Consider the following 57671-nt stretch of genomic DNA (forward strand, 5'->3'; position numbering starts at 1 on the left):
TTTCATTCTGTTAATGATGTAAATAAAGAAGATTTTCAGGCATCTATAGGTTGGATAAAAGAAGTCCTCTCTCGTATTAATAGAATATTTGTTCACAGTATTAATGACCTTAATGTTTTAAAAAAATTTGGGTTAGTAAATAACGTAACGTTATTACCTCATGGCGTTGTGAAAAATATTTCGCTTAATGAGAATATGTTAGAAATAAATTATGGAATTAAAAATAAAAAAGTAATTGCATCATATGGTTTCATGCTACCACACAAAGGGATTAAAGAGTTGATTGAAGCTTTTTATATAATAAAAAAACAAATGCCGGATGTACATTTGCTTTTGCTAAATGCTAGATACCCAGAACCTTTATCTGATGAATATATTGAAGAGTGTAAGTTAAAAATACATGAATTAAATCTTTCAGATAGTGTTACGATGATAAATGAATTTTTAACAGATAAAGAGTCACTTTCATATTTGGAATCTTCTGAATTAATTATATTGCCATATAGACAAACACAAGAATCATCAAGTGCATCTGTAAGATGGGCTATTTCTATAAATAAGCCAGTTTTATGTACTCCTATAAATATATTCAAAGATGTCGAAGATATTGTTTATTTTAGTCAAGATAGTTCAAGCAAAGCTATCGCTGATAAGGCAATAGCATTATTGAATGATGATGATCTCAGATGTAGTAAAAATAGTATACGACTAGAATGGATAGATGAACATGATTGGGCAAAAGTTTCAGCTCGATTAAGTAGTATTATAAGAAATTAAGTATTATTTTTTAAGTAAAATTATATTTAATTTTGAGGAAATTAGATGAGCAAGATTTCTAAGGGATTTATTTTTACCATAGGGCTTCTATTTGTAGCATATATTAATGGCTGCATACCTTTTTATTCTGTACCTACTCTACAGCAAATGTTGTGGATAACAGGATATGCTCAGTCTTATATTAATAACGGTTTTTCAATTTATGCTAATAATTTTGGTTATCCTCATGATGCTGCAATAGCATTTGGATTGGCACTATCATATCCTTGCTCAATGTTAATGTATTTAGGTTTTAAAGCCCCTGATGCATATTCAATTTGCATTTTTATTTATGTGTTAATAGGATATCTATCATGCTATCAATTATCTAAATTATTTGGCAACAGATATTTTGAGTCAATTCTTTTATCAGTTGCTTGGTTATCCCAACCAGTGATATATATGCATGCAGGATATTCTGGGCTAGCTGTTGGTATTTTATTATTGCCAATGTATATGCTATGTTCACTAATTTATTTTAGAATTTTTATTTATAGAAGCTATATATATAAATATATTCCTGTTGTATATTTTTTAGTATGTATTTTGGCTGTTTTTATGGATGGTTATACATTCGTAATGTTTGCATGTGCTTCTACATTTATAGCTATTTATAGTTATTTATACGGGGCTTTTAAAAAGCCGTGGTTAATAATTCTCTATCATGTTTTATGTTTCTTTTGTGCATATCTTTTATATACATCATTTGTTAAACTGTCTTACTATTCCCCATCTTCAAATAGTTTTTTCAGAGCATGGGGGATAGATTTATCATTTTATATAATACCAACCCAAGGGGTTTTGTGGCTTCCAGATTTGTTAAATGTCTCTGTTGCTAGATCAGAGAATCTTTTTTTTGGAGATTCATCAGTATGGACGACAGCATTTTCACTTCCTTTAATAATTTTTTCATTATTGAGTGCCTGGATAGTTTTAGTTGAGAATAAGCTAAAAAAGTATTTTGTTATATGCTTTATGTTAATTGCATTATTTAGCTTTTATATGTCATTAGGTCCATCCTTGAAGTTATTTTCATTCAAACCTGAAGGTGTAACTACAAGTCTTATGGATAGTCATTATGCTATTATGCCTACTGGTTCTATAATTCTAGATCAATTACCTGGGTTTAATAATATGAGAACACCATATCGCTGGGAAGCACTATTATTTGCTAGTTTTTGGATGATTTTCGTAATGGGCCTTTCTTGTGCCACAAAACGTAAAAAGAGTTTATTATTATTCGGGATCGTTATTGTTATAGGGTTTAATATACCTAGTATCAAAGTCATTAAATCATATTATAATAATGAAAAAGAGTTTGTTAAAATCCAAAAACCTATTAAAGAATTAAAAAAAATAGTTTCTATTAATCAAAAAGTTGTTTTTTTACCAATAGGTAATGATTTTATGGTTAACTATTTAGCATCGTCATTAGATATTAAAGCGTATAATATTGGAGGAGATAAAAATTTAGCTATTGCTCAAAATAATTGGCCTATATTAGTGAAAGACTTAACAAATGATTTATCGTATAATAAAATTATAGCGGCACTCTTATATGGAGGCGTTGATAATATTATTCTGTCTTGGTACGACTTAAAATGGCCGTTATGGGATCATTTAGAATTTAGAAGTAACTTTGATGATATTTTACAAGAGTTAAGTCAAAAAAAATATGTAACGATTCACAAGTCCGGTGGTTTTATAAGCATACAGGTTAATAAAGAGGCGGCTATGAAAGATAGGAAGTTATGTTTTTCACCTTACTGTATCGAAAAACAAAACTTTAGTAATTACAAAAATACTCTGGTAGGACATCATGAAGCTGGTGATCTGGTGAGTAAATATGAAACTGGCTTTCTCTTATTTGGACCTTATTCTATAGTTAACAAAGGAACATATAAGTTTACAATATATGGAAGTTCAAATAGTAAACATAAAGATGATAATTGTGGCTGGATTGATATTTACAGTGGTGAGAAACAAAAAGAGTATGCTCGGCAAAATATAGAAAAAGAAAATGATAAAGTAATTGATTCTGGTATAGTAAATATTACAGAAGATGTTACAGATTTAGAGCTTAGAGTTTTTTCTAATGGAAATTGTGCAATTACTATCAGAGGCTATAAATTAAAAAATATAGGAAAGTAATATGAAACTAATAATACAAGTACCATGTTATAACGAAGCTGAAACATTAGGTATTGCTTTAAATGCATTACCAAGGCAGGTAGAGGGTTTTGATAAGGTAGAATGGTTAATAATAAATGATGGTAGTACTGATGATACTGTAAAGGTCGCTCAAGAGTGTGGAGTTGATCATATTGTTAACCTTAAAACAAACCAAGGATTGGCAAAAGGTTTTATGGCTGGTCTTGAAAAGTGTTTGGAATTAGGGGCAGATGTTATAGTAAATACAGATGCAGATAACCAATATGAAGCTCAAGATATTCCTAAGTTAGTAAAGCCAATACTTGAACATAAAGCAGAGTATGTTATCGGGGAAAGACCTATAAGTAAAACAGCTCATTTTTCTCCTATAAAGAAAGTTTTACAAAAATTAGGTAGTTGGGTGGTTAGAAAAGCAAGTGGTACTAATATACCAGATGCACCTAGTGGATTTAGGGCTATGAGTAGAGAGTGCGCTAAACAGTTAAATGTTTATAATGTATACACATATACTTTAGAAACTATTATTCAAGCTGGAAGGAAAAATATATCCATAACATCTATCCCAGTTCGGACAAATGAAGATTTACGACCGTCTAGATTATTCTCTAGTATGGGAATGTATATTAAAAAATCTATAATTACAATCATTAGAATATTTGTTGTCTATAACCCTTTTAAGTTTTTTATGAGTATTGCTTTGGTATTATTTAGTATTGGTGTATTGTTGGGATTTAGGTATTTATATTACATATTAATAGGTCATGGTGATGGACATGTTCAGTCTGTAATACTTTCAGGAGTGTTTATGATGATTGGTTTTCAAACGGGATTGATAGCGTTTGTTGCAGATTTGTTAGCAGTTAATAGAAGGTTGCTTGAAGATATAAGGAATAAGAATGGGTAAAAAAATATTAGAAGATGGAATCCCTGCTGGGAATTGGGAAAACAAATATAATTCTAAAAATCCCATTGTAAATTATTTAATGAATAATTTTAAGAAATCTATTTTGAAACTTTTAGAAGATAAATTAGGTGAAATTAATTCATTTTCGGAGTGTGGTTGTGGAGAAGGTGAGATTACAAGATATATATATGAAATGTTTGGTGGAAATATTAAAACTAAGGCATTTGATTTTTCTGAGAAGGTGGTTGAAATAGCAAAGAAAAATAATTCTGAGACAGCTATAAAATTTGAACAAATTAGCATCTATGACATGGATGATAGTTATAGTTCGGACTTAATAGTTTGTTGTGAAGTATTGGAGCATTTAGAGCATCCTGAAAGAGCACTTCAAAAAATGAGAAGTCTTCAAGGTAAATATTATCTTTTTAGCGTACCAAATGAGCCAATATGGAGAGTCTTAAATTTTTGTCGAGGAAAATATATTAAAAACTTTGGAAATACTCCTGGTCATATTAACCACTGGTCAACAAAGAGCTTCCAGAAACTAATAAAAGATAATGGCTTTAAAATTATAGAAATTAATAATCCATTTCCATGGAACATGTTATTGGCAGAAGTAGTTTAAATTAATGAAATTTTTGAAAATTATAATATTTATTGCATCAATTATATTTTTGTTATACATCATAAGTTTAAGTTACTATGATATAGAATCAAGTTCTATTTTCCATAGAAGATATTTCTTTGCAGAATTGTTTTTACTAAGTTTTATTTATTTTTTCTCTCTTTATTGGGTTGCCTTTTGTTGGAAAAAAATACTTGAAATATTGATGAATAAAAGTTTACCTTTTTACCTTGTATGGGTCTGGGCAAAATCCAATATATATAAATATCTTCCTGGAAATGTTTTTAACTATGTAATAAGACAAGTAGTTGCAAATAAGCTTGGGATTGGGCATAAAACTTTAATTCAAAGTAATATTATTGAAGCTATCCTCATTATAATTACGACTTTTTTAGCTAGTAGCATTATATTAACTTTTATATATAGACTGCCTATTGATAACTATTTAAAATTTTTTAATTTCTATGTTTTAGTTGCAGTTCTAGTAGTGGTATTTATCGTATTAATTTATCTATACAAATATAAAAAAATTAATATATTTATGTATAGTAGTATTTTGATGTATTATTTGACTTTTTTTATTGGTGTTGGATTAATAGCTTGGTATATTTTAAACTTTCAGATGGATATAAAAATTTCTTATTTGCTTATAACAGCTATATATTCTTTATCATGGCTAGTGGGCTTTGTAACTCCTGGAGCACCTGGTGGAATTGGAGTAAGAGAGGGAGTGTTTATTGTGCTTTCGAATGGAGTATTAAGTGAAGCAGATGCCATTGTATTATCTGTGATGCTGAGGTTTGTAAGCATTATTGGTGAGTTTTTATTATTTCTTGTTTCATGTTATATGCTGAGAAATATTGAGAGAGGTAAAGAATGAAAATAGCGGTAGTAGGACTTGGTTATGTGGGTTTATCAAATGCTCTTTTGTTAGCACAGCATAATGAGGTTGTGGGATTAGATGTAGATTTGCAAAAAGTTAATCTATTGAATAATAAGATATCGCCAATTGAAGATAATGAAGTGAAAGATTATCTTTTAAAGAATGATTTGAATTTTATTGTAACTCTAGATAAAAAAGAAGCGTATGATAAAGCTGATTATATAATTATAGCAACCCCTACTGATTATGACATTGATACAAGCTGTTTTAATACCATATCAATAGAGTCTACTATATATGATATACTTAGTATTAATACAAATGCGACGATAGTAATAAAATCAACAGTACCAGTTGGTTATACAAAGAGAATAAATGAGAAATTCAATACTAATAATATTATTTTTTCTCCAGAGTTTTTGAGAGAAGGTTATGCGATGTATGATAATCTATATCCATCTAGAATAATTGTTGGCGAACATTCTGAGCGAGCTAGAATTTTTGCGAATCTTTTAATTAAAGGAGCCCTTAAGAAAAATATTGATATACTCTTTGTAGGCTCAACTGAAGCAGAAGCTATTAAGTTATTTGCGAATACTTATTTAGCAATGAGAGTAGCTTATTTTAATGAGCTTGATTCTTATGCTGAATCTCATGGGTTGGATACTAGGGAAATTATAAATGGTATAGGATTAGATTCAAGAATTGGAAAACATTATAATAATCCATCATTCGGCTATGGTGGATATTGTTTACCGAAAGACACAAAACAACTTCTAGCTAACTATAAAGATGTCCCTTCAAATATGATTGAAGCTATCGTAAAAGCGAACAGCACTAGAAAGGACTATATTGCAGAAGCAGTTATAAAAAAAGCAAATAAAAATTTGATGAATCCAATAATTGGAATCTATAGACTTGTAATGAAGTCTGGAAGTGATAATTTTAGGAGTTCAGCAATCCAAGGCATTATGAAGCGAATTAAGGCTAAGGGTATTGAAGTTGTTATATATGAACCAACGTTAAAAGAGAATTATTTTTTTAATTCAAAGGTTATTAGAGATATTAATGAGTTTAAGTCTATGTGTGATGTAATTGTTGCTAATAGAATGGAAAATGTCATATGTGATGTACGAAATAAGATATATACAAGAGATATTTTTAATAGTGATAGCTAATTTGAACTGAATTAATTCTAAAAAACATAAAAAAGGAAATATATATGAAAAAAGCAATTGTAACGGGTATAACAGGCCAGGATGGAGCATACTTAGCAGAGTTATTGTTAAATAAAGGCTATAAAGTATATGGAACTTATCGTAGAACGGCCTCTGTAAACTTTTGGCGTATAGAGGAATTGGGAATCGAAAATCACCCTAACTTAGAGTTGGTGGAATATGATTTAACAGATGCGGCGAATAGCATTAAGATGGTTTTAGATATTCAGCCAGATGAAATCTATAATCTAGCGGCACAAAGTTTCGTGGGAGTTTCTTTTAATCAACCACTAGCTACAGCACATATTACTGGGTTAGGATGTGCTCATTTATTAGAAGCTATTAGAATCGTAAATCCAAAGATTAGATTCTATCAAGCATCTACTTCAGAAATGTTCGGTTTAGTTCAAGAAATTCCACAAACTGAGAAAACACCATTTTATCCTCGTAGTCCTTATGGTGTAGCTAAGTTGTATGCACATTGGATGGTAGTTAATTATCGTGAAAGCTATGATATTTTTGCTACAAGTGGTATTTTATTTAATCATGAATCACCATTAAGAGGTCGAGAGTTTGTGACACGTAAGATTACAGACTCTGTAGCTAAAATTAAACTTGGTAAGTTAGATTGTCTAGAACTGGGTAACTTAGATGCTAAACGTGATTGGGGCTATGCCAAAGATTATGTAGAAGGTATGTATCTAATGTTACAAGCTGATAAACCGGATACATTTGTTTTAGGAACAAATCGTACAGAAACTGTTCGTGATTTTGTAAAAATGGCATTTAAAGCAGCAGAGATAGATCTTGTCTTTGAAGGTTCTGAAGAGAATGAAATTGCTAAATGTGCGAAAACAGGTAAAACTGTAGTTAGGATAAATCCTAAATTCTATAGGCCTGCTGAAGTAGATCTTTTAATAGGTAACCCTCGAAAAGCAAAAGATATATTAGGATGGGAGCCTAAAACTTCATTAGAAGAGCTTTGTGATATGATGGTGACGGCTGATATTCGTAGAAATGAGCAAGGGTTTTCATTTTAATGGGAAATAAGGTTCTTATTACTGGCTATAATGGATTTACTGGACAGTATGTTGCTAGAACTCTGGAGAAATTTGGCTATACGGTTTTTGGCTTAGTAGCTTCAAACCATAATAATTCTAAATGCTTCAAGGCTAATTTAAATGATAAGCAAAGCTTACAAAAAGCAATAGTTACTGTTGAACCTGATTATATTATACATTTAGCGGCTAAGGCTTTTGTTGGGCATGGAGATATCTCTGATTTTTATACTACTAATTTGATTGGAACTAGAAATTTATTAGAAGTAATTGCTGAAAATTTATCTAGCATTAAACATGTGATTATAGCCAGTAGTGCAAATATTTATGGAAATACCAAAGAAGGTTCTTTGAGTGAAGAAATGTTACCAAATCCAGCTAATGATTATGCAGTTAGTAAAATATCTATGGAGTATATTGCTCAGTTGTTTGCGAATAAGATTCCAATTACCATAACAAGGCCATTTAATTATACTGGTGTTGGTCAAAGTGATAAATTTTTAATTCCAAAGATAATTAAACATTTCAAAGCCAGAGAAGAGATAATTGAGCTTGGAAATATTGAAGTATGGCGTGAATTTAATGATGTTAGATATATTGCTAATATATATGTGAGTCTCCTTAATGCTAAACCTGGTGAAACTATAAATTTATGTACTGGAAAATACTATTCTCTTAAAGAAGTTATAAATATATGTAGTAATATTACTGGTCATAAGATACAAATTAAAATTAATTCTAATTTTGTACGTGAAAATGAAGTCAAAATTTTGGCCGGAAACCCTGATAAACTTAATAAGCTAGTGAATATAGATAATAAACATAGTCTTGAAGATACTTTAAAATGGATGCTAGAAAGTGGGGATAACAAATAGATTAAAATTGGGAATTGATGTAAGGATTCTTACTAAGCCAGAAATTGGAATAAGTGTATATACCATAGAGCTAGTTTCAAGAATTTCTAGATTTCAAAATTTTGAAATCTATTTATATAGTCCTTCCCAAGTATTATCAAGATATAAAGAGATGCTTGATAAATCAGTTATTTTTCGTGAGTCTAGAATTACAAATGTTTTTCTTAAGCAATTTTGGGGAGCTTTTAAGTTAGCAAAATTGTTAAAAAAAGATAAAATTGATGTTTTCTGGGGACCAGCTCACAGGCTACCATTTATTAAGACTAAGGGGGTTAAATATGTTTTAACAGTGCATGACCTTGTTTATAAGTATGCTCCAAAAACTATGAATAAATTAGCATATCCAATAGAAAGGCTCATGTTACCTAGAGCGATAGCTAAGGCTGATTATATTGTCGTTGATTCTTTTGCCACTATGTCAGCTATAAAAATTAACTTTTCAATTTCAGATAATATAATTGATGTTTTATACCTTGGATCTAAATACAAAAATCGTATTGAATTAGAAAAAATAATAGATAATCCAACTAAGAAATATTTTTTGTTTGTGGGAACATTAGAGCCTAGAAAAAACTTATCTATGTTGCTTAAAGCATATTCTATGTTATCAAAAGCTCAAAAAGAAAATTTTAATTTACATCTTGTAGGAGCTAAAGGCTGGGGCGATGAAAGTTTAGAAGAAATAATAGAACAGCTTAATATATCTGAATATGTTAAAATATATGGGTATATTGATGATGATAAATTAGCTATTATATATGCTAATTGTTACGCTGTGCTTATGCCATCAATTTATGAAGGATTTGGTTTACCTCTATTAGAAGGGATGACCTTTGGAAAACCAGGTTTATGTGGAAATAACTCGTCTATGCCTGAGATCGTTGGCAATGCAGGGGTATGTGTTGATTCACATAATGTAAACTCTATTAGACAGGGATTAGAAAGAATTTCAAATAAACAGATATATGAATATTTACAAAAAAATATTGATACTCAAATAGAGAAATTTGATTGGGACATTTCTGCAAAGAAATTAGAAAGAATATTTTTAGAATTAAAGGGTTAAAGTAATGAAAACTACTATAACAAAAGATGTGATAAAAGATAGTGGCGTTAAATTTGGTACTAGTGGTGTGAGAGGTCTAGTTGTAGAGATGACAGACAGAATTTGTTGGCTATACACTAAAGCATTTATCCAGTTTTTAGAAGAAAAATATAACATACAAAAAGGTACAGAGATAGCTATAGCTCATGATTTGCGTGATAGTAGCCCGAGAATAACTAAAGCTGTTGTACAAGCTATATCTGATAATGGTTATAAACCAGTATATTGTGGAGAGATACCATCACCAGCTGTTATGTTGTATGGAGTTTCTAATCAAATTCCTTCAGTTATGATTACAGGTAGCCACATCCCAGAAGATAGAAATGGTATTAAATTTAATACTCCTTACGGTGAAGTTCTCAAAGAAGATGAAGAGATAATAGTTAATCAAGCTGTAAAAGTTAGTGATGCTGCTTTTGATGATAATGGAATGTTTTTAAAAAAAGTAGAACTTCCTAAGGTATGTAATCAAGCTCATTCACAGTATGTTCACAGATATATAAATTTCTTCCCTAATAATTGTTTAGCAGGTAAGACTATTGGATTATATGAGCATTCTTCTGTTGGTCGAGAGATATTAAAAGAGATTTTAGAAAGACTTGGTGCTAAGGTTATTCTACTAGGATTCTCTGAAAGATTTGTGTCTGTAGATACTGAAGCAATTCGTCAAGAAGATGTAAAGCTTGCAAAGCAGTGGGCTAGTGAATATAAAATTGATAGCATAGTTTCAACAGATGGTGATGCAGATAGACCTTTAGTAAGTGATGAGTATGGTAATTGGTTTAAAGGTGATGTATTAGGTGTTTTAACTGCTAGATATCTTCAGACACAATCTGTAGCGACGCCAGTTAGCAGTAATACTATAGTTGAGAAGATGGGTTATTTTAAGAATATTATTAGAACTAAAATCGGTTCGCCATATGTAATTGCTGCAATGAATCAGTTACTTTCAGAAGGGTATAATGGTGTGGTTGGCTATGAGGCAAATGGTGGTTTTCTACAAGCTGGAGATATTTATCTAAAAAATGCTACCTTAAAAGCATTACCTACTAGGGATGCTGTGATACCAATGTTAGCTGTACTTATGTTATCGGTAGACTCTAATAAAACTATATCAGAATTATTATTTGATCTACCTGCGCGCTATACAGCTAGTAGTAAGATTGATGATTTCGCAACTGAAAAAAGCCAAGAAATTTTAAAATCAATATTAGCTGGTAAATCAGATCTTCTAGATAAGGTAATATCTGAGTATTTTAATGGCAATAATAGTATTGAAAACATAAATATTACAGATGGTGTTAGGATAACTTTGGCAAATCAAGATATTTTACATCTAAGACCTTCTGGTAATGCTCCAGAGTTGAGATGTTATATAGAATCTAACTCATTAGATAAAGCGATATCTTTAAATAAATATTGTATTGATAAAATAAAAAAGCCTTAATAATGAAAAAAATAAAAATTTTACATGTATATAAAACAGATATTACTCAGACTAAAGGTGGTATAGAAGCATTCATAGATAATTTATGTAATGCCACTGAAGATCTTGGAGTTGAGAATATAGTTTTTTCATTAGCAAATAAAACTAGTTATCCTAATTTCATTACTTATGGGAAATATAAGATATATCATGCAAAAAAAAATTTAGAAATATCTTCTGCGGCTTTTTCACTATCAGCCTTTTATATCTTTAGAAAGTTAATTAAAGAAGTTGATATAGTTCATTATATATTTCCAAATCCTTTTGGTGATGTTTTACATACACTGTGTAATATTAAAAAGCCAACGATAATCACTTATCAGTCAGATATTGTTAAACAAAAAAGATTACTAAAATTTTATCAACCTTTAATGTATAGATTCTTAAAATCAGCTAATAAGATAGTCTGCACTTCTCCTAATTATCTTAAAACAAGTGATACATTACTTAAATTCAAAGAAAAAGTAGAGATTATTCCAATTGGTATAGATATAAAAACATATCCGAGTATTAGTTCTGAAAGAATTCGTTATTGGAAATCTAAGCTTCCAGAGAAATATTTCTTATTTATAGGTAAATTACGATATTATAAAGGGTTATATACAGCAATAGATGCTGTATATAACACTAGTATACAGTTAGTAATCTGTGGAAACGGATTTTTAGAAAAAGAGCTTAAAGAATATGCATTTCAGAAAAGTATAAAAAATGTTCATTTTATTAATTCTTTTACAGAGGAAGATAAAGTTGCGATATTAACACTCTGTTATGGTTTTGTTTTTCCTTCCCAATTAAGATCAGAAGCTTTTGGAATATCTTTGTTAGAGGGGGCAGCATTTGGTAAACCGCTCATATCATGTGAAATAGGAACAGGAACCACATATATAAACCTTAATGATATAACAGGATTAGTGATTAATCCTAATTCACCAGAATTATTAAAAGAAGCTATGTTATATCTTCTAAATAATCCTAAAAAAGCAGAAAAATTTGGAGAAAACTCAAAAAATAGAGCAAAAAATCTTTTTAGTTTAGAATTGCAGGCAAAAAGCTATATTAATTTATATAAAGAACTAATAAGGCTTTAATTTTTTGGAAAATTAATTAATTTATGGTTTACAGTAACTGGATTAATCGCAAATTCAATATCGTGCCCATTTAATATCTGAGCTGTTTTTATAAGAATGCTATCTTGTACTTCAAGAAAATCAACATAAAAAACTTTCTTTACCATAGCATATATTTGAAGATTTATACCATTTGCACCAAAAGATCCTTCAGTTCTATTACCTATGATTGTACCACCAGTTAATAAAGATACAGCTATTGTTTTATTAGAGTCTATATCAGGATGGTTTTTTACCATTTCTTTAATGTCTTGTTTAATTATTTCAACTTTATCTAGATTCTCATAAGGTATAGTTATATTCTGTACAATCCGTCTATGAGTTCTTCTTGATGTGGTTGTGATACATGTTGTAAGAAATACAGAATTTGGTATATGCATTGGAGCTGTTTCATAATTGTCTACTTGTGTTGTTAATATTCCAATTTTCTTAATAGATCCAGCAAACTTTATAGTAGAGTTTATATCAGAAGCAATAACATCTCCTTCAGAATACTTTCTGTTAAAAACTACAAATAACCCACCAAAGAAATTTGTAAGTAAAGTACTTTGAGATAAGGTTAACCCTGCAAATGCTACTCCACTAAAAGCACCTAGAGCAGTTAATGGAACATCAAGAGCAGCTAAAATAAGTATAATTGATATTATTGCTGCTAAAAGTTCTAAAGCTTTAAATATTGCATTGATATCTCTAAAATCATCATATCCACCACTATTTTTTTTGCTTTTATCAATAACTATTTGTTTAACCTTTCCTAAGAACTTAAATATATTTATTATTATTGCAATATATACTAAAAATTTAAGAGTATTTGCAGTATAAATAGAAATTTGATCTTTATGATCAGTGAGATATACAGCTGAAATTAAGTCAATAGAGGCTTTAATAAAATAAATCCATATTAAAATATAGAGCACCCATCTTATTGATCTAAAAAAAGATAGTTTAATTGAATTATTAACTTTAAATGAAAGTATATAGCCTAATATAATTAAACTAATAGTGATCAAGAGACAAATGATAAAGTCTATACTTAAAACAAATAGGATACTGCGTATAGATATACTACTTTCCATATTAAGGAGTATATTATTTAGGATATTCATTATTAGGGAAACTTATTTTTTATTACTAGAAATATTACTACAAATCTAATTTTATTAAAGCTTTTTGTATTAATCTTCTTGAGGTACAGAAGTATTTGATGAGCTATTATCATCAATAACTATAGAATCCATATTTGCTTGAGCAGGAGGATGCGCTTCTACTTTTTTAGAAGAAGTTTTGCTTTCAGTAATATTTGAGTTATTATCACTAATATTGTCATCAATAACAATTGAATTCATATTCGCTTGAGGGGGAGGGTGAGCTTCTACTTTTTTTGATTCATCTGAAGAAGCTCCATTTTGAAATTCATCACTATAATTTATAGGGGTATAAATTATAGGAGCGTTTTCTGTATTTTGAGCAGTTTCATTTGTATCTATAGAGGCATGTTTTTTGACAAAAGCAAAAACTAAGACTATTAAGGTTATAGATATAGCTACTATTATCAATCTATTTATATAATCAAAAGCTTTCATTTTTCCATATTTGGCTTTTTTATAATATAAGATATCTATTTTATTTAGAATAGATACGATTTTCTTTTCAGAAACTTCTAAATATTCACAATATCTTCGGATTTGATTTTTTAAAACAGTACTTGACTCTTGTAATAGCAAGTTGCCATGAGCCTCTTCAATAGTTTTTATTGTATCAAGAGATAGGTTTGTAGCATCAGCAACAGTTTGCTGTTCTAGTCCTTTACTATCTCTAGTCATTTTAATAAATGATTGAAAGCTATAAATCATAATAGTTAAATGATTCTAAATTATTGTATGTTGGAGAATATTATATAAGAAAAAAATGAAAAATTGAATTAAGGTTTTGCGTGATTATTTATTCTTTTTCTTTTCTTCTAGCATTTTTTCCAGGAAATGGATGTTTGTGCCGCCTTTAATAAACTTTTCATTATTTAATATCTCTTGGTGTAGAGAGATATTTGTTTTAATGCCGGTAATAACCATTTCTTCAAGAGCTGCACGCATTTTTTGCATCGCAGAATCTCTATTTTTACCTCTAACAATTATTTTTGCGATCATAGAATCATAATTAGGAGGTACTCTATAGCCCGAATATATATGAGAGTCTACACGAACTCTTGGACCACCTGGAGCATGATACATTTCAATAAGACCAGGAGAAGGAATAAATCTCTCAGGATCTTCAGCATTTATACGACATTCGATAGAGTGGCCATCAATAGCAAGATCAGACTGTTTCCAAGTTAGACCCATTCCAGAAGCTACTCTAATTTGCTCTTTAATAAGATCTGTACCTGTAATAGATTCTGTAACCGGATGCTCAACTTGGATTCTTGTATTCATCTCGATAAAATAGAATTCTCCATTTTCATATAAGAATTCAAATGTACCAGCACCGCGGTACTTAAGAATCTTACAAGCATTAACACATCTTGCACCAATATCTTCTCTTTGCTTCTCAGTTAAACCAATAGCAGGAGCTTCTTCAATAACTTTTTGATGTCTTCTTTGAGTAGAGCAGTCTCTTTCAAATAGATGAATAGCATTACCTTCACCATCACCAAATACTTGAATCTCAATGTGGCGAGGATTTTCTAGGAATTTTTCCATATAAACCATATCATTATTAAAAGCAATTCTAGCCTCACTCTTTGTAAGAGCTATAGAGTCTACTAAATCTTCTTTTTTTCTGACGATACTCATACCACGACCGCCACCACCACCAGCAGCTTTGACAATAACTGGATAACCAATTTTCTCAGCGATTTCTAAGTTAGTTTTAGGATCATTGCCTAAAGCACCACCAGAGCCAGGTACACATGGTACGCCAGCTTTTTTCATATATTTAATAGCTTCAACTTTATCACCCATAATCTCGATGCTTTCAGCTTTAGGTCCAATAAAGATAAAACCACTTTCTTCAACAGCCTTAGCAAATTTAGCATTTTCTGATAAGAAACCATAGCCAGGGTGAATAGCGTCCGCATTAGTTATTTCCGCAGCTGTGATTATGCTTTGTATATTTAAGTAGCTTAAATTTGGAGCAGCTGGGCCTATACACACAGATTCATCTGCTAATTTAACATGCATTAAATCTGCATCAGCAGTTGAATATACAGCAACTGTTTTAATACTTAGTTCTCTACATGCTCTTAAAATTCTAAGAGCAATTTCACCTCTGTTAGCGATTAATACTTTTTTAATCATATTTCTATTACCTTAATTCTATTTGTGGTTCAAATACGAGTTACTATTAGGTAATAACTTGTTTATTCTATGATAAATAATGGTTGATCAAATTGTACTGGCTCACCATCTTTAACTAAAATTTTAGTAACTTTCCCAGACTTTTCAGCTTCAATTTTGTTCATGATTTTCATTGCTTCAATGATACATAAAACATCACCTTTTTTAACTTCTTTTCCTTCTGTTACATAAGCAGCAGCATCTGGAGATGGTGATTTATAGAAAGTACCAACCATAGGAGATTTAAATTCTTCTCCTGCATGAGTCTCTTGAGGTTTAGCAGCAGGAGCGCTAGGAGTAGAAGCAGCTGTGCTAACACTAGTAGGAGCTGCTGGAGCAATAGTTGTGGAAACTGGTGCAGCTGTTGTAACTACACTTGTGCCATTTTGATTTTTAGTCATAAAGATAGAAGAACCACCAGCTTTAACTTTCACTTCTTTAATATCACTTGTATTAAGAATTTCTGCTAGTCTATCAATTGCATTTAATAAATCCATTTTTGTTATACTCCTTTATTTTTAACGAAATCTATGGCTTCAATCATAGCTAATTTATATCCATTAGAACCAAGACCAAATATGCATCCATAAGCAATATCTGATAAAAAAGACTTGGATCTAAAGCTTTCCCTATTATATATGTTTGATAGATGTATTTCAATAAAAGGCTTTTGAGTTGCTAAAAAAGCATCTCTTATTGCAATACTTGTATGAGTGTAGGCAGCAGGGTTTATGATGATGAATTTAGCATTGGATTGTTGTATTTTATCAACAATTTCACCTTCTTGATTACTTTGGAAGAAATCTAAGGAAACCTCATTTTTACTGCCTATATTGCTTAATTCTTTTATTATATCTTTAAGAGATCTGTGCCCATACTTATCAGGCTCGCGAGAACCTAGTAGATTTAGGTTGGGACCATTAATTATTAGAATATCAGTCATGATATATTCCTATATTTTTTAGAAGCAACTGAAAATATTTTACCAGTTTCTATACAAAAACAACTTAATTTTCCTCCCCAAATACATCCTGTGTCTATGGCTATAAATTTATTGTCACCAGTATTTCCTTGTAAAGCTGCCCAATGTCCAAATATTATTTTTTCATTAGCTTTTAGTTTTTTGTTTTCAAGTTTAAACCAAGCAGACCAACCAGTAGGGATATTTGAGAGATTAGAACTATATTTAAGGTTTAGTCCTCCATCTTCAGCAGTTAATCTCATTCGTGTTAAATAATTTGCGATACAGAGCCATCTTTGAACTCCCTCTAGTTCTTTTTGCCATTTATCTGCTTCTAAGGAAAATAAATTAGATAGAAATAGTCGTTTTGTAGATTCGTTTTGTAAAACAAACTCTAACTCCAAAGCTCTTTTTTTTGCTTTCTTAGTAGACCATATATGCGGAACTCCAGCATGAGTTATAGTAAAGTCATTGATTTTTATTAGAAACTTTTGCTTCCATATCCATTGACGTATTTCTTCCAACTTAGGTGAGTCGAGTATTTCATTTAGAGAGCTCTTAGATGATCTTGGTAAATAATTATAACTTGTAGCAAGAAATATAAGCTCATGGTTTCCAATTAAGAGCTCAGCGCTTTCTTCTAGATCCATAATATATGTAATTGTTTCTAAAGATTTTGGTCCTTTATTTATTATGTCTCCGATAAATATAAGTTTATCTTGCTTTTTATCGAATTTGATTTTATTGAGTAGTTTTTTTAGTTCATCTAAACAGCCATGTACATCACCAATAATATAGGTTGCCATTTGAACTCCTATTGTGATAAAAAATTTGAAAGTTTCACAAAATCTTCTACACTAAGATTCTCTGCTCTTAATTTAGTATCTACAGGTACTTTAGATAAGTCTATATTTTTTTCTTTAAAAATTGGTTTTAAATTATTTAATAGAGTTTTTCTTCTTTGAGAAAAGCTTTGTTTAACTATAAATGAGAAAAGTTCATAATTACTAAGCTCTAAAGGAGTACTTATAGGGGTGAGTTTAAGTATGCTAGAGTCAACTTTAGGTTTTGGATAAAAAACCTCAGGTGGAATATGCATTACAGAGCTACATCTGAAGTGATATTGTAATATAACAGATAGCCTTCCATAACTTTTATTATTTGGTTGAGCAGTAATCCTATCAACTACTTCTTTTTGTAGCATGAAATGAGCATCTATAATCTTGTTTGTGAAGCTTATTATTTTAAATAGAATCGGTGTTGAGATATTGTAAGGAAGGTTACCTATTAGTTTTATTTTATGATCTGGAAATTTTAGAATATCAAAGTTTAATATATCCTCATTGAAAATGTTTATATTCCCATAAGGTAGGCAGTTTTCAATCAGAGTAGGTATTATTTCAGAGTCAAACTCAATAACATTTATATTTTTTGTTTTAGTAAGTAGATGTCTTGTTAGAGCGCCTAATCCAGGGCCTATTTCAAAAACTATATCATCTTTTGATATGTTAGTTATTTTAATGATTTTGGTAATAATATTCTCATCTTGAAGGAAATTTTGCCCTAAAGATTTTTTCGCTTTTGTTTTGTATTGCATTAATAAAGCTCTTGAGTTTTTAAATCTTTGTCCAATATTTTGATATAAGCACTATCTTTCATTGATGTTATCCATGTCTTATAAATCTGTTCAGCTTTTTCTGCATAAATAGCTTCTAGTGCTTTTTGTTCCTCAATTTCTTTTTGAGCATTATATTCTCTAGTATCTGTATATTTGATTATCATCCAACTTTTATTTCCTGTATCAAATGGCTCAGAAAGTTCATCTTTCTTGAGATCCTTTAATTGATTAAAGGCTGCGGGTGTTAATATTGGAGGATTATCTAAAACTGAAGCCCAGCCAAATTCACCATCTGAGTGATCATAGTCAGTGGTATATTTCTCAGCAATCTTTTTGAAATCATCACCACTTTCTATAGCAAGTTTTGCTCTTTTAAGATCGTTTTCAGCACTTGAAGCAGTCAAAGTTGCTGTAAGGTTAATAACAATGCCTTCTACATTATATTGTGTTATCTCATTGTTGACTAAAGGTTTTTCTTCTTTTATTGCTTCAACATAAATCATTTGAATAGCATTGTCTGCAATAAATGGTTTTGAAACTTGTCCTTTTTTTAAATATTTTACTCTTGATCTGTATATTGGAGGTATCTCTGAATAAGTCATCCATTGGGTTATTGAGCCACCCTCATCAGCATTTGCAGCTTCAGAAAATTGTTTTGCCATATCTGAGAAACTAATATTTTTATTATTTATTGCAATAGCTAGTTTTTGCAATAAAATAAATTTTTTATTTTTCTCATCTTTAGATTTTGGTATATCTATAATTAAGTTTCTTAATAGGTACAGCCTCTTAGGAGTCATCTGTTTTTGAAAAAGCTCTTTATGTTTTTGAATATATTTCTCTACTTCTTTAGGAGATACTGAAATTTGTTGAGCAATAGCTTGTTGTTGAAGTCTATTGATCATTAATTGATCTCTAAGTTTGTCTTTGTATTCAGAGAATGTTATACCTGATGATTCAATACTAGTTTTCAAATAATCGAGAGATATTCTATTTCGTACTAATATATCATTTATTGCCGCATCAATTTCTTTATCAGATATCCTAATATTATTTCTCTGAGCTATCTGTAATAATATGCTTTGAGCTATAAGATTTTGGAGAGCTTCTTTCTTAATCTGAAGTTGATTTTGTGGGTCATATGTTTGAGATGGAGGAAGAGTCGCGAGAACTTTTTGTACTTCTTGATCAAGCTCTAAAGAGGTTATTACTTTGTCATTAACTATAGCAACCGTTTTATTAATAGCTAGTTCTTGATTGCTAGGAACTTGAGGAGCTGCCTTTGCTGGCATAGTTGGCATTTGAGGCATATTTGAATTAAAAGAGTTTTGGAATAGGTTGCTAGATATATCTGCAAAAGAATAAATAGGTATCAAAAATAAAAGTAGTAAAGCTAATCTTTTTTTTAAAAGCATAACTAAACTCCCCACTGTCCAGCGGTATAGCCATTGATCTGATTTAATCTTTGTGCAAGTCCATTAGCTCCATAAACACCACCAAGTCCTTTTAATTCAAGTTCTAAAACATATGTGTTAGTTAATTTTCCTACAGCATTAGGGTCATTTGGATTATTACTTGTATAAGCAGATCTTTGTATTAGTCCTCGTAGCGCCCATGAGTTGGCATCATATTGTAAACCAACAAAGGTATTTGTTATCGATTTTTGTATAAAGTTATAGTTTATAAGAGCAGCTATGGCCCAACTATCAGATAGTTTTAATATGGTTGAGGCAGTTATTGTCTGTTGAGCCTTAGGGGCGTTGCCATTTATTATTTCTTGCTGAGTCATTCCTGCCCAGTTATAAGCTATATTGTTGTATGAAATGTTAAAAATATTATTATTTTCACTTTTGTATTGTAATTGATAGACTTGATATTCCACATTTCCTGTTTCAACTCTATAATTTATGTCAGCTGAGGCATATATATTTTGTAGCACCTGATATGAAAAACTTCCCATTATAGGAGAAAATCTTGAATTATAGAAAGGGAGTAATCTATTTGGTGAAGGGGTTTCATTACCTTGATCTAGACCTACCATTCTATCATCAAAAAATATTTGTTGTCCTATTTTTGCAGATAATAGCATCGATCCATCTTCTTGGTTAACTATATAATGTTCTAAGGCATATGTTAATTGGTTTGCATTGTTGATTCTATCACCACCAACAAATCTATTTACTTGGAACATCTGCATGTATTGTTCATTTGTAAAGTTTGTATCAAATAAAGGAAGATCTGTTTGATCTTGGTAAGGTATGTAGGTATAAAACAGTCTAGGAAGTAAGGTTGCAGTATAAGCACCTTTGCTCGAGGTGAATTCTTTGTCAAAATATGCTCCAGCATCAATGTTAAATATTGGAATAACACTCGTTACATTATTCTGATTGAAATTGACTATATCATTAGCATGTTGTTGAAGCTGGTAATACCTTATAGGCACCTCTAGAGAAGGCTTAAAATAGCCCCAAGTTTCTGATAAATCTAGAGCTACCTTAGGAGAATCATAACTTCTAAATGCGTTTACCATAGATGCTTCAGGTGTTCCAGAACCGTAAATGCCACCAGATCTTTTATAAAAGTATGTATTTTGAGTTTGAATAGATAATTGTAAATAATCTGGTAAATACTTGGAAATATCAGCATCAAAATGAATATCAGGAAGTTTCCCATAAGGGACGTTAGCTAGAAACATGCTTTGATCAACAACACCATAATCTAGGAACTGTCCACTAACATTGAAAATCTCATCTGTATATGAAAGATTAATCTCTCTATCTAAAAGTGTTTTTGTAACTAAGTTAATGTTTCCAGCAGAAAAGTCATTATAAAATTGGCTATCACTTACATAGTCATAGTTATAGCTCATTTTTATTTTTTGATAATTACCACTTCCATTAAAAGTAAATGCTCCTCGAGTTTTTTGATCTTCAAAATCATAAGGAACAAGAGAGCCTTCAAACTGAGTTTTAAAGTATTCATTCATGTATCTAAAAGTAGCATTTTCCATTGGTCCTCTTTGCGACCAGTATATTTGTTCGAAGAGTAGATCATAGTTTGGAGCTAAATTGAAATAATAAGGTACGGAAACACCCCATCCAGAGTTTTCATTATTTACAAATCCAGGAGTTAAAAATCCACTTCTTCTTTTATCATCAGTAGGGTAGGCAAAGTAGGGCACATACATAACAGGTATATCTTTTATTTTAAACCATCCATCTTTTATGTAAGCCATATTTTCTTGAGTATCAAGATCAATAGATTTTCCACTTAATTTCCATGCATCATCATATGGGCTGCCAGAGGTTATATATCCATCAGTCATATTGATAGTGTTTTCATCTAATCTTCTAAAGGTCTCTGCATATCCTCTCATATGTCCAGTAAAATTATTTTTACTATAGATATCGGTTTTTGGTTCTTTTTTGAAGAATCTAAAATAAGTTTGACCAGCAATAGCTGTTTTATCTTCAAGATTGGCAGACATATCTTCTGTTCGAATAACGACACCCGATGATGGTTGTTTTGCAATAACATCACCAGCAATAACTAAGGATTCTATACCGGATTTATCTTTGTTAAAGTTTATAATAGCATTTTGTCCGTAGATCTCCTGATCGCATTGAAAGACTTCTACATTACCTGAAGCGATAAGCGTACCATCGGTGTCAAATTCTGCTTTATTATAACTTAGGCTTGTTTTCCCACTTTTACATAGAGGTGCTGTAAATGTGGTATCGTTATAATATTGCCCCCCAGTTCTTAAGGCTGTATTTTGCATCCAAGTCAAGTCTTGTGCTAATGTTTTTTCTCTTTGTTCATCTGTAATATCTTTTGAAAACACATTAACTCGTTCTTCTTCTCTTTCACAACTCCACTCGCCATCAACAATTTTACATTGCCAATCTTCTTTTGCTGGATTTTCATCCATAATACGAGTTGCTTGACCAGATTCACTGAATAATATAGTGCCTAAAAAAGCAAATAGTATTCTTTTAAAATTCCCCTTCATGAACCTCGGCATTTCCCTTTTTACTGATTCTATTTAAAATAAAGCCATGATATTATATCTTCATTTATTGTAGAATTCCACAGCTACATTACGTTGATCTTATAAAGAGGATGGTTAATTAATATTACTATGAATATAGAGACATATTTATCTGAAGTTTTAAAGGAATCTTTTGAAAAGCTTGGTTATAATTCAGCATTAGCAAAAGTTGTTGTATCAACAAGAGACGGTGTTGGGCATTTTCAATGTAATGCTGCTATGCCTTTAGCTAAGTTTGCAAAAAAAGCACCGAATATTATAGCTCAAGAAATAATTGATAATGTTGAAGATAAAAATATTTTTTTAGAAATAGTTGTAGCTAATCCAGGATTTATAAATATGACTTTAGCTCCAGAGTTTTTAGCTAAATTATCTACCAGTTTTAATAAGTCTAATAAGTTTGGTTATTCTAAAGAGGAGCAGCCTAAAAAAATAATATTAGATTTTGGGGGGCCTAACGTAGCTAAGCCAATGCATGTTGGGCATATTAGATCTACTTTAATAGGAGACTGCCTACAGAGATTATATAAATTTTGTGGAGATGAGGTTGTTTCTGATGTTCACCTTGGAGATTGGGGTACCCAAATGGGTATGCTTATCGAGGAGATAAAATTGAAGTCACCAGATTTAATATATTTCAATGAAAGTTATGATGGTGAATATCCTAAAGACTCTCCAGTTATTGTTTCTGAATTAGCAGAAATTTATCCTAAAGCTTCAAAAAGATGTAAGTCTGATAAAGATGAAATGGAAAAAGCTCGACAAGCTACATATGAGTTGCAACAAGGCAGAAAAGGTTATAGAGCTTTATGGCAACATTTTGTTGATGTATCAGTTGAAGCTGTAAAAAATGATTTCGCTGGGCTAGGAGTGACTTTTGATTTGTGGTTAGGAGAGAGTGATTCTAATAAATATGTTTCAGAAGTGGTATCTTTCTTAAAAAACAAAGGCCTTATATATGAAGATGACGGGGCATGGATAGTTGATACTGGGCAAGAAGATATTCCTCCTTTGATAGTAATTAAAAGTGATGGCGCAATAATGTATGGAACCACTGATTTGGCAACATTATGGCAAAGACAGAAAGATTTTAATCCAGATAAAATAGTGTATGTTGTTGATAAAAGACAATCGTTACATTTTAAACAAGTTTTCGCTGTTGCAAAAAGAGCAGGGATTGTTAGCGAAGATTGTGAATTAAAGCATGTGGCTTTTGGCACAGTTAATGGAAAGGATGGTAAGCCCTTCAAAACAAGAGAGGGTGGAGTAATGCACCTTAAGGATCTTATTGAGCAGGCAAAATCTAGAGCTAGAGAAAGAATGCAGGATGAAAATTATGATGAAGCTTTAGTTAATCAAATAGCTATGGCAACAATAAAATTTGGAGATCTTGTAAATACATATACATCTGATTATGTTTTTGATTTAGATAAATTTTCTAAATATGAGGGGAAAACAGGCCCTTACTTACTATATACCGCAGTAAGGGTTAAATCTATCATTAGAAAGTTGTTTGGAGATAGTTTTGACGTGAATGCATTGGTTAATAATTTTGATATTTTATCAGCAACTAATGAGCATGAAGAGAAACTGCAGTTACAACTTATCCAGTTTCCTTTAGCTGTAGCTAGAACATATGAGAAGTCAGAGCCACATCATTTATGTGAATATGCATACAGTTTGGCAAATACTTTTAGTAAATTTTATGTAAATTGCCCAATTCTAGCTGAAGAAGATGAGGAAATTAAGAGCTCAAGAATAGCTATGTCAGTAGCAACGTTGAAGGCGATGACATTAACATTGAATATGCTTGGTATATCAATACCAGAGAAGATGTGATTAATTAATTTCTTTTAAAATTCGATGGTAATTTCTATACCTTAATGGGGAAATATCTCCCTCTTTGACTCTTTTTACTATTTCACAGCCAAGAGAGTTCTCCTCATGGGGACAGTTTCTAAATTTACACATACCTTTAAGTTTTTTGAATTCTAAGAAACCATCAAAAAGATCATCTTTAGTAATGTTCCATAATCCAAACTCTCTAATTCCTGGAGAGTCTATAATATTTGTATTCTCATTAATTTCATAAAGCGTAGAGCAAGTAGTTGTATGCTTTCCTTTTTTATTTGAGTTTGAAACTTCATTAGTTTCAGCTATATTTTTTCCAATTACTGCATTTAGAGTTTCAGATTTGCCAACACCTGACTGACCTAAGAAAATAGAAGTTTTATTTTCTAAAGCATCTTTTACAAAAGTAGATATGTTTGTTTTAAGTAGGGCAGAAATATAGTAAATAGGATATCCAATATTTTTATATACATCTGTAAGGTTATCCATTTTTAATTTATCTTCAGGTCCCTGTTCATCTATTTTGTTAACAACTATGATTGGATCGATATCTGCTTTGTGTAGGGCTGCGAGATATCTATCAATATAGTGTTCTATAGGAGCAGGATTGTGAGTTATTAAAATAATAGCTTGATCTACATTTGCTGCGATATTTTTATTTTTTCTTTGGTACTGATTTGGTCGAGAGATAAGGTTTTTCCTTGGCAGTAATTTACTTATTACTGGAGTGGTATTTTCTATAAAGTCTATTTCTACATTATCGCCAACAGTTAAGTCTCCTTTAAATTGACTCCTCATTGAGCAGTCAACCATCTCATTATTGTTGAGCTTTACAGAGATTCTTCCACCAAAATTGGTGATTATTTTGCCTTGTTTTTTAAGCATTTATTATTTGCTAAAAGATGTTTACAAAAAAGTATATCACTTTGAATGATATATTATATAAATAAAACTTATAGTTAAAAGTATGGTTGAAGTTTGAATTGATTAAAAAGCTTTGTTACTATGAATTTTGATTACAGTTACTTTAATAATAAACTAAAGGGGTATTTATTAATGAAAAAAATAAAATTACTATCATTGTTAGCAATATTTGGCATTTCTTCAACAGCTGTTTATGCGGCGGATATTCAATCTGGTGATCCGTTATCTCCAGTTGGATACTGGGTTCAGTATGATGAAGATAATGATGCTGGAAAAGGTATGCCAGAGGGAATTATTCAAGCATATTTCGCTAAGAATGGTACTTTAGAAATGAAAATTGTTGTTCCATTAATGCAAGTTAATAATAAAACTGGTCAGCCAGGAGCGCCGATGATTCATTGTGATGTTTGTGGTAAAGGTTCTATTAATGGCTTTAGCTATGACTATACAAGTCCAAGTGATAATTTAGTTCAAGGTCTTGCTTTTGCTGGTAATATGCAGAAACAGCCTGGTACAGATGGCGCTGGCAAAGGGTTTGAGTATGATAAAGGTGGGGTTTTAAATCCGAATGATGGTAAAACATATAACTCAAAAGCTCAACCTGTAGATGGTGGAGAAACTTTATTTGCTAGAGCGTATAAAGGAAGTGGTTGGTACTCTGTCGGTAAAGATGCTCACTGGAAGAGAATTGATGAAGCTACATATGAAAAAGTTAAAAAAGAGTGTGGCTTGACAGATGATGGTGTATATCCATACCAAGCAAAAGATGGAAGCATCAAAAATAACGACTTATATAAAAAGTGTACGAACTATCCTTTTGATGTTAAAAAGCCTGTATAGTTTCATTTTTTATTTTCTCTCTATTATTTTTATATATACTAATTTTAAAGCTGGTTAAAAATTAAAATGATGTTCAAAACAATAATTTGTTCAGTTTTACTATTATCTTTTTCTTTCTCCTTTGGGTTAGATAATGTAGATGATAAGTTTTTAGCTGATGGCTACTGGATGCAAAAAGACAAAAAAACTGGTAAAAATCTTTCTATTATTCATATATATAAAAATGCTGATGGAAAAGAAAATGCTCAAATGTTTGTTCCTTTATCTGTTATAGAAAAGGGCAAAGTAATGCCTCCTATGATTTACTGTGAAAATTGTGGTAAAGGTAGTGCTTATGGTAATGAGTATGATTACTCAAGCGGTACGGAAATGTATCAAGGTCTAGAATTTGCTTGGAATGCTAAAGAAGCTGAAGAGTGCGCACCAGGCCCTCAAGGACCCGTGTATGATCAGGGAGCTGTATTAAATCCTTATGATGGTCAATACTATCACTTAAAAGCACAAACAATAGAGAATGGTAATAAGCTTTATGTTAGAGCATATCTGGGTTGGCTTGGTAGAACTGAATATTGGGAAAGATTATCTGAAGAAGAAGCAGTTAAAATCAAGAAAATGTGTGGTCTAACTAAGAAAAATGTTTATCCATATCAAAATAAAAATAAAGAAATAGTTGATCAAAAATTGTTTGACGAATGCTCAGGTAGAGATTTTGTTAAGAATCCTTGCTAAAATCCTTCTATAAATCTATAAAAATAAATAACTCATTGATGAATAATTATCGTCAAATTAAAGTACTTTCTGAAACTTTAGCAAATCAAATAGCTGCTGGTGAAGTAATCGAAAGACCATCTTCTGTGGTAAAAGAGCTTGTTGAAAATGCTATAGACTCGGGAGCTACAGAAATTCTTATAGAGATAGAGGATGGTGGCAAATCTTTTATTAAAATTAGAGATAATGGCTCTGGTATAGCTAAAGAAGATCTTCCATTGACTCTTATGGCTCATGCGACTAGTAAGATATATGATCTAGATGAGCTTGAGTCTGTAGCCAGTATGGGTTTCAGGGGTGAGGCACTAGCAAGTATCTCATCTGTTGCTAAGGTTAAAATAATCTCAAAGTTTATAGATGGTGAACATGCTTGGCAGATAGATAATGAAAACCTAGAGGTATTTCCAGCTGCTCATGTAAATGGTACTACAATAGAAGTTGCAGAGCTTTTCTATAATACTCCGGCACGTAGAAAGTTTCTAAAAAAAGATAATACTGAATATCTGCATACTCTTGAGCTAATAAAGAAATATATCTTATGCTATTTCAATATTGGATTTAAACTAATTCATAATAAGAAAGAGATTAATAACTTTGCTATTGCGGATCAGATGCAGACAAAGTATGACAGAGTTCTAGAGTTATATAATAAAGACTTTATTGAAAATGCTATTTTTATAAATGAAACTGTAGCTGGCGTGACTTTATGGGGGTGGATAGCATCTCCAAGGTACAATAGAGCAAGACCTGATATGCAAAGCTTCTATATAAATGGACGCATTATAAAAGATAAGCTGGTTTCTCATGCAGTAAAAAGTGCTTATAAAGACGTGATGTACGGTAATAGGTATCCAGCTTTTCTATTATATTTTAATATCGATTATTCAGATGTTGATGTGAATGTGCATCCAGCGAAAAGTGAAGTTAGATTCAGAAATCAAAAATTTGTTTATGATTTTCTATTTGGAAAGATTAATAAAATACTTTCTCAAAATACTTTCTCAGAAGAAGGGCAGGAAGATATTGTTATTGAGAAAAAAGTTTCAAATGATAATAATCCTCTAAATATTGGAAATCTAACTTTAGATATTCCAGAACATTCTAAGGTAAAAGAACAGTCGTTTTCTAATCTTCTCGAAAGACGAGATTATCAAGAAACTTCAACAAAAGTTGATTTTCAAAAAAGTAAAACTCCTTTAGGTCGTGCAATTTGTCAGATACATGGTATTTATATACTTTCTCAAGTTGAAGATGGTGTGGTTTTAGTTGATATGCACGCTGCACATGAGAGAGTGCTGTATGAAGAGATGAAAAAGTCATGGCATGAAAAAGATGATAAGTTTAAGCAAAACCTATTAGTGCCAATGGCATTAGTTTTATCAAGCTACCAAGTTGCTGCAATAGATGAAAATATCAATGTATTTGAAGATCTTGGTTTTGATATTTCAATTGTGTCAGATGATGCGATTTTAATTAGATCTGTGCCAATGTTTGTTAAAAATAAAGATATTCAGGATCTTATATCTAATACAGCAACGGAGCTGATGACATCTGGAAAAACTAAAAGCACAGAATTTTATCTAAACCATATACTAGCAACAGTATCTTGTCATGCAGCTGTTAGGGCAAATGATAAGCTTAATATAGAAGAAATGAATCATCTACTTAGACAAATGGAAACTGTAGAGAACTCTGGTCAGTGTAATCATGGCAGACCAACTTGGGTGAAGCTTAACTTCGCTCAATTGGATAGTTTCTTTTTGAGGGGTAGGTAAATGATAGGCTTTTATCTTATTAATTTAATATAGAGTGGGTTTATGGATAGTGTAAGTGTAATACAGAAGAGATTGTTGTTAGCAAAGGAGTTTTATTTGAATGGAGTTGAGAGCGCTCATAAAAAAGATCCTCTTAATAGAATGATTGCAGTTCATAATTTTCATATTTCAATTGAAATAGCAGTTAAATCAATACTTCTAAGATATGGGATACGAGGAGATAAAACTTTAAATATTGATTTTGAATCCATGCTTAATGCAGTTGATGGATTTGATGATTTTAAAAAGCGTAATTTAAAGCTACCTTATCGCCAAGAAATACGAAATCTTAATAGTATGAGAAATTTGGTTCAGCACCATGTTAAAGAGCCAAGTGAAAATGATATGTATGATTGGCGTTTGTCTTCATATTCTTTTTTAAAAAAGGTATTTGAAAGTTATTTTGAGATAGATTTTGATGAAATTAGTCGTATATCATTTATTAATAATGAAGGACTTAAACAATATCTTATGCAGTCAAAAAAGAAAATAGATAATGAAGATTATTACTCAGCATCTTGTTTGGCTGCAGGAGCCTTTGAATATGCTTATTCATCTATCTTAAGTTTTGTGCCAAAATCAAGTTCTGCATTTTTATTACAGCGCAGTTAAGCACTAAAGACATTAAAGATGCTTTTAAAAAAACTCTTGAAAGAGTAGATCAGTCGGAGCACTTTTCTGCTTTATTAGCCTCAGGTGTTAGTTTAATTGATTATAAAAAATATAAAGATTCAGCGCCATTTGTTAATTTTCTAGAAGATGGTAGTCAGCATTATGATACATACAGTGGAAAAGATTTTGACAAAGAATCAGTTAGTTGGCTGCAAAACTTTGTTATAAATACTTTTATAAAGTGGCAACAATTAGGTTTAGATCCTAAAATTCCAGATGATATGGTTGTGTCAGCGATTGAGTCTCTAGAACAAAAATTCAAAGATTAATTATTTAATCCATCCAAATACTTCTCAGCATCAAGAGCAGCCATACAGCCAGTACCAGCAGAAGTTACAGCTTGTTTGTAAACATGGTCAGCGACATCACCAGCTGCAAATACGCCTTTGATATTAGTTTGAGTAGCATCACCTTCAAGACCCGATTTTACTTTTAGGTAACCATTTTTCATTTCTAGCTGGTCATTAAAGATAGCTGTATTTGGAGTGTGTCCAATAGCTATAAATACACCATCTACATTAATAGTCTGTTCGCTATTTGTTTTAACGTTTTTCACTCTTATTGAGTTAACGCCCATATCTGTACCAAGTATTTCTTCTAAAGTAGTATCCCATATTATGTTTATATTTCCTGTTTCAGCTTTAGATAGAAGTTTATCAATAAGGATTTTTTCAGATCTTAAAGAATCTCTACGGTGTATTAGAGTAACTGTTTTTGCAATATTTGATAAGAATAAAGCTTCTTCAACAGCTGTGTTTCCGCCACCAATTACAGCTACATCTTTTCCTTTGTAGAAAAAACCATCACAAGTAGCACAAGCTGATACACCTTTACCCATGAATTTTTCTTCAGATGGTAAACCTAGATATTTTGCAGAAGCTCCTGTAGAGATAATAAGGGCATCACAAGTGTATTCTTCTACTTCACCAACTAGTTTAAATGGTCTTTCTTGTAGGTTAACAGAGTTTATAGAGTCATAAACTATTTGAGTATTAAATCTTTCAGCTTGTTTTTGAAGTTTTTCCATAAGCTCTGGCCCCATGATTCCATCAGCTTCACCAGGCCAGTTATCAACATCTGTCGTAGTAGTCAGCTGACCACCAGGTTGCATACCAGTTATGATTACTGGATTAAGATTTGCACGAGCTGCATAGATCGCAGCAGTATAGCCAGCAGGGCCTGATCCTAGAATTATTAATTTATGATGATTTGCCATTTTATTAGCCTCTTGTTAATAGAATATTTATAAAAGTCATATAAAGTTGATTATAGCATAAAGCTATTAGTGTTTTACATAATCAAGGCTATAGAATATAATTAGTCAAAGCATAATAAATTGAATAAATTAGACGAAAAAAATGATCACTATTACATTCCCCGATGGTGCTAAAAAAGAGTTTGAGGAGGGAGTTAATTCCCTACAAGTGGCTAAATCAATATCTCCAGGATTAGCAAAAGTTACAGTTGGTGCTTATATAAATGATAAGCTTGTAGATGCTAAAGATACGATAAATTCAGATGCATCATTGAGATTAGTGACTTTGAAAGATCCTGAAGGTCTAGAAATTCTAAGACACTCTTGTGCACACTTATTAGCGCATGCTGTTAAAGATTTACATCCAAATGCTAAAGTAGCAATTGGACCAGTTATTGAAAATGGCTTCTACTATGATTTTTCTTTAGAGAATCCTTTAAGTGAATCTGACCTAGCTACTATAGAAAATAAAATGAAAGCTATAGCAAAGGCTAATCATTCAGTAAGCTATAAAGTTGTTTCAAAAGAAGAAGCTATAGAATTTTTTAAAGCTAGAAATGAAGCTTACAAAGTTGAGCTTGTTAACAGTATTCCAGATAATGAAACTGTAAAAATATATGAACAGGATACTTTTGCGGATTTATGTAGAGGTCCTCATATTCCAAATACCTCTGTGCTTAAAGCTTTCAAATTAATGAGAGTAGCAGGAGCGTATTGGAGAGGTAACTCTGATAATGAGATGCTAACTAGAGTATATGGTACTTGCTGGGCGAGTAAAGAAGATCTTGATGATTATCTAAAATTATTAGAAGAAGCTGAAAAAAGAGATCATAGAAAAATTGGTAAAGTATTAGATTTATTCCACTTCCAAGAAGAGTCTCCAGGAATTCCATTCTGGCATAACAATGGTGTCACAATTTGGCGTGAAGTAGAAGACTATATGAGAAGCTCAAACCGTAAGTTTGGTTGCGAGGAAATTCGTACGCCACTTATCGCAGATTTTACTTTATGGGAAAAATCAGGACATGCTTCTAAGTATGCTGAGAACATGTTTGCAACACATTCAGAAAATAAAGACTTTGCAATAAGACCAATGAATTGCCCAACTTGTGTGCAGGTTTATAATACAAAGTTACACAGTTATAGAGATTTACCAATCAGAATGGCTGAATTTGGGATAGTTCATAGAAATGAACCTTCAGGATCTTTACATGGATTACTAAGAGTTAGAAGCTTTACTCAAGATGATGGTCATATTTTTTGTACTGAAGATCAAGTTGAGTCAGAAGTTGGCCTAATGGTAGAGCAGTGCTTTGAAGTGTATAAAGATTTTGGTTTTAATAACTTTGAAGTGAAGATAGCTTTAAGACCAGATCAGAGAATTGGTTCTGATGATGTATGGGACAAGGCTGAAAATACCTTACAAAATGCTCTAAAAAATAAAGGAATAGAGTTTAGCTTACTTCCTGGAGAGGGTGCGTTCTATGGCCCTAAAATAGAGTTTCATTTGAAAGATGCGATTGGTAGAAGTTGGCAGTGTGGTACTATTCAGGTTGACTTCTCTATGCCGCAAAGGCTTGGTGCAACTTATATAGATGAAAATAGTAATAAGAAAGTTCCTGTAATGTTGCATAGAGCTATCGTTGGATCTTTAGAAAGGTTTATAGGTATGCTTATTGAACACTATGCTGGAAATTTACCTTTATGGTTGTGTCCTACGCAGGTGGTTGTTATGGGAATTAGCAATCAGCAAGATGAATATTGTCAAGAGATTCAAGACGCTATTAAGAAAAGTGGTGTAAGAGCTAAATTGGACTTGAGAAATGAGAAGATAGGGTTTAAAATACGTGAGCATACTCTTGCGCGTGTGCCTTACTTTATTATCGTTGGTAAAAATGAGCAAGAGCAAAGGGTTATAACTGCTAGGAAACATGACGGGTCCGACCTAGGTCAATTTAGACTTGAGGATTTTTGTAACATTATGAAAAAGCAGATAAGCGATAAGATTTAATTATTTCGGAGGAAATAGGTTATTAAAACAGCAGATAAGAAAGCACCGATAAATGATCAGATAAAAGCAAAAGAGGTGCGCTTAGTAGGTGTTGATGGACAACAAATAGGTATTGTTTCCATTAATGAAGCATTAGCTTTAGCTGAACAGGCTGAAGTTGATTTGGTTGAAATGGTAGCTGGATCAAATCCACCAGTTTGCCGTTTGATGGACTATGGTAAATTCTTATTTGAACAAGGTAAGAAAAAAAACCATGCTAAGAAAAACCAAAAGCAGACACAAGTTAAAGAAATAAAACTAAGACCTGTGACTGATGTCGGGGATTACCAGGTAAAACTACGCAACCTGCTAAAATTCCTAGAAAAAGGCGATAAAGTAAAAGTTACGCTAAGATTCAGAGGTAGAGAAATGTCACATAAAGAGCTGGGTATGGAAATGCTTCAGCGTATGGCAGGCGATGCAGCTGAGTTAGGCGTAGTGGAACACCAACCGAAAATGGAAGGTCGCCAAATGATGATGGTTCTTGGACCAAAGAAAAAATAAGTAGTAAAAATGTTTAAAATAATTTAAATGCGGAGTATTTAATATGCCTAAGTTAAAAACAAAAAGTGGTGCGGCTAAACGCTTTAAGAAAACTGGTACAGGTGGTTTCAAACACCGTTGTGCAAACCGTGCTCATATCAATACAAAAATGACAACTAAAAGAAAACGTCATTTAAGAGGTATGAATCAAGTAGCTAAGGTTGATACTGCAAGCTTAGTTCAACAAATGCCATATGCGTAAGTAAGGTTTGTAAAATTATCAATTTTTAAAGTGGAGAAAGTTTATGTCAAGAGTTAAAAGAGGTGTAACAGCACGCGCTCGCCATAAGAAAGTTTTAAAACAAGCTAGAGGCTACTACGGAGCTCGTTCAAGAGTATATAGAGTAGCTAAACAAGCAGTTATAAAAGCAGGTCAATATGCTTATAGAGACCGTAAAAACAAAAAGAGAACATTCAGAGCTCTTTGGATTGTTCGTATCAATGCAGCAGCTAGACAACATGATATCAGCTATAGCCAATTAATTAATGGCCTAAATAAAGCTGGTGTAGAGCTAGACAGAAAAGCTTTAGCTGAATTAGCTGTATATAATAAAGATGCATTTGCAGCAGTAGTTGCTCAAGCAAAAGCAGCTTTAGCTTAATTTCATATTCTAAAATTTTTCTAATTTCTAAAAAATATTTCTTTAAATTGTGTATAAAAAATTACTTTCACAATCTTTCATAAGAAGAATTTCTATTATTATATTTTTGCTTTCAGGCTTAATTCTATTTTTTATTTTAAATGGATCTAAGTATTTTTCATTAGAAAATTTAGGTAGTACTTATAAGCATATAGATGTTTATGTAAGGTCTAATTATATCTTTAGCTCTATTGGGTTTACTGTTATTTATATTACAACAGTATTCTTTTCTATACCTGTTAAACCACTTTTAAAGATGATAGCAGGTCTTTTGTTTGGATTATGGCTAGGATTTATAATTTGTCTAATTTCAGCAACTATCGGTGCTATGCTGGCTTTCTTATTTATAAAATATAGTTGGGGAGAAGTCTCTAGTAAATCCAAGTATAAAGTTGTTTCTAAGTTTAAATCTTTAGTTGAGAGTAATCCAATTGCAATACTCTTTGTATCAAGGTTATTACCAATACCATTTTTTGTACCAAATATTTTGGCGGGTATTTTAAAAATAAAAAATTCCATTTTCTTTTTTACTACTTTAATAGGCATAGTGCCTGTAACTTTTATTTATGTTTGGTTCGGAACACATGTTAAAAAAGCTATAATAGAAGGTAGTGTAGATAATTTTATTGATACTAAGTTTATATTAGCTATAAGTATTCTAGGGATAATGGCATTGGTTCCTATTTTATTTAGGAAGAAGTTATAATTTTTTTAAATAGAATAGGGCCGTAATAGTCGTTTATATTTTCAAAAGGTTTTTTACCTTTATATATATAATCTTTATAAGAGAATTTATTGATTGCCGTATAGTTTAATTTTTCAGCAATTTTCTTTGTTCCTGGACTTGTTGCATCTGTTAAGATAACTGAAAAGTTCTTTTCTATTGCTATTTGCTCACTTATTTTGAATAAATTAGAAGCAATTCCTTTATTCTGGAATTCAGAAGATACTCCTAAAGCATAAATAGAAAAATTAACTCCTGGCTTTTCTTCAAAGCTTATTCCATTATAAAGACCTGATAGTGCTGAGTTTATGATTTCAAACGCAGGATCTTTACTTGCATATGAACTTCTGTCTACTTGAATTTCTGAATAAGGATCTATATTTATGCAGAAGCCTATTACTTTATTTGTATTCTCACATATTGCTATTAGTGATAAGCCTGTTGTGGCTGCATGTTTTGCTCTAACTGTAGTCGCAAGAATATAATTTTCATAAGAAACTTTACTATTCTTTATAAGATATTCTTCTTGAATAAATAAGTTTGCAAATAATTCAGCTACTTCTTGGACTCTTGAGTAATCTAAGCGAGAATAAATAATTTTTGACTCTTTATGCACTTCTTTCATATATTTTATACAGTTAAAATATTGCCATCTTTTTTAGCAACTATAACAATATCAGCAGGTTTTATTGCAAATATACCATTTGTAACCACGCCTGTTATTTGATTTAGCTTAGTTTCTAACTCTATAGGATTATTTATTTTTAAATTATATACATCAAGTATGATATTGCCATTATCTGTTATTGTTTGTTCTCTATAAACCGGTTGACCACCAAGCTTAACTATTTCCCTAGCTACGTAACTTCTTGCCATAGGGATAACTTCTACAGGTAGTGGAAATTCACCTAACATGTCAACCTGCTTTGACTCATCAATTATGCAAACAAATTTTTTGCTAGCAGCTACACAGATTTTTTCTCTAGTTAAAGCAGCGCCACCACCTTTTATAAGCTCTTTATGCTTGTTGCATTCATCAGCACCATCAATATATAAGTCAATTTCGCCAGCATAGTTTAGATCAACCACATCAAAACCTAGAGCTTTTAATCTTTTCGTAGAACCTTCTGAGCTTGATACAACTGTTGATATTTTATCTTTATGATTTGCTAACTCTTCTATAAAAAAATTGACAGTACTTCCTGTACCAACCCCTAAAGTTATATTTTGAGTTAAGTATTTAGTTGCTTCTTTAGCTGCTAATTTTTTAAGCTCATCTTGGTTATTTTTTTTTGAAAAAAACATTATTAAAACCTTCTTTGGTTAAACCTTTTTTTAAAGTATGATCCTTTAGCTATATATATAACTAGTAGTATTATTGTTACTGCTATTTGTGCTAATAAATTTAAATTGTTAAAAATATACCCTAATAATATATATATACAAATGGCAGGAATTATGATTCTTAGAGAAATATTAAAGAAAGCAGAAACTTTTAAGTTTGATTCTTTCAACATTTCATAACTAAGCTTTTGAGCATCATAGAGCCAGCCAACCACAAATATATCAAATAAGAATATATAGAAAATCACTATATGAAGAATAAATAGATCAGAAAAGTCTAGAAAGAATATTCCACTATTAACTAAAGCAATTGCCATAACAAAAGGTATTATAAGCGAAGCTAATCGAATAGTAGAATTTTTACTTATTTTTACTAGATAATTTATTCCAATAAGCAATGTTATTAAATTTAAAGTTATATAGATGACTTCGAGTAGAAGGTATTGACCAGGGTTGCTATCTTTTATTATAGAGAAAACATTTATTGCTTGAGCATCTGTTGAGAAATTAATAGTTGTTACATCTTTACCTATTAAAGCATATGTAACCATGCATAATACAAAAGAGAAAATAATAGTGTAAATTACACTTTTGATAGATGTCTTCTTAATATTAGGATAAGCATCATCACTTTTTACTTCAATAATTGTTTTATACAGAATTATAGATATAAAATTAGAAAGAATGGCATAAACTGCTGCCATAGCTAGCATATTTTTAAAGTTGTAGCTTATGTTTGGAGTCATGCTAAAAAAGCTTTCTATACCGATGTGAACATTAGGGATTTTTATTGTTAACAAAACTAAAATAACTAATAAATAAAGAGAGGTGTGGGATAAAACCTCTAATATCTTATCAATATTAAACTTTCCTTTAGCTGCAGAAATAGCAATTAAAGTAATAATCAAGAATATAAGGGTTAGAATAGAGTAAATTATTAAATTATTGTCATATACTAAAGGAGATTGACCAAGCCTATTTATAGCAGGAACATTATCAAAAAAATCTAATACATAAGTAGAAACTTCAAAAAGTATAACTGAAAGTAGTATTAGTAAAATTCCTGTAATAAGAAGGCTAAGCGGAGTAAGTTTTGAAGTGTTTGATAGTTTTTTTGTTAATTCACTATGTGTAGTAATGTTTGGATATTTTTTCTCTAAAAATGTAGCAGTTAGGCTAACAGGTAATGACAATATAAGAGTTAGTATTGTATAAGTAAGAAAAAAACTCCAGCCATTATATGTATAAACGCTAGAAAAAAATCCAAAAGAAAAGCATATGCTACTGGATATTATACCAATAATTAGAGAAATAGACGTTTGTTTAATATTCATAATATAGCCTTTTTATTTTCCTGTAGAAACACAATAGTTTCCTCTAAATGTAATATTTTTAATAAGGTTTGTTTTATCATCAACAATTACCCAAGTAGTACAGTTCAATGAGTACATATCGGCAAAGTTTGGTTGTTTCTGAGCTTGAATAAATATAGCTGTTTCTGTAGGTCCGCCATATCTACCAGCTTCTGGATTTATCATCATTTTTGTATAAACATAAGCCTTGTCTTCATCATTGATAGTCAAGATGTTATTAGGGTAACCAAATTTTATCATATAAGAAGTAATAGTTTTACCTATCCAAGATTCTTGTTGGTCAATATATTTCTGTCTTGATGCACAAGAGCTAAGTAACAAGGTTATAAATAAAGTCGAAAGAATTATTTTTGTAAAATTTTTCATATACGCTCCTTATCTAATAAATCCTGTTTTTTTCATATAAATAGTTAAAAGAGATATAGCTGCTGGCGTAACTCCAGGTATTCTAGATGCTTCTCCAAGAGTTGTTGGCTTTTGCTCTATGAGTTTTTGTAAAACTTCATTTGATAAGCCTTTAACTTGCTTATAGTCAAATCCTTCAGGAATTAATTTTTGCTCTAATAAAGAAAATTTAACAATATCTTTATTTTGTCTTTCAATATAACCAGAATATTTAGCAGATATTTCGATTTGTTCTATTACATCTTGATCTTCTAAATCAAGATGTAATTCAGCAATTTCTTTTAATTTTAGATAGTCTATTTCAGGTCTTTTTAACAAATCAAATAGAGTGCTTTCCCTAGTCATTTCTTTGTCTAAGAATTTTTCTAAATCTTTAGCTTTTTGGGTTTGAGGAGCTATCCATGTATTCTGCATAGATATTATATTCCCTTCAATAGCAGCTTTTTTATTTATAAAATATTCTTCATCTTCTTTAGATAATAGTCCTAGTTCAACAGCGATAGGGCTTAATCTTAAATCTGCATTATCTTCTCTTAAAACAAGGCGATATTCTGCTCGAGAAGTAAACATTCTATATGGCTCTTTAGTTCCCTTAGTTATAAGATCATCTATTAAAACACCAATGTAAGCATCAGAGCGAGATGGATACCATGTTTTATCTGAATTGATTCCAAGGCCGGCGTTTATTCCAGCTATTAACCCTTGAGCCGCAGCTTCTTCATATCCTGTTGTTCCATTTATTTGACCTGCAAAATATAAATTCTTAAGATGTTTCGTTTCTAGGGTTGGTTTTAAATCTCTAGGATCAAAAAAATCGTATTCGATAGCATAGCCAGGTCTCATAATGAAAGCTTTTTCAAAACCTTGGATGGATCTAATATAATCAACTTGCACCTCAAAAGGTAAGCTAGTAGATAAGCCATTAGGATAAAGTTCAATACTTTCTAAGCCTTCAGGCTCAACAAATATTTGGTGTCTTTCTTTTTCAGCGAATCTAACAATTTTATCTTCAATAGAGGGACAATATCTTGGTCCTATCCCTTCTATTAAGCCACTATACATAGCAGACTTATTTAAATTTTTAGTAATTATGTCATGAGTAGTAGTGTTTGTATAAGTAATGTGACAAGGGATTTGAATAGGGTGCTCAATTTTGCCCTTTGAAAAAAATGAAAAATATGGGGTTGGATTATCTCCATGTTGGACACCCATAACACTAAAATCTACACTTCTCATATCTATTCTAGGAGGCGTGCCAGTTTTAAGTCTGTCAACCCTAAATGGTAGAGATCTTAATCTTTTAGCTAGGGCATTTGAGGGTTTATCACCAGCTCTGCCACCAGCATGAGATACTTGACCAATATGAATTTTTCCGCCAAGGAATGTTCCTACTGTTAAGATAACTTTTTTAGCTTTGAAAGTTACTCCAGTTTTTGTAATAACTCCTGTTACAGTATTATTTTCAACTATCAAGTCATCTACGGAGTCTTGGAAAAGATCTAAATCTTTATGCGCAGTTAAAAGTTTGTTAATGGCTTTTTTATATAAAACACGATCTGCTTGGGCTCTAGTAGCTCTTACAGCTGGACCTTTTCTTGAGTTAAGAATTCTAAATTGGATACCAGCCATATCTATAGCTTTAGCCATGATGCCACCTAAAGCATCAATTTCTTTTACAAGATGACCTTTACCAATACCACCAATAGCAGGGTTACATGACATCTGCCCAATAGTATCTAAGTTGTGAGTTAACAATAATGTTTTAGTTTTTAACCTTGCTGCGGCAGCCGCTGCTTCAACTCCAGCATGTCCACCACCAACGACTATAACATCATAAACTGTATCGTATACCATAAATTAAAATGTAAATATTTTTTTAATAAAAAATGCTTGATATCATTTTACTATATTATTAGCTTTTATAATAACTAAAATACTGCTCAAGCTTATATTATTTAGAGCACTTTTAACTTATAATTTGTCCTGAGTCAATGAATCCCGTAAGTAGAAGTATAGATGTCACTAAGAGTGAGACATATTTTTGATAAATATATAGATCAAGATCCGATAAAGGTTATGAGGAATAGCACTTTAAAATCGGCTGCTATTCTTTTTTCTTTTTTGGCTATAGCTTTTACTTTTGACTTCAATAGAAACTTGATAGTTTTATGTCTGTTATTTTTAGCAAATATGATTGCTAGCGTGCTAATGGGTAACATAGAAACAAAAAGAAAAGTTTTTTTCCTCTATACAGTATCAGCGATGATAATAGTGCATGTATCTACTTATGTGCATCCAATATTTGAAAGAGAATTTTTGCTTATTTTACCATTTGTTTATTTCTTTTTTTGGTTACGTGGGTTTGGAGAAGTTTTTTTATATTTTCCAATGATGCTTATAGTAATGGTATGTATTACCTTTATTAAATTTCCATTGTTTGACTATAATCACTGGAATTTTACTATTTGGAGTATTATTTTAGCGACGATATTTTATTTTGTATTGATAAGAGGCTATAAGCCAATGACTAATGATGATATTGAATTAGTTGTTAAATCTTTAATGAAGCTTTTTATTAAAAGCTATAAGGAAACTTTTGATAATGCAAAGTTTAGAAGATTTACACAAACAAAAATCATGGATAGAGCAAATGAAAAATTTAATAATATTATTGCTCTTCAAACACATGGAATGATGTTGCTTAGAAAGTCAAAAATCGAAGACTGGAGATTTTTTTGCTATAACTTAGTAATGCTAAATCGGTTATTAGTAAGGTATGTATTAAATTATAAAAAATTTAGTATAAATTATTCACGAATGGGTTTTTCAAATAATGATGAAGTACAGTCTTTGTCTAAAGACTTAGAAAAGATGTTTCTTGAAACTTTACAGCTGGGAACTATTATTGTTAGCCATAATCAAAATGCTTGGAAAGATAAAATAAGATATATAGAGCATTTAAAATTTAAATTTGAATTAGGATATATAGAAAATTATAAGCAAGACAAAGAAAAAAGAGATTTTTTATTTAGTTGTATCCTTCTTTTAGATGATATTTTTTTTGCAATAGAAAACACTAGAGAGGCCTATAATGATTTTCTCAAAAGATAGGCTAATTGATAAAATGTCTGATAATACGTTACTAGCTTTTAGAGCCTTATTAGCTTCAACTATTGGTTTATTAATTTGTTATGCTGTTTTTAGCCTTAGCGGAGAGGACTCATTTAGAGAAAGAATATATTGGGTAGTATTTGCTGTTGTGAGTGTTACTGTGAGTACAAATACAGATGTAGTGTTCTCTAGAGCTAAAAATATAGCAGTATTTTCAGTGCTTGGTTGTACCATGGGCTCTGTTATATTGATGCTTATTCAAAAGTATATGGATAGCTTTATCTTAATAGCTATATTGTGCTCATTATCTTTGATGTTATATACATATACAATGTTTTTAAATTATGCAACAAGCGTCTTTTTTATTCATATTTATCTTGTGATGTTTTTTGGATTATTCGTTTTTTGGGATACGGATTTATTTTTTGTTCGTATTATCTGCGTGTTTATTGGAACAATAAGTATATTAGCTGTTTTTATTATTACGAAAAGTACCAAAAACAGGGTTAAGTTCCAAAAAGAGATGTACATTTTATATGGCGAATTTAAACAGATTGTTGATAGTATTGATCAGAAGGTTTCAAATAAAAAAATTATTAACTTAGTGCAAAAAAATATTAGTTTAAACGAACAGCTTTTAGCTGCAAAGTATGAATTTAATACTAGAAGAGAATATTATTCATATAAACAAATTATACTTCTAATGGATGAATTACTAATTAACTTAAAAACATATCGAGTTTTATTTATTCAAGAAAAGAAACATAAAACCGAGTTATATAAAGAGTTTGTGGATTATACAAATGAAGCAATAAAAAAGAACTTTAAGAAGCTTACAATTAGATATGATAGAATTCTATTAGGAGATAAAAAGAATAATCTTTTCTTAAAAAAATAAAGAGAGATATGCAGAACAAAACATTTTTATTCTACGATTTAGAAACAACAGGTATAAATAATTCTTTTGATCAGGTATTGCAATTTGCAGCTGTGAGAACAGACTTGAATTTTAATGAGATTGAAAGATTTAATTTTTTTGTAAAGCTTAATCCTGATACAACACCAACACCAAGAGCAACAATTACTCATCATATATCTATTGCTCAAGCAAATTCTGAAGGTGTTGCTGAGTATCATGCTATTCGAAAAATACATAAAATAATTAACGTTCCTGGAACAATAAGTATTGGATATAACACTTTAGGTTTTGATGACGAGTTTCTGCGATTTGCTTTTTTTAAAAATATGCTTCCTCCTTATAGTCATCAATTTAAAAGTGGCTGTTTTAGAGCAGATTTATTTCCAGTCGTTGCATGTTACTACCTTTTTTGTAATGAAGCCTTAAAGTGGCCTATAGTAGTTGATGATAATGATGTGGAAAAGGTTTCTCTAAAATTAGAAAATATAAATTTAGAAAATAACCTACACAGTGGTGGAAGAGCCCATGATGCAATTACTGATGTTTTAGTGACAGTTGAATTAGCTAAGAAGTTACGTCAGGTAAATCCTAAAATGTGGCAGTTTTTATTGCAAAAGTTCTATAAACAAGTTGATGAGCAAACTTTAGACAGCTTAGATGTTGGAGTTGATGAATATAAGCAAGCTATAGCAATTGGTGGTATTTTTGGTGCTAAAAATAATTTTATGACAGCAATTCTAGATGTTGGGCAACATAGAAGTTATAAGAACCAAGAAATATTTGTAAGGCTTGATCAGTGTCTATTTTCTGAACATATAGAAAAATTTGAAAGCTTAGAAAATGAGCATTGGCGATTGACAGTAAATAAAAAATGGGGTGATATCCCAATCATATTGCCGGCTAAAACTAGATTTGTTGGTAAGCTTCCTCAAGAGAGATTGGATATTATTAAAGCAAATAAAGAGTTTATTAAAGCAAATAAAGAACTTTTTAGAGATTTTGTTGAGTATGTTTTAACCTATAAATATCCAGAAATAGAAAATATAGATGTTAGCGCTAGTATTTATCAAAGCGATTTTATGACAGTTGCTGATGAAAAGGGATGTGATAAGTTTCATAATTCTAAAATTGAAGAAAAAGCTAAAATGCTTAATCAGTTGCCTAAAAGTTATTATGATAGAGCAGTTAGGATAATAGGAAGGTTAGATTTTGAAAAACTGCCCCAAAATTCACAATATGAGTTTCAGGAATATCTTAATAAAATAGTTAGTTTAGAAGAAGATGAGCTTTTAATTGATCATAAGGGTCATAAAAGAATTACATTGGAAGAGATTTATAAAGAAATAGAATATTTAAGAAAAACTGAAAATTTAACAGAAGAGCAGCATGCATTATTGTATGAGTTAGAGGAATATCTTTTTTAAGAGATGGATAGATTTAATTTAGTAACAAAATACAAGCCAAGTGGTGACCAGCCTAAAGCTATAAGTAGTTTGGTTAATGGAATAAACAGTGGTTTGAAACATCAGGTTTTGTTAGGAGTGACAGGCTCTGGTAAAACCTTTACTATGGCCCATGTAATTAATGAAACTCAAAAGCCTAGTTTAATACTTGCGCATAATAAAACCTTAGCTGCTCAACTGTATTCTGAGATGAAACAGTTTTTTCCAGATAATGCAGTAGAATATTTTGTTTCATACTATGATTATTATCAGCCAGAAGCTTATGTGGCAGCATCTGATACTTATATAGAGAAAGATTCATCTGTTAATGAACATATTGAGCAGATGAGATTATCAGCGACAAAAGCTATTTTAGAGCGTAAAGATGTAATAATTGTAGCAACGGTTTCAGCTATTTATGGTCTTGGTGATCCAGAGCAATATATGCAGATGCTTTTACATTTAAAAGTAGGTGAGACAATAGATCCTAAATTAGCTCAAAGAAAGCTTATTGATATGCAATATACTCGCAATGATATGGATTTTAGTCGAGGAACTTATCGAGTAAGAGGAGAGATTTTAGATATATTTCCCGCTGATTCTGAAGCTGATGCTATTAGGGTTGAATTCTTTGATGATGAAATAGAATCTATAAGCTTAATAGATTCTTTAACTTCTAAAAAAATAAAGCCGTTACATCGAGCAACGATATTTCCTAGTACGCATTATGTTGCTTCTAAAGATAGAAAAGAGCAGGTCATAAAACAAATCAAAGAAGAGCTTAAAGAAAGGATTAAATATTTTGAAGAAAATAATCAATTGCTAGAAGCTCAAAGGATAGAGCAGAGAACTAAGTATGATATAGAAATGATAAATGAGCTTGGTTATTGTACTGGAATTGAAAATTATTCTAGACTGTTATCAGGACGTGGCGAGGGTGAGCCACCGCCAACTTTGTTAGACTATTTGCCAGAAGATGCTCTAATCATAGTTGATGAATCACATGCTACACTACCTCAATTTGGAGGAATGTATAAAGGCGATCGTTCAAGAAAAGAAAATCTTGTTAACTATGGATTCAGATTGTTATCAGCATTAGATAACAGACCTCTTAAATTTCATGAGTTTGAAAGGCTTATTAACCAAGCGGTATATGTGTCAGCGACCCCTGCTAAATATGAGCTGGAAAAATCTGAAAATACTGTTGAGCAGATTATTAGACCTACAGGACTTCTTGATCCCGAAGTGATTGTTAGACCAGTTGCTATACAGGTAGAAGATGCATTATCAGAAATCAATTTAGCAGTAGCAAAAGGTGAGAGAATATTAATAACGACGTTAACAAAGAAAATGGCAGAAAATCTTACAGATTATTTATCTGAACATAATGTCAATGTTAGATATTTACATTCTGATATAGATACAGTTGAAAGAGTACAGATTATTCATGATCTCCGACAAGGTGTGTTTGATGTACTTGTTGGTATTAACCTTTTACGTGAAGGGTTAGATATGCCAGAGGTGGGTATTTTATTAATTTTTGATGCAGATAAAGAAGGTTTTCTTCGTTCTGATAAAGCTCTAATTCAGACAATAGGGCGTGTTGCTAGAAATATAAATGGTAGAGCTATTTTATATGCAGATGTTGTTACAGGCTCTATGCAGAGAGCTATGGAAGAAACTCTCAGAAGAAGAGAAACTCAAAATGAATACAATATAAAAAATAATATTACACCAAAAACAATCATAAAAGATATTGATGACATGCTCGATAGTTCTCCAGAGAAGCAAAGACGAGAATATAAAAATAATGCGAGAATAAAGGTTGATGATGTGGATGTTTCGGCTATACTAGGTATGTCTGAAGCTGCTAGAGTTATTAAGGCATTAGAAAAACGCATGAGAAACTATGCTAAAGAGCTAGAGTTTGAGAAAGCTACAGCTATTAGAGATAAAATAATAGAAATAAAACAGAAATTTATAAACCTATAGAACTTTATTATGGCAATTGAGAGTAAATTAAAAAAAGATAGAATATTTCTTAGATTTACTATAGCAAAAATAAAAAACTATCTATTTAGAATTAAAAAAAGTTTATATGCAGCTATCATCCTTTGTGGATTTATTATGATGGCAGTATTATATCTAGGAAATTGGGCTTTAGCGTTCCAGTCTTTACAAATATCAGTAACATTGTCATCTATTATTTTTGTACTATTATTTTTAGTTACTAAGGATGATAATCCAGTTGATATTATTGTTTCAGGTGTTGAAGGTGAATCAAAAGTATTAGACGAGCTAAGAAAATTAAATAATAATTATGTGCTTTTCAATAGACTTATATTACCTGATGAACAATCAACATATGGAACTAGGGAATTAGATTTTGTAGTTATTTCAAAGAACTGTATCTATGTTGTCGAAGTAAAGAATAATAGAGGTCATATTGAAGTTCAGAATATGGCTGAAAGGTGGCATGTTGAGAAAACCTCACAGCATAATAATATTTATGCTAAAACAATTAAAAACCCAATAAGACAGGTTTTTGCACAGAAGAAAGTTTTACAAACATATTTATTTAAAAAGAAAGTTTATATAAAAGGTATACCTGTAGTAACTATAGTAGTATTTGCTAATGATGATGCTGACTTAAGTGATATTTTTGTTGCAGAAGATGCTAATCAAGCAGTTTTACAATTAGAGCATTTATTACCATTTATTGAAAATAAAGAACAATATTTGGAGAAAATTCCTACAAAATCTAGGAAAAAAATAATTAGATATTTAGAAAAGGTTTAATATGAACAATAGGCCTATAGGAGTATTTGATTCAGGTATAGGAGGTCTAACGGTTGTTAAAAACCTAATGGAACTCTTACCAAATGAAAATATAATTTATTTTGGTGATATAGCCAGAATTCCTTACGGTACCAAGTCTAGAGCTACTATTCAGAGATTTGCTGAACAGACGGTTAAATTCTTATTAGATCAAGAAGTTAAGGCTATTATTATAGCGTGCAATACCATTTCTGCAGTAGCTAAAGAAGCTGTTCAGAATTTGGCTAAGGATATTCCAGTAATAGATGTCATAAGTGCAGGAGCAAAAGCTGCTGAAGACTATAATAATATTGGTGTAATTGCAACTCAAGCAACAGTAAATAGTAAGGCATATTCACGAGCAATACATGAGCATAATAAAGATGCTATTGTTGACTCACAAGAATGTGGTCTTTTTGTGCCGATGATAGAAGAAGGCTTTGTAAAAGGTGTAGCAATAGAAGCTGTAGCTTGTGAATATCTAAGTTTTTTTAAAGATAAAGATATTGAAGCTTTAATACTGGGATGTACTCATTATCCATTAATAGCAGATATAATAGCAAAGTTCATTAAAGAGGATACTTTACTTATTGATCCAGCAACTCAAGCTTGCTTAATGTTACAAGAATGTCTTGAGTCTAAAGAATTATTAAACTTAACAAATCAAAAATCAGACTATAGGTTTTACGTTACAGATATTCCTATTAAATTCAAAGCTATGGGTGAAATGTTCTTAAAAACGCAAATGGATTATTTAGAAATAGTTAGTCTTGAAAATTAGATTTTAGTCATATAAAAAATTGTCTTAATAATGTATAGATGTAACACTATATTATAGTAGATTCTATAAATAGTCTTTTATGGATAATAGGCCGATAGGAGTATTTGATTCAGGAGTTGGTGGGCTTTCAGTAATGAAAAGTTTAATAAGCGGTCTGCCTAATGAAAATTTTATTTTCTTTGGAGATACTGCTAGAGCCCCATATGGAATAAGGTCATTAGAAGTTATACAGAAATTTTCTATTCAAATTGTAAACTTTTTATTAGAGCAAAATGTAAAAGCTATTGTTATTGCATGTAATACTATTACAGCAGCAGCTGAGGAAACTATTAAAAATATATCTAAAGATATTTCGGTAATAAATGTAATAAAACCAACTGTGAATAAAGTTGTAAAAGATTATAAAACATTAGGTCTCATAGCAACAGAATTTACTGTAAATAGTAGTGTTTATCCAAAAGTAATTCATTCATATAATAAAGATATAGTTATTTATTCGCAGGCATGTAGCTCGATTGTACCAAAAATTGAATTAGGTATATTGCAAGGAGTAGAACTAGAAGAAATGGTTAATAATTGTCTTAAATTTTTAAATAGTAAAGACATAGAAGCATTAATATTGGGGTGTACTCATTATTCGCTTATAAAAAATGTAATTTCTAGATATGTTAGAAAAAATACTACAATAATAGATCCAGCAGAACTTACAGTATTAGAAGTAAAAAAATATTTAAAAGATAGAGTGATTACCCCATCAGAAAGAGGTATTCAAGAAAGTTGTTTTTTTGTTTCTGGAGATGTTAATAAATTTAAACAGATAGGAGAAATATTTTTAGAAAGAGAGATTGTTAATTTAGAGAAAATGCCAATATCAAGCTTTAAATAATTAGGCAAATTATCTTAATCCTGCTACTCTTTATCATTATAAATATTATTAGAGCTAGTGATTGGAAAATAAGCATTTAAATATATTTTTACTTATTCCATTAGTTGTAACTTTCTCATTCGGGATGGATAGTTATATTCCTTTTATTATAGTAATAAAAAATCAGCTTAATCTGTCAGCATCTATAGTACAGTTAAGCATGAGTATTTATATATTTGCTTTAGCAGTTGGACAGATTTTTATAGGATTATTATCTGACTATATTGGTAGAAAAAAAGCTTTATATCTTTCAACGATTCTTTTTATGGCCTCTTCAGTTTTATGTGGATTTTCAACTTCTGGCACGCAGTTGATTATAGGGAGATTTTTACAAGGTATAGGGGCATGTGGTTTAAGAGCTTGTACTTATACCATGGTTAAAGATTGTTATGATGGAGATCAAGCATCAGCTTACTTAACGCGGTTATACAGTGCGGTAAGCCTTTCGCCGATGATAGCTCCATTAATAGGTGGGTTTGTTGGTGGGATATGGGGCTGGGAAGCTATATTCTTTATGATGGTGATTTTAGGAGTAGCGCTTTTAGGATGTATTTATCCATTACCAGAAACATATAGTAAACAAACAGAAAAAACACTTCAGCAGCATTTTAAAGACATTGGAGCAGTGTTTAGAGATAAGCAAATTCTTTTTTATGGATGCTTATCAGCAGCTGGAATTACAGCAATGTTTTGCTTTGTATCTTCAATGAGCTACATAATTTTATTACAGTATCATTTATCTCAAGAGTATATATATCTGACATTTGTGATTTGTGGCATAGGTATGTTTATAGTAGGTATGCTTTCTAAAAAGATTATTTCTTCATTAGGTTCTAAGCGAGCTCTATATTATTCATTTGGGATTAGTATATTTCTCTTAATTGTAATGAGTTTATTAAGTCTTTTAGGGGACTTGAATTTCTCTATGTATGTACTATTTAGTATGCTTCTAATAAGTATTGCAATTATTTTAAATGGCTGTTCTATTTCAATGGGAGTAGCATCACGTAAAACACTAATAGGTTTAGGCATATCTATAATTGGAGTGCTTGGATACGGTATTGCTGCAATAAGTGGTTGGGTGTTATCACTATTGCCAATAGATACTTTTAGCTATGGCTTAGTTGTTGGTACATATTATCTATTTATGATAATAATATCTTTAGTAGCGATTAAGCCTAAAAAGGCTTATGGCTAACTATTACTTATAAGATTGATTAGATTAGTATAATATTTGACACCATTTAGCATGGCGTCTGCAGTTAAATCAAATGTTGGCTCATGTACCATAGAAGTAAAACCTTTAACTTCATTTCTAACACCGAGAAACACATAGCAAGCAGGTATTTCTTTTGCGAAATATGAGAAGTCTTCAGACCCCATCCATGGAATTTTTGACTCTACAACATTAGTTTCACCAAGTGCTAACTTTACAGCCTGAGTAGCTTTATTGGTTGGAGCTTCAGAGTTTCTTGTTTCAGGATAACCATTAATATAATTTATATCTACATTTCCATTATAAGTTGTAGCAACACCTTGAGCTATTTCATGTAAACGCTTTTTTGCAAGGTCTTTTCCGTTGGAACTCAAATATCTTATGGCTCCTTTTAACTTCACTTTATCTGGTATTACATTATATGCTGAGCCTGCTTCAATAGCAGTTACTGAAATAACTATGGGATCAAAACTATCACTATTTCTAGATACTACTGTTTGTACTTGATTAATAAATTGCGAAGCCATAATAATTGGGTCATTCGCTGTCATAGGTATACTAGCATGCCCACCTTTACCATGAAAAGCTATATCAAATAGATCTACCCCAGCTAGAGCAACAGGAGAGCATATTTGTATTTTACCCTCATCAATAAGAGGCATGACGTGTATGCCATATATTTCATCTACTCCATCTATAGCACCATCTGCTATCATAGCAGGGGCACCACCAGGTAAGACTTCTTCAGATGGCTGGAAAAGAAAGCGAACATTAACGTTCAAAAATTCTTTATTTTTTACTAATTGTTGAGCTGTAACCAAAACCATTGCACAATGTGAGTCATGTCCACACATGTGAGCTTTGCCATCTACCTTAGATCTATATTCACAAGAATTTTGTTCATGAATCGGTAAAGCATCCATGTCTGCTCGTAATGCTATAGTTTTTTTTGCATTTGGGACTTTTAAATCAGCAATAACACCTGTTTTACCGATACCAGTTTTTATTTCTAACCCTAGTTTTTCTAATTCTGTTGTTATGTATTTAGCAGTATTTTGTACATCAAAACCAAGCTCTGGATATTCATGGATATGCTGTCTAATACGTTTTAGTTCAGCAAGAGCATTTTCATTTATAGTAATTTTATTATTCATAATATGTAGAAAAAATATCGTAATTATTACTCATTTTACACAATAACTAATTTGAATGACTAAGTTTTATAGCTTTTAAGATTTATTTAGTTTGCTTTATAAACTTGTAACTTTATATTGGCAGTGTAAAATTTTCTTTAATCTCAAGCTCTTTTAGTCATCATGAATGAAAGCCTAAAGTTAAGTGAATTTCTTGAGTTAATCAAGAGTACTATAGAGATGGGTTTTGGCTACCAAGGTTTTTGGGTAGTAGCAGAGCTTTCTGAATGGAGAAAATCTGGCCATCATTATTATGGGGAGCTAATAGAGCATGATGGCATTAGTAAATATCCTATAGCTAAGATCAGATGCAATTGTTGGGCAAATGTTGCAAATAGTATTTTAACAAAATTCAAATCTGTAACAGGCGAGCATTTAAAGTCTGATATGAAAGTGCTTTTTAAAGTAGCTGTTAATTACCATATAAGTTTTGGTCTGAGCCTGAATATAGTAGACATAGATCCTTCATTTACTTTAGGTGATAGAGAAGCTCGGAAAATAGGAATATTAGATACTCTCACAAAAGAGGGTATTGTAATGAAAAATAAAGAGCTTGAGCTACCATTAGATTTTACAAATGTAGCAGTTATAACAAGCTCAACAGCAGCTGGCAAAGGTGACTTTTTTGAAGAAGCTCAGAAACTAGAAACTCTAGGTCTATGTAAGTTTGATATTTATGAAGCACTGATGCAAGGCAAAGATTGTGCTTTAAGTGTAACTAAAGCTTTTGAAAAAGTAGCAAAAAAAGCTAGTAACTATGATGCTATTGTTCTCATTAGAGGAGGGGGATCTCAAGCAGATCTAGATTGGTTTAATAATACTTCACCAGCAAGACTTGTTTGTAAATCTAAAATACCTGTACTTATAGGAATTGGGCATGAAAGAGATAGTACAGTTTTAGATGATATATGTACTAAAAGTTTTGATACGCCATCTAAGGTTATAAATTACATTGCTAATGTAATTATAGATAATGCAAGTGACGCTAAATATAATTATGAATCTATAATAAAAATGACAAAAAATTTTGTTAAATTTAACAAAGCAAAATTAGAAAATGAATATGATACTTTTAGATCGCAGTTAGAAAATTATCTAAATCATTTAGATAATAAAATAAATAATGAATATAAAAATATAACATCAACAGGTAAAGTCTTAGTGAAAGGTTATTCTCAAATCATAGAATCTAAGTATAAAAGAATATTTGAAAATAGTAATAGCAGTTTAAAGTATTATAATCAAAATGTTACAGGGCAATATAAAGAGTTAATGAATTATTCAAAGAATATACTAAATTACTATGGTAGTTCTTCTGATTATTTATATAGGCAAATATTATCGGTTTCTATAGAGCCAACTTTAAAAAGGGGCTTTAGTATAACTAAATCAAGAGAAGGTAAGTTTATAACAACTAAAGAGAAGGCAAGCAAGCAAAAGAATTTAATAATAGTATATTCAGATGGAATAGTTAATGTGGAGGTGGAAAATGGCAACGCAGAGTAAAAAATTTGCTAGGAATTATGAAATTTTAGAAGAGATAAATGAGAAACTACAAGATGGACAAGATAACCCAGCATTGTTAGATGAATTAGCCCCTTTGTTAGAGCAAGCATCTAAAAGCTATAAGCTCTGTAAAGAAAGAATTTTAGCCGCACAGAAATTTATTGATGAATTTGAGGATGAAAAATAATAATATAAATAAGGTATCATAATTGAATATTCTAGATTCTTAGGGGCTTGTTATGGATAAGAGAAATAATTTAAAAAAAATTATACTGCTTGGTACTTTAGTTATTATTGTGTTAGCGGTTATTTTAGAGTTCAAATTTGGAACTAGTAAAAATATTGATACTCAAACAGATCAAACAACAGAGTCAAAACCTGATGATGATGAAAAAAATGTATCATCAGTAGATGAATCTGAACACTCTTCAGAACAAAAGCAAGATCCGATAACTATCCAGACTAATCAATCTAAAGAAGATATGAATGAACAATTAAAACAGGCGGATGATTACTTAAAGTCTACTAATCCTGATGATCATAAAAAGGCTTTTGAAATATATAAACAGTGCGCAGAAAAAGGAAACCATAAAGCCGAGTTGATGTTAGGAGAAATGTATCAAGAAGGTAAAGGTGTTCAACAAAGTAATGTTAATGCATTAAATTATCTTGAAAAAGCATTTTATGATAAAGATACGAAAGATGAAGCTGAATATCATGTATGTAGTATATACATAGCTGAAAAAAAATATGATAAAGCTGTTCCTTTACTAAAGGAACTAACAGAGAAAGACTATCAAAATTCAGCAGTTGATTTAGCTAGTTTATATTTTACAGGTGCTGGAGATGTTCCAAGAGATCAAGCTAAAGCTAGAGCTATTTTAGAGAAAGCATCTAGGAGTGGTAATGTAAATGCAGAAGTTTTTTTAGGAGACCTTTATTTTAGAAGTTATGATGTGCCAGAAGCCACTAAACTTTGGGAAGTAGCTGCAAAGAAAAATAACAATATTGCCCAATTTAAACTAGGTTACCTGTATATACAAGGTATGGGTATGTTTAAATTGTTTTTAGATAAGAAAAAAGGCTTAATGTATTTGAACCAGTCTGCCAATAATGGAAATATTAGAGCTATGCTTACATTGGGAGATATTTATTATAATGGTAAATATGAAGTTAAGCCAAATAAAGAAAAAGCAATAGGCTATTTTGAGCGAGCTAAAGCAGCTGGAGATTCAAGAGCAGCACAAATTTTAGAGAATATTGCAGCGTTAAATAAGAGACAAGCCAAACCTCAATAAAATTAATTTTAATGTATTGTTAATATTTTTTTTATACAAAATAAATTTTGCTTTAAAAAATAGAGCATTCCACATATAAATTTTGTATTATTTGAGAGAGATATTCTTTTTTAGAAAAGGGTTTTTAAAATGTATAATTCAAAATTTATAACTATAGCAGGGGTTATTAGCTTAATAATCTATGTTTATTGGTATATAAACTTATTTCGAATAAATAGAAAAATTTTACCAAATGCGGAGAAGCAAAAGGCTAATAGCTATCTAGTCATATCTATCGTAACCCCTATTGTTTTAGTAGCTATTGGTATGCTTACTTTGATTATATCTCAAGATTTAACTCATGAGGCATTACTTAAAGAGTCTATAGTATATGTTATGAGTGATAATTTTCCTTTTATAGGAATATTTTTTCTTTGTTTTCCTATATTAATTGTGCCTTCTCTTTGGACAAAATATAGTGATAATAAGCTTATTTTTTATTATATGACTTTTGGACTGCTTTTTATTTCAACTCATTATATAAGCTTTCAAGTATTTAAAAGTTATTACGGGGTTTATTTGTACCAAGTTGATAGTTTATTAAAGATATTCCTTATAACTAATAGTTTTTTAGCTATAGTTTCAATAATAAGTTTCTTTTTTAGTATAGTTTTGAGTGGATTTATTTCTAAGCATTTAATTAATAAAGAAATACTTTGTAAACAGAACAGCAGAAAAGTTGTTAATATATTTATTATTAATGCATTAGTAATTACGATAGTAGGAATAATTGGTTTAATAGCTTGTAGTGTAGTGGCTATTAACATAAAGGACTTCCCAAGTGTAACAAGAGTGTTTTCAATTCTTTTAGGATTTTCAAGCTTATCAGCTATAATTTTAGCTTTTTATTATTCTAAAAATGTTACTTCTGTTATGAGTCTTATTATTTTATTATTTTTTATAAAAAGTGTTGTTCATATCTATTTAATTAATATTTATGAAGCTGTTACTGTTTCAGATCAAGTTATAAATTTTTCAATGAACTCTTTATTTACAATGCTTATTTTTATGACAATTGTTTATAACATTTTAAGAAATGATATTCTTAAAATTGTTCTAATGACAGTTTTTGTATCTTTATATATGCTCTCTTATGTAGTAATGTTGTTGCTTGGTAAGGGATATGGATATGTGTTTGTGAGTTTATTTTATATATCATATATTGTTCTATTTTTAGCTATTTTAATTTTAAATAGAAAAAGAATACAAGCTAATAAATAAAAGCTAAATAACCATACCAGGCATTTGCCATAATCCAGCAGTTCTCAAAGTATCTTTTAAGATAGCTATTTTTTCCTGATCATTTATGGGGTCGTCTATATCATAATTATCTTCATTAGCGGATAAATTATCTATCGTTATAGGTAAAAGATTATTATTTATTGCTTGATTAAAGACTGAAGTTGCACGTCTAATATGAGCTGTAGATGTAATTAGTATTAAGTTTTCTACAGGGGCATTTAAGCTTTTTATTATATTTATGCTATTAATAGCATTCCAAACAGTACTTATTGATTTATCTTCAACTATTATTTGGTTTGCATCTATACCATGCTTTATTAGCCATTGTTTCATTTGATATGACTCTGTAACACCAGCTTGGGCAGCACCACCACTTACAATAATTTTTGCACTTGAATATTTTTTGTTTGCTTCAAGACCTTTTTTAAGTCTATCAATAAGTATTTTATCCATACTTCCATCTTCATTTAATGCATAGCCTAATATCACTATAATTAAAGTATTATCATTAGGAAGTTTTATATCATCTAGATTAGTATTTATTTTAAGAGTAAAATTTTTCCTCGCTGTTTCTATTGCATCTATATAGTACTGAGTTTGATTCCAATCTGAATTTTTTAGTAAAGATATATTGTTATCATAAGACTTTGGATCCCACACAAGAGAATAGGCCGCCATATATATTTGTGGAAAAGGTTTTCCTAGATTCTCAACAGATTGATAAGTTTTTCGTGCACCATTTAAATCATTATTTGAAATTTGTAGGGCAGCTAATGATAAGCTAAATTGGAAATATCTATAACTATTTTGATCAACTTGTTTTATCGCAGCTTTGAGAGATTCTATGGCTTGCTCAGGATTTCCTCGTTGAGTAATACCGGCCCCATTTCCTAATACGTTTGTATCATATTGAATGTTTGATACAGCATTTTGTTGATAAGCCAATATGTCCAAATACTCTGATGAAAAAGCAATTGAGATACTTGGAGAAAGTAGCGTGGTTAAGCTAACTAAAAGAGAAAACAATGTTTTATTAAATCTAAGTTTGTAATTACTCATTTATTTAATTAATAGAAGATTCGTGATCTTGTAAAATATAATAGCATAATAAATAAGTAGCTTTTTATTTTGGCAAAAAATAGGTAAATTATTATTAAGTAAATTTACTTTAAGCCTTTTTTAGGATGCAAAAAAAAATATCTTTTAGAAATATAGCTTGTGCAGGATTTGCAACAAGCGTTGAATATTTTGACTTTGCTTTATTTGCATATGTTACAACTTTTATATCAGCTGCATTTTTTCCTGAAAATGAGCCGGCTGTTGCCATTATTAAAACCTTTGGTATGTTTGCAGTAGGTTATTTGATGAGACCACTTGGTGGAATATTTTTTGGTAATTTAGGCGATAAAGTTGGGCGCAAAAAAGTATTAATCATTACGGTAGGTTTAATGTTTATTTCTACTGCCATGATAGCTTTTACTCCTGGATATCAGACATTGGGTATATTTTCTGTGGTTTTAATCATGTTGGCAAGGATGATCCAAGGATTCTCTATTGGTGGCGAATATAATGGTGTATTGGCCATATTAAGTGAACAGGCTCCAGACAATAAAAGGGGAATGATAACTGCTTTTGGAACTTTCTTTTCAGGTTTTGGAGTTTTTTTAGGGACGGTTTCAGTTTTCTTACTTTCAGAATTCTTAACTACAAAGCAAATGTTTGCTTATGGATGGAGAATAGGTTTTGTAGTAGGGATGGTTTTAGCAATTATTGTTTTAGTATTGCAGTTCTTTCAAGATGAATCTCCAGAGTATATAAAAGCAAAAGAAGACCATGTACTTGAGAGTGCGCCAGTAATTTCTGCAATTAAAGAATATCCTTATCAAATATTTATAGTTTTTGCATTGGCAGGATATCTAGGTATAGTTTATTATATGATCTCTGCATTTGTTCCATCATTCCTTGAACATAATCTTCACTATGATACACATGAGGCAATGCTTGTTGTGATGATTGCATCTTTTGCGTATTTCTCAACAGCGCCTATTTGGGGCTGGGTATCGGATAAAATAGGGCGTAAGAAGGTTTTAATTTTTTCCTGTAGTCTAGTTGGAATATTAATTTATCCAAGCTTTTATGTAATAGTTTATGAAAACTCTGTTATTTCAGATATTGTAATTATGGCAATATTAATGCTTCTAATTTCAGCAGCAACGGCTACTTTTGTGGTTTCAATTAATGAACTTTTTCCAACACACTTGAGATTTAGTGGTGTAGCAACTGGATATAATATAAGTAATGCATTATTGGGTGGAACAGCACCATTAATTTCGGGCTTGTTGGTAATGCACTTTGGAGACTTGGCACCGAGTATTTATGGGATTATTGTTTCTATAATTATTGTAGCAATAGTGATAAGAATGCCTGAAACCAATGGTATAGAATTAGAAGAGTAAATATTCCCTTGAAAAATAGCTATATTGCCCTCAATTATTAAAATGTAACAACACAAATTAAGGTGTATATTATATGGGACTAGGTAAAGTAATAACAGCGAATGAAAATAGCTTCGAGACAGTTTTAGAAAAAGCAGGTAGCAAACCAGTATTAGTAGATTTCTTTGCTGAGTGGTGTGGTCCTTGTAAAATGCAGGAGCCGATCCTTGATAAGCTTTCTAAAGATTATGATGGTGCTGTGATAGTAAAGATAAATGTTGATGAAAATCAAAGCCTTGCAGCTAAGTTTGGAATTAGAAGTATTCCTACTATGATTATCTTTAAAAATGGTAAAGAAATTGAAACTATGCATGGTGTAAAAACACAGTCTCAATTAGAAGATAAATTAAATAGTCATAAGTAGACTTTAGAAATTAGATATTTTATCAAATTCAGTTTTATTATAAGCATCATTCCAAAAATGCCACTCTAATACTGTGCTAGTATAGAAAGCATCAAGCATTTTATTTTGTACCTCTTTAGTTGCTTTATTAGCTAGAGCATCAAAAATACTAATAGCCTCATTAACTATATTTTCAAATTCTTCACTAGCATATGTATCAATCCATTTAGAAAAAGGATTATTTTTATCAGCTTTCTTCGCTATTGCTTTACCTACTTCACAATAAACCCAAGGACAAGGTAGCATAGCAGCAACTGCAACCTCTAAAGGTTCAGATGAGCAAGTTTTTATTAGATAGCTTGTATATGCTAGGGTTGCAGGAGATAATTTTCCTGTATTTGCAAGGTTGTAAGTTTTTTTGAAAAATTCGTGGATTATTTCTTCTTCTGCAGTAAATGCAGCCATAGAGTGATTAAGATAAATTTTTACGTATTCTAGAGGAGATTTCGCTGCAATTATTGCATAGGCTCTAGCAAAGTCTTGTAAGTATAAAATGTCTTGTTCAATATAATAAGCAAACTTTTCTATATTGAGAGTACCTTTGGAAAGTTCTTTATTAAAAGGGTGGTTATGTATAGCTTTAATAATATCTTCACAATGCTTCCATGCTTTATCTGATAATTTAGTCATTTAATTTTCCTTAGTTAGTGTTTATCTATTCCATAAATCATAGAAATGATGTACAGGCCCATTTCCTTTGCCGATATTTATATCTTTTGATGCTAACAGAGCCCCATGCAAATATTTTTTTGCTGCACCACAGGCATCTACATAGGAATAACCTTTTGCTAAAAAGCTTGTAATAGCCGCT

At 30.8% G+C, this 57671-nt stretch carries 55 protein-coding genes (2 of these 55 running past the window's edge); 35 read left to right on the forward strand and 20 right to left on the reverse strand.

What is annotated here, in order from left to right:
* From DNK87_RS06255 to DNK87_RS06305, 11 genes are all read left to right on the forward strand, one after another.
* Nucleotides 1-777: the 3' end of a glycosyltransferase gene (locus DNK87_RS06255; RefSeq protein WP_119330017.1), read on the forward strand. 2826 nt of this gene lie to the left of the window's left edge; only the last 777 of its 3603 coding nucleotides appear in the window; its start codon lies off the left edge, out of view; its stop codon occupies nt 775-777.
* Between the two features lie 45 nt (nt 778-822).
* Complete coding sequence (locus DNK87_RS06260; protein ID WP_119330018.1) at nt 823-2967, forward strand: hypothetical protein; 2145 nt, start codon at nt 823-825, stop codon at nt 2965-2967.
* A 1-nt stretch (nt 2968) separates the two neighbouring features.
* Nucleotides 2969-3892 (forward strand): glycosyltransferase family 2 protein, encoded by a 924-nt coding sequence (locus DNK87_RS06265; RefSeq protein WP_119330019.1) that lies wholly within the window; start codon nt 2969-2971, stop codon nt 3890-3892.
* Nucleotides 3885-4517 (forward strand): class I SAM-dependent methyltransferase, encoded by a 633-nt coding sequence (locus DNK87_RS06270; protein WP_119330020.1) that lies wholly within the window; start codon nt 3885-3887, stop codon nt 4515-4517. Before DNK87_RS06265 ends, DNK87_RS06270 begins: the two co-directional genes overlap by 8 nt.
* A 205-nt stretch (nt 4518-4722) precedes the next feature.
* Nucleotides 4723-5397, forward strand: a complete 675-nt coding sequence (locus DNK87_RS06275) for a hypothetical protein (RefSeq protein ID WP_154401831.1) — start codon at nt 4723-4725, stop codon at nt 5395-5397.
* Nucleotides 5394-6578 (forward strand): nucleotide sugar dehydrogenase, encoded by a 1185-nt coding sequence (locus DNK87_RS06280; RefSeq protein WP_119330022.1) that lies wholly within the window; start codon nt 5394-5396, stop codon nt 6576-6578. The genes DNK87_RS06275 and DNK87_RS06280 overlap by 4 nt, the downstream gene beginning before the upstream one ends.
* A 44-nt stretch (nt 6579-6622) precedes the next feature.
* The gene (gene gmd / locus DNK87_RS06285) at nt 6623-7657 is read left to right on the forward strand and encodes a GDP-mannose 4,6-dehydratase (RefSeq protein WP_119330023.1); all 1035 of its coding nucleotides are present in this window, start codon (nt 6623-6625) and stop codon (nt 7655-7657) included.
* Nucleotides 7657-8550 (forward strand): GDP-mannose 4,6-dehydratase, encoded by an 894-nt coding sequence (locus DNK87_RS06290; protein ID WP_119330024.1) that lies wholly within the window; start codon nt 7657-7659, stop codon nt 8548-8550. The genes gmd and DNK87_RS06290 overlap by 1 nt, the downstream gene beginning before the upstream one ends.
* Entirely contained in the window at nt 8534-9655 is a 1122-nt protein-coding gene (locus DNK87_RS06295; protein WP_119330025.1) for a glycosyltransferase family 4 protein, read from the forward strand. The genes DNK87_RS06290 and DNK87_RS06295 overlap by 17 nt, the downstream gene beginning before the upstream one ends.
* A gap of 4 nt (nt 9656-9659) precedes the next feature.
* Nucleotides 9660-11141 carry a phosphomannomutase gene (locus DNK87_RS06300; RefSeq protein ID WP_119330026.1) on the forward strand — a complete coding sequence of 494 codons (1482 nt, stop codon included), beginning with the start codon at nt 9660-9662 and terminating at the stop codon, nt 11139-11141.
* A 2-nt stretch (nt 11142-11143) separates the two neighbouring features.
* Nucleotides 11144-12268 (forward strand): glycosyltransferase, encoded by a 1125-nt coding sequence (locus DNK87_RS06305; protein WP_119330027.1) that lies wholly within the window; start codon nt 11144-11146, stop codon nt 12266-12268.
* Here the strand turns inward: DNK87_RS06305 and DNK87_RS06310 are convergent.
* From DNK87_RS06310 to DNK87_RS06350, 9 genes are all read right to left on the reverse strand, one after another.
* Nucleotides 12265-13413, reverse strand: a complete 1149-nt coding sequence (locus DNK87_RS06310) for a mechanosensitive ion channel domain-containing protein (RefSeq protein WP_119330028.1) — start codon at nt 13411-13413, stop codon at nt 12265-12267. The two genes, DNK87_RS06305 and DNK87_RS06310, sit on opposite strands and share 4 nt — an antisense overlap.
* 69 nt (nt 13414-13482) lie before the next feature.
* Nucleotides 13483-14157, reverse strand: coding sequence for a helix-turn-helix domain-containing protein (locus tag DNK87_RS06315; RefSeq protein WP_119330160.1), 675 nt, complete (start codon nt 14155-14157; stop codon nt 13483-13485).
* Nucleotides 14158-14244: 87 nt separating this feature from the next.
* A complete protein-coding gene (accC, locus tag DNK87_RS06320; RefSeq protein WP_119330029.1) occupies nt 14245-15600 on the reverse strand; it encodes an acetyl-CoA carboxylase biotin carboxylase subunit in 1356 nt (451 codons plus the stop codon).
* 62 nt (nt 15601-15662) lie between these two features.
* Entirely contained in the window at nt 15663-16136 is a 474-nt protein-coding gene (gene accB / locus DNK87_RS06325; RefSeq protein ID WP_119330030.1) for an acetyl-CoA carboxylase biotin carboxyl carrier protein, read from the reverse strand.
* A 5-nt stretch (nt 16137-16141) separates the two neighbouring features.
* On the reverse strand, nt 16142-16582 hold the full coding sequence (gene aroQ / locus DNK87_RS06330; protein WP_119330031.1) for a type II 3-dehydroquinate dehydratase: 441 nt from the start codon (nt 16580-16582) through the stop codon (nt 16142-16144).
* Nucleotides 16579-17406 (reverse strand): symmetrical bis(5'-nucleosyl)-tetraphosphatase, encoded by an 828-nt coding sequence (locus DNK87_RS06335; protein ID WP_119330032.1) that lies wholly within the window; start codon nt 17404-17406, stop codon nt 16579-16581. Before DNK87_RS06335 ends, aroQ begins: the two co-directional genes overlap by 4 nt.
* Nucleotides 17407-17414: 8 nt before the next feature.
* A complete protein-coding gene (gene rsmA / locus DNK87_RS06340) occupies nt 17415-18197 on the reverse strand; it encodes a 16S rRNA (adenine(1518)-N(6)/adenine(1519)-N(6))-dimethyltransferase RsmA (protein ID WP_119330033.1) in 783 nt (260 codons plus the stop codon).
* The gene (locus tag DNK87_RS06345; RefSeq protein WP_119330034.1) at nt 18197-19633 is read right to left on the reverse strand and encodes a peptidylprolyl isomerase; all 1437 of its coding nucleotides are present in this window, start codon (nt 19631-19633) and stop codon (nt 18197-18199) included. The genes rsmA and DNK87_RS06345 overlap by 1 nt, the downstream gene beginning before the upstream one ends.
* A gap of 2 nt (nt 19634-19635) precedes the next feature.
* A complete protein-coding gene (locus DNK87_RS06350) occupies nt 19636-22230 on the reverse strand; it encodes an LPS-assembly protein LptD (RefSeq protein WP_211360952.1) in 2595 nt (864 codons plus the stop codon).
* A 129-nt stretch (nt 22231-22359) separates the two neighbouring features.
* On the opposite strand from DNK87_RS06350, the gene argS reads away from it, so the two are divergent.
* Nucleotides 22360-24108, forward strand: coding sequence for an arginine--tRNA ligase (argS, locus tag DNK87_RS06355; protein WP_119330035.1), 1749 nt, complete (start codon nt 22360-22362; stop codon nt 24106-24108).
* On the opposite strand, the gene rsgA is transcribed toward argS, so the two are convergent.
* Nucleotides 24109-25005: a ribosome small subunit-dependent GTPase A gene (gene rsgA / locus DNK87_RS06360; RefSeq protein ID WP_119330036.1), complete on the reverse strand. Its 897-nt coding sequence runs from the start codon at nt 25003-25005 to the stop codon at nt 24109-24111.
* A gap of 171 nt (nt 25006-25176) precedes the next feature.
* On the opposite strand from rsgA, the gene DNK87_RS06365 reads away from it, so the two are divergent.
* The 4 genes from DNK87_RS06365 to DNK87_RS06380 all read left to right on the forward strand — a co-directional run bounded on the left by DNK87_RS06365 (nt 25177) and on the right by DNK87_RS06380 (nt 29078).
* Nucleotides 25177-25884 carry a DUF2147 domain-containing protein gene (locus DNK87_RS06365; protein ID WP_119330037.1) on the forward strand — a complete coding sequence of 236 codons (708 nt, stop codon included), beginning with the start codon at nt 25177-25179 and terminating at the stop codon, nt 25882-25884.
* Between the two features lie 69 nt (nt 25885-25953).
* Nucleotides 25954-26613, forward strand: coding sequence for a DUF2147 domain-containing protein (locus tag DNK87_RS06370; protein WP_119330162.1), 660 nt, complete (start codon nt 25954-25956; stop codon nt 26611-26613).
* A 38-nt stretch (nt 26614-26651) separates the two neighbouring features.
* Entirely contained in the window at nt 26652-28427 is a 1776-nt protein-coding gene (gene mutL / locus DNK87_RS06375; protein ID WP_119330038.1) for a DNA mismatch repair endonuclease MutL, read from the forward strand.
* A gap of 42 nt (nt 28428-28469) precedes the next feature.
* Nucleotides 28470-29078 carry a hypothetical protein gene (locus tag DNK87_RS06380; RefSeq protein ID WP_119330039.1) on the forward strand — a complete coding sequence of 203 codons (609 nt, stop codon included), beginning with the start codon at nt 28470-28472 and terminating at the stop codon, nt 29076-29078.
* Nucleotides 29079-29403: 325 nt separating this feature from the next.
* On the opposite strand, the gene trxB is transcribed toward DNK87_RS06380, so the two are convergent.
* On the reverse strand, nt 29404-30354 hold the full coding sequence (trxB, locus tag DNK87_RS06385) for a thioredoxin-disulfide reductase (RefSeq protein WP_119330040.1): 951 nt from the start codon (nt 30352-30354) through the stop codon (nt 29404-29406).
* 142 nt (nt 30355-30496) lie between these two features.
* Here trxB and thrS point away from each other — a divergent pair, with 142 nt between their 5' ends.
* The 5 genes from thrS to DNK87_RS06410 all read left to right on the forward strand — a co-directional run bounded on the left by thrS (nt 30497) and on the right by DNK87_RS06410 (nt 34333).
* Nucleotides 30497-32404: a threonine--tRNA ligase gene (gene thrS / locus DNK87_RS06390; protein ID WP_119330041.1), complete on the forward strand. Its 1908-nt coding sequence runs from the start codon at nt 30497-30499 to the stop codon at nt 32402-32404.
* A 21-nt stretch (nt 32405-32425) separates the two neighbouring features.
* Nucleotides 32426-32947, forward strand: a complete 522-nt coding sequence (gene infC, locus DNK87_RS06395) for a translation initiation factor IF-3 (protein WP_071664577.1) — start codon at nt 32426-32428, stop codon at nt 32945-32947.
* A gap of 43 nt (nt 32948-32990) precedes the next feature.
* Nucleotides 32991-33188: a 50S ribosomal protein L35 gene (gene rpmI / locus DNK87_RS06400; protein WP_071664576.1), complete on the forward strand. Its 198-nt coding sequence runs from the start codon at nt 32991-32993 to the stop codon at nt 33186-33188.
* A 43-nt stretch (nt 33189-33231) separates the two neighbouring features.
* Entirely contained in the window at nt 33232-33588 is a 357-nt protein-coding gene (gene rplT / locus DNK87_RS06405; RefSeq protein WP_071664575.1) for a 50S ribosomal protein L20, read from the forward strand.
* A gap of 94 nt (nt 33589-33682) precedes the next feature.
* Complete coding sequence (locus tag DNK87_RS06410; protein WP_119330163.1) at nt 33683-34333, forward strand: TVP38/TMEM64 family protein; 651 nt, start codon at nt 33683-33685, stop codon at nt 34331-34333.
* Here DNK87_RS06410 and DNK87_RS06415 read toward each other — a convergent pair.
* Genes DNK87_RS06415 through mnmG form a run of 5 tightly spaced genes read right to left on the reverse strand, consistent with a single transcriptional unit; the run spans nt 34317 to nt 39327 of the window.
* A complete protein-coding gene (locus DNK87_RS06415; protein WP_119330042.1) occupies nt 34317-34976 on the reverse strand; it encodes a GNAT family N-acetyltransferase in 660 nt (219 codons plus the stop codon). The genes DNK87_RS06410 and DNK87_RS06415 overlap by 17 nt on opposite strands.
* A gap of 5 nt (nt 34977-34981) precedes the next feature.
* Nucleotides 34982-35656: a ribose-5-phosphate isomerase RpiA gene (gene rpiA / locus DNK87_RS06420; RefSeq protein WP_119330043.1), complete on the reverse strand. Its 675-nt coding sequence runs from the start codon at nt 35654-35656 to the stop codon at nt 34982-34984.
* Between the two features lie 2 nt (nt 35657-35658).
* The gene (locus tag DNK87_RS06425) at nt 35659-37029 is read right to left on the reverse strand and encodes a hypothetical protein (protein ID WP_119330044.1); all 1371 of its coding nucleotides are present in this window, start codon (nt 37027-37029) and stop codon (nt 35659-35661) included.
* Between the two features lie 12 nt (nt 37030-37041).
* Nucleotides 37042-37434, reverse strand: a complete 393-nt coding sequence (locus tag DNK87_RS06430; protein ID WP_119330045.1) for a hypothetical protein — start codon at nt 37432-37434, stop codon at nt 37042-37044.
* A gap of 9 nt (nt 37435-37443) precedes the next feature.
* A complete protein-coding gene (mnmG, locus tag DNK87_RS06435) occupies nt 37444-39327 on the reverse strand; it encodes a tRNA uridine-5-carboxymethylaminomethyl(34) synthesis enzyme MnmG (protein ID WP_119330046.1) in 1884 nt (627 codons plus the stop codon).
* 162 nt (nt 39328-39489) lie between these two features.
* Here mnmG and DNK87_RS06440 point away from each other — a divergent pair, with 162 nt between their 5' ends.
* The 8 genes from DNK87_RS06440 (at nt 39490) to DNK87_RS06475 (ending at nt 48666) form a co-directional block, all read left to right on the forward strand.
* Nucleotides 39490-40584, forward strand: coding sequence for a hypothetical protein (locus tag DNK87_RS06440; RefSeq protein ID WP_119330047.1), 1095 nt, complete (start codon nt 39490-39492; stop codon nt 40582-40584).
* Nucleotides 40565-41482, forward strand: a complete 918-nt coding sequence (locus DNK87_RS06445) for an FUSC family protein (RefSeq protein ID WP_119330048.1) — start codon at nt 40565-40567, stop codon at nt 41480-41482. The genes DNK87_RS06440 and DNK87_RS06445 overlap by 20 nt, the downstream gene beginning before the upstream one ends.
* Nucleotides 41483-41490: 8 nt before the next feature.
* Nucleotides 41491-42927, forward strand: a complete 1437-nt coding sequence (locus DNK87_RS06450; protein WP_119330049.1) for an exodeoxyribonuclease I — start codon at nt 41491-41493, stop codon at nt 42925-42927.
* Between the two features lie 3 nt (nt 42928-42930).
* The gene (uvrB, locus tag DNK87_RS06455) at nt 42931-44937 is read left to right on the forward strand and encodes an excinuclease ABC subunit UvrB (protein WP_119330050.1); all 2007 of its coding nucleotides are present in this window, start codon (nt 42931-42933) and stop codon (nt 44935-44937) included.
* 9 nt (nt 44938-44946) lie between these two features.
* Complete coding sequence (locus DNK87_RS06460) at nt 44947-45744, forward strand: nuclease-related domain-containing protein (RefSeq protein WP_119330051.1); 798 nt, start codon at nt 44947-44949, stop codon at nt 45742-45744.
* Between the two features lies 1 nt (nt 45745).
* Nucleotides 45746-46543 (forward strand): glutamate racemase, encoded by a 798-nt coding sequence (gene murI / locus DNK87_RS06465; RefSeq protein ID WP_119330052.1) that lies wholly within the window; start codon nt 45746-45748, stop codon nt 46541-46543.
* A 79-nt stretch (nt 46544-46622) separates the two neighbouring features.
* Nucleotides 46623-47429: a glutamate racemase gene (gene murI, locus DNK87_RS06470; RefSeq protein WP_119330053.1), complete on the forward strand. Its 807-nt coding sequence runs from the start codon at nt 46623-46625 to the stop codon at nt 47427-47429.
* Between the two features lie 61 nt (nt 47430-47490).
* Nucleotides 47491-48666 carry a multidrug effflux MFS transporter gene (locus tag DNK87_RS06475; protein WP_119330054.1) on the forward strand — a complete coding sequence of 392 codons (1176 nt, stop codon included), beginning with the start codon at nt 47491-47493 and terminating at the stop codon, nt 48664-48666.
* On the opposite strand, the gene DNK87_RS06480 is transcribed toward DNK87_RS06475, so the two are convergent.
* A complete protein-coding gene (locus tag DNK87_RS06480) occupies nt 48663-49838 on the reverse strand; it encodes a M20 metallopeptidase family protein (protein ID WP_119330055.1) in 1176 nt (391 codons plus the stop codon). The genes DNK87_RS06475 and DNK87_RS06480 overlap by 4 nt on opposite strands.
* Nucleotides 49839-50000: 162 nt before the next feature.
* Here DNK87_RS06480 and xseA point away from each other — a divergent pair, with 162 nt between their 5' ends.
* From xseA to DNK87_RS06500, 4 genes are all read left to right on the forward strand, one after another.
* Complete coding sequence (xseA, locus tag DNK87_RS06485) at nt 50001-51383, forward strand: exodeoxyribonuclease VII large subunit (protein ID WP_119330056.1); 1383 nt, start codon at nt 50001-50003, stop codon at nt 51381-51383.
* Nucleotides 51367-51570: an exodeoxyribonuclease VII small subunit gene (gene xseB, locus DNK87_RS06490; RefSeq protein WP_119330057.1), complete on the forward strand. Its 204-nt coding sequence runs from the start codon at nt 51367-51369 to the stop codon at nt 51568-51570. The genes xseA and xseB overlap by 17 nt, the downstream gene beginning before the upstream one ends.
* A gap of 52 nt (nt 51571-51622) precedes the next feature.
* Nucleotides 51623-52681, forward strand: coding sequence for a tetratricopeptide repeat protein (locus tag DNK87_RS06495; protein WP_119330058.1), 1059 nt, complete (start codon nt 51623-51625; stop codon nt 52679-52681).
* 129 nt (nt 52682-52810) lie between these two features.
* On the forward strand, nt 52811-53941 hold the full coding sequence (locus tag DNK87_RS06500; RefSeq protein ID WP_119330059.1) for a hypothetical protein: 1131 nt from the start codon (nt 52811-52813) through the stop codon (nt 53939-53941).
* A gap of 3 nt (nt 53942-53944) precedes the next feature.
* Here DNK87_RS06500 and DNK87_RS06505 read toward each other — a convergent pair whose 3' ends face one another.
* A complete protein-coding gene (locus tag DNK87_RS06505) occupies nt 53945-55021 on the reverse strand; it encodes a YdcF family protein (RefSeq protein WP_119330060.1) in 1077 nt (358 codons plus the stop codon).
* Nucleotides 55022-55146: 125 nt separating this feature from the next.
* Between DNK87_RS06505 and DNK87_RS06510 the strand changes: the two genes are divergently transcribed.
* Both DNK87_RS06510 and trxA read left to right on the forward strand, forming a co-directional pair.
* On the forward strand, nt 55147-56418 hold the full coding sequence (locus DNK87_RS06510) for an MFS transporter (protein ID WP_119330061.1): 1272 nt from the start codon (nt 55147-55149) through the stop codon (nt 56416-56418).
* Nucleotides 56419-56491: 73 nt separating this feature from the next.
* On the forward strand, nt 56492-56821 hold the full coding sequence (gene trxA / locus DNK87_RS06515) for a thioredoxin (protein WP_119330062.1): 330 nt from the start codon (nt 56492-56494) through the stop codon (nt 56819-56821).
* Nucleotides 56822-56824: 3 nt separating this feature from the next.
* Here the strand turns inward: trxA and tenA are convergent, their stop codons facing one another.
* A complete protein-coding gene (gene tenA, locus DNK87_RS06520) occupies nt 56825-57490 on the reverse strand; it encodes a thiaminase II (protein WP_119330063.1) in 666 nt (221 codons plus the stop codon).
* A gap of 21 nt (nt 57491-57511) precedes the next feature.
* Nucleotides 57512-57671 carry the final stretch of a bifunctional hydroxymethylpyrimidine kinase/phosphomethylpyrimidine kinase gene (gene thiD / locus DNK87_RS06525; RefSeq protein ID WP_119330064.1) on the reverse strand. It continues 638 nt past the right edge of the window, so the window shows 160 of its 798 coding nt (coding positions 639-798); its start codon lies beyond the right edge, outside the window; its stop codon occupies nt 57512-57514.

It is taken from the genome of Pseudofrancisella aestuarii (assembly GCF_003574475.2).
In the GTDB taxonomy this organism is placed as follows: Bacteria; Pseudomonadota; Gammaproteobacteria; order Francisellales; family Francisellaceae; genus Francisella; species Francisella aestuarii.

Coding starts and splice junctions, on each gene's coding strand:
- DNK87_RS06260 (WP_119330018.1), top strand. CDS start 823: ATGAGCAAGATTTCTAAGGGATTTATTTTTACCATAGGGCTTCTATTT.
- DNK87_RS06265 (WP_119330019.1), top strand. CDS start 2,969: ATGAAACTAATAATACAAGTACCATGTTATAACGAAGCTGAAACATTA.
- DNK87_RS06270 (WP_119330020.1), top strand. CDS start 3,885: ATGGGTAAAAAAATATTAGAAGATGGAATCCCTGCTGGGAATTGGGAA.
- DNK87_RS06275 (WP_154401831.1), top strand. CDS start 4,723: ATGAATAAAAGTTTACCTTTTTACCTTGTATGGGTCTGGGCAAAATCC.
- DNK87_RS06280 (WP_119330022.1), top strand. CDS start 5,394: ATGAAAATAGCGGTAGTAGGACTTGGTTATGTGGGTTTATCAAATGCT.
- gmd (WP_119330023.1), top strand. CDS start 6,623: ATGAAAAAAGCAATTGTAACGGGTATAACAGGCCAGGATGGAGCATAC.
- DNK87_RS06290 (WP_119330024.1), top strand. CDS start 7,657: ATGGGAAATAAGGTTCTTATTACTGGCTATAATGGATTTACTGGACAG.
- DNK87_RS06300 (WP_119330026.1), top strand. CDS start 9,660: ATGAAAACTACTATAACAAAAGATGTGATAAAAGATAGTGGCGTTAAA.
- DNK87_RS06305 (WP_119330027.1), top strand. CDS start 11,144: ATGAAAAAAATAAAAATTTTACATGTATATAAAACAGATATTACTCAG.
- DNK87_RS06310 (WP_119330028.1), bottom strand. CDS start 13,413: ATGAATATCCTAAATAATATACTCCTTAATATGGAAAGTAGTATATCT.
- accC (WP_119330029.1), bottom strand. CDS start 15,600: ATGATTAAAAAAGTATTAATCGCTAACAGAGGTGAAATTGCTCTTAGA.
- accB (WP_119330030.1), bottom strand. CDS start 16,136: ATGGATTTATTAAATGCAATTGATAGACTAGCAGAAATTCTTAATACA.
- aroQ (WP_119330031.1), bottom strand. CDS start 16,582: ATGACTGATATTCTAATAATTAATGGTCCCAACCTAAATCTACTAGGT.
- DNK87_RS06335 (WP_119330032.1), bottom strand. CDS start 17,406: ATGGCAACCTATATTATTGGTGATGTACATGGCTGTTTAGATGAACTA.
- rsmA (WP_119330033.1), bottom strand. CDS start 18,197: ATGCAATACAAAACAAAAGCGAAAAAATCTTTAGGGCAAAATTTCCTT.
- DNK87_RS06345 (WP_119330034.1), bottom strand. CDS start 19,633: ATGCTTTTAAAAAAAAGATTAGCTTTACTACTTTTATTTTTGATACCT.
- DNK87_RS06350 (WP_211360952.1), bottom strand. CDS start 22,230: ATGAAGGGGAATTTTAAAAGAATACTATTTGCTTTTTTAGGCACTATA.
- argS (WP_119330035.1), top strand. CDS start 22,360: ATGAATATAGAGACATATTTATCTGAAGTTTTAAAGGAATCTTTTGAA.
- rsgA (WP_119330036.1), bottom strand. CDS start 25,005: ATGCTTAAAAAACAAGGCAAAATAATCACCAATTTTGGTGGAAGAATC.
- DNK87_RS06365 (WP_119330037.1), top strand. CDS start 25,177: ATGAAAAAAATAAAATTACTATCATTGTTAGCAATATTTGGCATTTCT.
- DNK87_RS06370 (WP_119330162.1), top strand. CDS start 25,954: ATGTTCAAAACAATAATTTGTTCAGTTTTACTATTATCTTTTTCTTTC.
- mutL (WP_119330038.1), top strand. CDS start 26,652: ATGAATAATTATCGTCAAATTAAAGTACTTTCTGAAACTTTAGCAAAT.
- DNK87_RS06380 (WP_119330039.1), top strand. CDS start 28,470: ATGGATAGTGTAAGTGTAATACAGAAGAGATTGTTGTTAGCAAAGGAG.
- trxB (WP_119330040.1), bottom strand. CDS start 30,354: ATGGCAAATCATCATAAATTAATAATTCTAGGATCAGGCCCTGCTGGC.
- thrS (WP_119330041.1), top strand. CDS start 30,497: ATGATCACTATTACATTCCCCGATGGTGCTAAAAAAGAGTTTGAGGAG.
- rpmI (WP_071664576.1), top strand. CDS start 32,991: ATGCCTAAGTTAAAAACAAAAAGTGGTGCGGCTAAACGCTTTAAGAAA.
- rplT (WP_071664575.1), top strand. CDS start 33,232: ATGTCAAGAGTTAAAAGAGGTGTAACAGCACGCGCTCGCCATAAGAAA.
- DNK87_RS06415 (WP_119330042.1), bottom strand. CDS start 34,976: ATGAAAGAAGTGCATAAAGAGTCAAAAATTATTTATTCTCGCTTAGAT.
- rpiA (WP_119330043.1), bottom strand. CDS start 35,656: ATGTTTTTTTCAAAAAAAAATAACCAAGATGAGCTTAAAAAATTAGCA.
- DNK87_RS06425 (WP_119330044.1), bottom strand. CDS start 37,029: ATGAATATTAAACAAACGTCTATTTCTCTAATTATTGGTATAATATCC.
- DNK87_RS06430 (WP_119330045.1), bottom strand. CDS start 37,434: ATGAAAAATTTTACAAAAATAATTCTTTCGACTTTATTTATAACCTTG.
- mnmG (WP_119330046.1), bottom strand. CDS start 39,327: ATGGTATACGATACAGTTTATGATGTTATAGTCGTTGGTGGTGGACAT.
- DNK87_RS06440 (WP_119330047.1), top strand. CDS start 39,490: ATGTCACTAAGAGTGAGACATATTTTTGATAAATATATAGATCAAGAT.
- DNK87_RS06445 (WP_119330048.1), top strand. CDS start 40,565: ATGATTTTCTCAAAAGATAGGCTAATTGATAAAATGTCTGATAATACG.
- DNK87_RS06450 (WP_119330049.1), top strand. CDS start 41,491: ATGCAGAACAAAACATTTTTATTCTACGATTTAGAAACAACAGGTATA.
- uvrB (WP_119330050.1), top strand. CDS start 42,931: ATGGATAGATTTAATTTAGTAACAAAATACAAGCCAAGTGGTGACCAG.
- DNK87_RS06460 (WP_119330051.1), top strand. CDS start 44,947: ATGGCAATTGAGAGTAAATTAAAAAAAGATAGAATATTTCTTAGATTT.
- murI (WP_119330052.1), top strand. CDS start 45,746: ATGAACAATAGGCCTATAGGAGTATTTGATTCAGGTATAGGAGGTCTA.
- murI (WP_119330053.1), top strand. CDS start 46,623: ATGGATAATAGGCCGATAGGAGTATTTGATTCAGGAGTTGGTGGGCTT.
- DNK87_RS06480 (WP_119330055.1), bottom strand. CDS start 49,838: ATGAATAATAAAATTACTATAAATGAAAATGCTCTTGCTGAACTAAAA.
- xseA (WP_119330056.1), top strand. CDS start 50,001: ATGAATGAAAGCCTAAAGTTAAGTGAATTTCTTGAGTTAATCAAGAGT.
- xseB (WP_119330057.1), top strand. CDS start 51,367: ATGGCAACGCAGAGTAAAAAATTTGCTAGGAATTATGAAATTTTAGAA.
- DNK87_RS06495 (WP_119330058.1), top strand. CDS start 51,623: ATGGATAAGAGAAATAATTTAAAAAAAATTATACTGCTTGGTACTTTA.
- DNK87_RS06500 (WP_119330059.1), top strand. CDS start 52,811: ATGTATAATTCAAAATTTATAACTATAGCAGGGGTTATTAGCTTAATA.
- DNK87_RS06505 (WP_119330060.1), bottom strand. CDS start 55,021: ATGAGTAATTACAAACTTAGATTTAATAAAACATTGTTTTCTCTTTTA.
- DNK87_RS06510 (WP_119330061.1), top strand. CDS start 55,147: ATGCAAAAAAAAATATCTTTTAGAAATATAGCTTGTGCAGGATTTGCA.
- trxA (WP_119330062.1), top strand. CDS start 56,492: ATGGGACTAGGTAAAGTAATAACAGCGAATGAAAATAGCTTCGAGACA.
- tenA (WP_119330063.1), bottom strand. CDS start 57,490: ATGACTAAATTATCAGATAAAGCATGGAAGCATTGTGAAGATATTATT.